The organism is Heminiphilus faecis (genome assembly GCF_008728965.1).
In the GTDB taxonomy this organism is placed as follows: domain Bacteria; phylum Bacteroidota; class Bacteroidia; order Bacteroidales; family Muribaculaceae; genus Muribaculum; species Muribaculum faecis.
This window is the reverse complement of the sequence record NZ_VSMC01000020.1, coordinates 1-57,671: the sequence shown is the minus strand read 5'-3', so window position 1 is coordinate 57,671 and position 57,671 is coordinate 1. Positions and strand designations below refer to the sequence as shown.

General features: G+C 45.9%; 51 protein-coding genes and 1 tRNA gene (1 of these 52 running past the window's edge). 32 read left to right on the top strand and 20 right to left on the bottom strand.

Going from position 1 to position 57,671, the window contains the following annotated elements; all coding sequences use genetic code 11:
- From porV to FW767_RS09320, 13 genes are all read left to right on the top strand, one after another.
- Nucleotides 1-221: the 3' end of a type IX secretion system outer membrane channel protein PorV gene (porV, locus tag FW767_RS09380; RefSeq protein WP_121699758.1), read on the top strand. The gene continues 964 nt to the left of window position 1, outside the view; only the last 221 of its 1,185 coding nucleotides appear in the window; its start codon lies off the left edge, out of view; the stop codon is at nt 219-221.
- 108 nt (nt 222-329) lie between these two features.
- Nucleotides 330-806: a 2-C-methyl-D-erythritol 2,4-cyclodiphosphate synthase gene (gene ispF / locus FW767_RS09375; protein WP_121699757.1), complete on the top strand. Its 477-nt coding sequence runs from the start codon at nt 330-332 to the stop codon at nt 804-806.
- Between the two features lie 59 nt (nt 807-865).
- Nucleotides 866-1,816: a PCMD domain-containing protein gene (locus tag FW767_RS09370; protein ID WP_121699756.1), complete on the top strand. Its 951-nt coding sequence runs from the start codon at nt 866-868 to the stop codon at nt 1,814-1,816.
- Between the two features lie 140 nt (nt 1,817-1,956).
- On the top strand, nt 1,957-4,842 hold the full coding sequence (secD, locus tag FW767_RS09365; protein ID WP_121699755.1) for a protein translocase subunit SecD: 2,886 nt from the start codon (nt 1,957-1,959) through the stop codon (nt 4,840-4,842).
- Between the two features lie 261 nt (nt 4,843-5,103).
- Nucleotides 5,104-6,216: an aldose epimerase family protein gene (locus tag FW767_RS09360; RefSeq protein ID WP_369863431.1), complete on the top strand. Its 1,113-nt coding sequence runs from the start codon at nt 5,104-5,106 to the stop codon at nt 6,214-6,216.
- A gap of 23 nt (nt 6,217-6,239) precedes the next feature.
- Nucleotides 6,240-7,934, top strand: a complete 1,695-nt coding sequence (locus FW767_RS09355) for a sodium:solute symporter (RefSeq protein WP_121699753.1) — start codon at nt 6,240-6,242, stop codon at nt 7,932-7,934.
- A 24-nt stretch (nt 7,935-7,958) separates the two neighbouring features.
- Nucleotides 7,959-8,645, top strand: a complete 687-nt coding sequence (locus tag FW767_RS09350) for an NUDIX hydrolase (RefSeq protein ID WP_121699752.1) — start codon at nt 7,959-7,961, stop codon at nt 8,643-8,645.
- 6 nt (nt 8,646-8,651) lie between these two features.
- The gene (locus FW767_RS09345; RefSeq protein WP_121699751.1) at nt 8,652-9,341 is read left to right on the top strand and encodes an L-ribulose-5-phosphate 4-epimerase; all 690 of its coding nucleotides are present in this window, start codon (nt 8,652-8,654) and stop codon (nt 9,339-9,341) included.
- Nucleotides 9,342-9,370: 29 nt separating this feature from the next.
- Nucleotides 9,371-10,903, top strand: a complete 1,533-nt coding sequence (araA, locus tag FW767_RS09340) for an L-arabinose isomerase (protein WP_121699750.1) — start codon at nt 9,371-9,373, stop codon at nt 10,901-10,903.
- Between the two features lie 12 nt (nt 10,904-10,915).
- Nucleotides 10,916-12,514 carry a xylulokinase gene (locus FW767_RS09335; protein ID WP_121699749.1) on the top strand — a complete coding sequence of 533 codons (1,599 nt, stop codon included), beginning with the start codon at nt 10,916-10,918 and terminating at the stop codon, nt 12,512-12,514.
- Between the two features lie 114 nt (nt 12,515-12,628).
- Nucleotides 12,629-12,700: transfer RNA gene (locus tag FW767_RS09330), tRNA-Arg, on the top strand.
- Between the two features lie 113 nt (nt 12,701-12,813).
- Nucleotides 12,814-13,374: an ORF6N domain-containing protein gene (locus tag FW767_RS09325; RefSeq protein ID WP_121699748.1), complete on the top strand. Its 561-nt coding sequence runs from the start codon at nt 12,814-12,816 to the stop codon at nt 13,372-13,374.
- A gap of 56 nt (nt 13,375-13,430) precedes the next feature.
- A complete protein-coding gene (locus tag FW767_RS09320) occupies nt 13,431-15,512 on the top strand; it encodes a glycoside hydrolase family 43 protein (RefSeq protein WP_121699747.1) in 2,082 nt (693 codons plus the stop codon).
- A gap of 125 nt (nt 15,513-15,637) precedes the next feature.
- Here FW767_RS09320 and FW767_RS09315 read toward each other — a convergent pair whose 3' ends face one another.
- From FW767_RS09315 to FW767_RS09280, 8 genes are all read right to left on the bottom strand, one after another.
- Nucleotides 15,638-16,201, bottom strand: coding sequence for a hypothetical protein (locus tag FW767_RS09315; RefSeq protein ID WP_121699746.1), 564 nt, complete (start codon nt 16,199-16,201; stop codon nt 15,638-15,640).
- 21 nt (nt 16,202-16,222) lie between these two features.
- On the bottom strand, nt 16,223-16,882 hold the full coding sequence (locus FW767_RS09310) for a redox-sensing transcriptional repressor Rex (protein ID WP_121699745.1): 660 nt from the start codon (nt 16,880-16,882) through the stop codon (nt 16,223-16,225).
- A gap of 90 nt (nt 16,883-16,972) precedes the next feature.
- Entirely contained in the window at nt 16,973-18,148 is a 1,176-nt protein-coding gene (locus FW767_RS09305) for a DUF418 domain-containing protein (RefSeq protein ID WP_121699744.1), read from the bottom strand.
- Nucleotides 18,149-18,296: 148 nt separating this feature from the next.
- Nucleotides 18,297-19,208 carry a S66 peptidase family protein gene (locus FW767_RS09300; protein WP_121699743.1) on the bottom strand — a complete coding sequence of 304 codons (912 nt, stop codon included), beginning with the start codon at nt 19,206-19,208 and terminating at the stop codon, nt 18,297-18,299.
- Nucleotide 19,209: 1 nt separating this feature from the next.
- The gene (locus tag FW767_RS09295) at nt 19,210-19,986 is read right to left on the bottom strand and encodes a radical SAM protein (RefSeq protein WP_121699742.1); all 777 of its coding nucleotides are present in this window, start codon (nt 19,984-19,986) and stop codon (nt 19,210-19,212) included.
- A 14-nt stretch (nt 19,987-20,000) separates the two neighbouring features.
- The gene (locus FW767_RS09290) at nt 20,001-20,723 is read right to left on the bottom strand and encodes a DUF4919 domain-containing protein (protein ID WP_121699741.1); all 723 of its coding nucleotides are present in this window, start codon (nt 20,721-20,723) and stop codon (nt 20,001-20,003) included.
- A 53-nt stretch (nt 20,724-20,776) separates the two neighbouring features.
- Complete coding sequence (locus tag FW767_RS09285) at nt 20,777-22,864, bottom strand: HD family phosphohydrolase (protein ID WP_121699740.1); 2,088 nt, start codon at nt 22,862-22,864, stop codon at nt 20,777-20,779.
- A 25-nt stretch (nt 22,865-22,889) separates the two neighbouring features.
- Nucleotides 22,890-25,127, bottom strand: a complete 2,238-nt coding sequence (locus FW767_RS09280) for a RelA/SpoT family protein (RefSeq protein WP_121699739.1) — start codon at nt 25,125-25,127, stop codon at nt 22,890-22,892.
- Nucleotides 25,128-25,238: 111 nt separating this feature from the next.
- On the opposite strand from FW767_RS09280, the gene FW767_RS09275 reads away from it, so the two are divergent.
- Nucleotides 25,239-26,423 carry a MalY/PatB family protein gene (locus FW767_RS09275; protein ID WP_121699738.1) on the top strand — a complete coding sequence of 395 codons (1,185 nt, stop codon included), beginning with the start codon at nt 25,239-25,241 and terminating at the stop codon, nt 26,421-26,423.
- 27 nt (nt 26,424-26,450) lie between these two features.
- On the top strand, nt 26,451-26,945 hold the full coding sequence (locus FW767_RS09270; protein WP_394349341.1) for a methylated-DNA--[protein]-cysteine S-methyltransferase: 495 nt from the start codon (nt 26,451-26,453) through the stop codon (nt 26,943-26,945).
- 63 nt (nt 26,946-27,008) lie between these two features.
- Here the strand turns inward: FW767_RS09270 and FW767_RS09265 are convergent, their stop codons facing one another.
- Together FW767_RS09265 and pckA are read right to left on the bottom strand one after the other, a co-directional pair.
- On the bottom strand, nt 27,009-28,544 hold the full coding sequence (locus tag FW767_RS09265) for an alpha-L-fucosidase (RefSeq protein WP_121699736.1): 1,536 nt from the start codon (nt 28,542-28,544) through the stop codon (nt 27,009-27,011).
- Between the two features lie 169 nt (nt 28,545-28,713).
- Complete coding sequence (pckA, locus tag FW767_RS09260; protein WP_121699735.1) at nt 28,714-30,321, bottom strand: phosphoenolpyruvate carboxykinase (ATP); 1,608 nt, start codon at nt 30,319-30,321, stop codon at nt 28,714-28,716.
- Nucleotides 30,322-30,713: 392 nt separating this feature from the next.
- Between pckA and trmD the strand changes: the two genes are divergently transcribed.
- Nucleotides 30,714-31,391 (top strand): tRNA (guanosine(37)-N1)-methyltransferase TrmD, encoded by a 678-nt coding sequence (gene trmD / locus FW767_RS09255; protein WP_121699734.1) that lies wholly within the window; start codon nt 30,714-30,716, stop codon nt 31,389-31,391.
- A 10-nt stretch (nt 31,392-31,401) separates the two neighbouring features.
- Here trmD and FW767_RS09250 read toward each other — a convergent pair whose 3' ends face one another.
- Nucleotides 31,402-31,761: a BACON domain-containing protein gene (locus tag FW767_RS09250; RefSeq protein ID WP_121699733.1), complete on the bottom strand. Its 360-nt coding sequence runs from the start codon at nt 31,759-31,761 to the stop codon at nt 31,402-31,404.
- A gap of 198 nt (nt 31,762-31,959) precedes the next feature.
- Here FW767_RS09250 and FW767_RS09245 point away from each other — a divergent pair, with 198 nt between their 5' ends.
- Nucleotides 31,960-33,345 (top strand): alpha-amylase family glycosyl hydrolase, encoded by a 1,386-nt coding sequence (locus tag FW767_RS09245; RefSeq protein WP_121699732.1) that lies wholly within the window; start codon nt 31,960-31,962, stop codon nt 33,343-33,345.
- Nucleotides 33,346-33,607: 262 nt separating this feature from the next.
- Here FW767_RS09245 and FW767_RS09240 read toward each other — a convergent pair whose 3' ends face one another.
- The 7 genes from FW767_RS09240 to FW767_RS09210 form a co-directional block, all read right to left on the bottom strand.
- Entirely contained in the window at nt 33,608-34,867 is a 1,260-nt protein-coding gene (locus FW767_RS09240; protein WP_235898097.1) for a hypothetical protein, read from the bottom strand.
- A 461-nt stretch (nt 34,868-35,328) separates the two neighbouring features.
- Nucleotides 35,329-36,243 carry a bacteriophage abortive infection AbiH family protein gene (locus tag FW767_RS09235; RefSeq protein ID WP_121699731.1) on the bottom strand — a complete coding sequence of 305 codons (915 nt, stop codon included), beginning with the start codon at nt 36,241-36,243 and terminating at the stop codon, nt 35,329-35,331.
- A 248-nt stretch (nt 36,244-36,491) separates the two neighbouring features.
- Nucleotides 36,492-37,610 carry a competence protein CoiA family protein gene (locus tag FW767_RS09230; RefSeq protein WP_121699730.1) on the bottom strand — a complete coding sequence of 373 codons (1,119 nt, stop codon included), beginning with the start codon at nt 37,608-37,610 and terminating at the stop codon, nt 36,492-36,494.
- Between the two features lies 1 nt (nt 37,611).
- Nucleotides 37,612-37,950: a hypothetical protein gene (locus tag FW767_RS09225; protein ID WP_235898096.1), complete on the bottom strand. Its 339-nt coding sequence runs from the start codon at nt 37,948-37,950 to the stop codon at nt 37,612-37,614.
- 218 nt (nt 37,951-38,168) lie between these two features.
- On the bottom strand, nt 38,169-38,372 hold the full coding sequence (locus tag FW767_RS09220; RefSeq protein WP_147438798.1) for a hypothetical protein: 204 nt from the start codon (nt 38,370-38,372) through the stop codon (nt 38,169-38,171).
- Nucleotides 38,373-38,387: 15 nt separating this feature from the next.
- Nucleotides 38,388-39,335: a MobV family relaxase gene (mobV, locus tag FW767_RS09215; RefSeq protein ID WP_121699727.1), complete on the bottom strand. Its 948-nt coding sequence runs from the start codon at nt 39,333-39,335 to the stop codon at nt 38,388-38,390.
- Between the two features lie 23 nt (nt 39,336-39,358).
- Entirely contained in the window at nt 39,359-39,622 is a 264-nt protein-coding gene (locus FW767_RS09210) for a hypothetical protein (RefSeq protein WP_147438797.1), read from the bottom strand.
- A 357-nt stretch (nt 39,623-39,979) separates the two neighbouring features.
- Between FW767_RS09210 and FW767_RS09205 the strand changes: the two genes are divergently transcribed.
- Nucleotides 39,980-40,177: a hypothetical protein gene (locus FW767_RS09205; RefSeq protein WP_147438796.1), complete on the top strand. Its 198-nt coding sequence runs from the start codon at nt 39,980-39,982 to the stop codon at nt 40,175-40,177.
- A gap of 183 nt (nt 40,178-40,360) precedes the next feature.
- Here FW767_RS09205 and FW767_RS09200 read toward each other — a convergent pair whose 3' ends face one another.
- Entirely contained in the window at nt 40,361-43,198 is a 2,838-nt protein-coding gene (locus tag FW767_RS09200; protein WP_121699724.1) for a hypothetical protein, read from the bottom strand.
- A 131-nt stretch (nt 43,199-43,329) separates the two neighbouring features.
- Between FW767_RS09200 and FW767_RS09195 the strand changes: the two genes are divergently transcribed.
- The 14 genes from FW767_RS09195 to FW767_RS09135 all read left to right on the top strand — a co-directional run bounded on the left by FW767_RS09195 (nt 43,330) and on the right by FW767_RS09135 (nt 56,077).
- Complete coding sequence (locus FW767_RS09195) at nt 43,330-43,518, top strand: hypothetical protein (protein ID WP_121699723.1); 189 nt, start codon at nt 43,330-43,332, stop codon at nt 43,516-43,518.
- Between the two features lie 157 nt (nt 43,519-43,675).
- Nucleotides 43,676-43,873, top strand: coding sequence for a hypothetical protein (locus FW767_RS09190; RefSeq protein ID WP_147438795.1), 198 nt, complete (start codon nt 43,676-43,678; stop codon nt 43,871-43,873).
- Between the two features lie 83 nt (nt 43,874-43,956).
- The gene (locus FW767_RS09185; RefSeq protein WP_121699722.1) at nt 43,957-44,193 is read left to right on the top strand and encodes a hypothetical protein; all 237 of its coding nucleotides are present in this window, start codon (nt 43,957-43,959) and stop codon (nt 44,191-44,193) included.
- Nucleotides 44,194-44,620: 427 nt separating this feature from the next.
- Entirely contained in the window at nt 44,621-45,979 is a 1,359-nt protein-coding gene (locus FW767_RS09180; protein ID WP_121699721.1) for an AAA family ATPase, read from the top strand.
- Between the two features lie 2 nt (nt 45,980-45,981).
- Entirely contained in the window at nt 45,982-47,073 is a 1,092-nt protein-coding gene (locus FW767_RS09175) for a protein-export chaperone SecB (RefSeq protein WP_121699720.1), read from the top strand.
- The gene (locus FW767_RS09170; RefSeq protein ID WP_121699719.1) at nt 47,070-47,813 is read left to right on the top strand and encodes a PP2C family protein-serine/threonine phosphatase; all 744 of its coding nucleotides are present in this window, start codon (nt 47,070-47,072) and stop codon (nt 47,811-47,813) included. Before FW767_RS09175 ends, FW767_RS09170 begins: the two co-directional genes overlap by 4 nt.
- 17 nt (nt 47,814-47,830) lie before the next feature.
- Nucleotides 47,831-48,601 carry a hypothetical protein gene (locus FW767_RS09165; protein WP_121699718.1) on the top strand — a complete coding sequence of 257 codons (771 nt, stop codon included), beginning with the start codon at nt 47,831-47,833 and terminating at the stop codon, nt 48,599-48,601.
- Nucleotides 48,602-48,729: 128 nt separating this feature from the next.
- Nucleotides 48,730-49,311, top strand: coding sequence for an RNA 2'-phosphotransferase (locus FW767_RS09160; protein WP_317133126.1), 582 nt, complete (start codon nt 48,730-48,732; stop codon nt 49,309-49,311).
- A gap of 330 nt (nt 49,312-49,641) precedes the next feature.
- The gene (locus FW767_RS09155) at nt 49,642-50,211 is read left to right on the top strand and encodes a metallophosphoesterase (RefSeq protein ID WP_150980534.1); all 570 of its coding nucleotides are present in this window, start codon (nt 49,642-49,644) and stop codon (nt 50,209-50,211) included.
- A 92-nt stretch (nt 50,212-50,303) separates the two neighbouring features.
- Nucleotides 50,304-50,543 carry a hypothetical protein gene (locus FW767_RS09150; RefSeq protein WP_121699714.1) on the top strand — a complete coding sequence of 80 codons (240 nt, stop codon included), beginning with the start codon at nt 50,304-50,306 and terminating at the stop codon, nt 50,541-50,543.
- 154 nt (nt 50,544-50,697) lie between these two features.
- Nucleotides 50,698-52,302, top strand: a complete 1,605-nt coding sequence (locus tag FW767_RS09145) for a hypothetical protein (RefSeq protein WP_147438794.1) — start codon at nt 50,698-50,700, stop codon at nt 52,300-52,302.
- Between the two features lie 190 nt (nt 52,303-52,492).
- Nucleotides 52,493-52,651 carry a hypothetical protein gene (locus FW767_RS13155; protein WP_205523883.1) on the top strand — a complete coding sequence of 53 codons (159 nt, stop codon included), beginning with the start codon at nt 52,493-52,495 and terminating at the stop codon, nt 52,649-52,651.
- A 258-nt stretch (nt 52,652-52,909) separates the two neighbouring features.
- Nucleotides 52,910-53,119, top strand: coding sequence for a hypothetical protein (locus FW767_RS09140; protein WP_147438793.1), 210 nt, complete (start codon nt 52,910-52,912; stop codon nt 53,117-53,119).
- A 21-nt stretch (nt 53,120-53,140) separates the two neighbouring features.
- Nucleotides 53,141-56,077, top strand: a complete 2,937-nt coding sequence (locus FW767_RS09135; RefSeq protein ID WP_121699710.1) for a hypothetical protein — start codon at nt 53,141-53,143, stop codon at nt 56,075-56,077.
- Nucleotides 56,078-56,122: 45 nt separating this feature from the next.
- On the opposite strand, the gene FW767_RS09130 is transcribed toward FW767_RS09135, so the two are convergent.
- Nucleotides 56,123-57,253 carry an IS4 family transposase gene (locus tag FW767_RS09130; protein WP_121699709.1) on the bottom strand — a complete coding sequence of 377 codons (1,131 nt, stop codon included), beginning with the start codon at nt 57,251-57,253 and terminating at the stop codon, nt 56,123-56,125.
- Between the last annotated feature and the right edge of the window lie 418 nt (nt 57,254-57,671).

Below are 57,671 nucleotides of genomic sequence, written 5' to 3'. Positions count from 1 at the left end.
GTTACAACCGGCAGTTTTTTCTGCGTGCGGGTTACTACTACGAAAACGAGTTCAAGGGGGGGCGCAAGTACTTCGCCATGGGCGCGGGCTTTGCGCTCAATGTGCTCAGTCTTGACGCGGCCTACATGATAGCCTCGCAGCAGACTTCGCCTCTCGACCAGACACTTCGCTTCACCCTGACATTTGACATGGACGGACTGAAAACACTCTTCAGCCGGTAACTCCGTGCGTCGCAACATATTATATGGTAAAAGGCCAAATTTTATTTGGTTATGACCCGCCGATGCCTTATATTTGCTAAAATTGCTGAAAATAAAAAAAGAAGGATTATGGATATAAGGGTAGGAAACGGATTTGACGTGCACCGTCTTGTCGAGGAGCGCGAGCTGTGGCTCGGCGGGGTCAAGGTGCCTTATCATATGGGGTTGCTGGGGCACAGCGATGCCGACGTGGCGCTGCATGCGCTTAGCGACGCGCTGCTCGGAGCGGCGGCCATGCGCGACATAGGCTACCACTTTCCCGACACCGACGAGGCTTACCGCGGCGCTGACTCGCGTGTGTTGCTGCGCCGGGTAAGGGAGCTGCTCGCCGAGGCGGGTTATAAGGTGGGCAATGTGGACCTTACAATAATGGCGCAGGCACCAAAACTGCTTGACTACATACCGGTCATGACAGAGCGCATAGCGGCCGACTTGGAGGTCGACGTGTCGGCTGTGTCGGTTAAGGCTACGACTACCGAACGGCTCGGCTTCACCGGCCGCGGCGAAGGTATAGCGGCTATGGCTACTGCGCTGATATACAGATGAACTGTGAATTGGCGAGGCTCCACTGCGGCAAGGCTTGGCATTGACTTCATGCTCGTGTTATGAGAAGGATATTGATGATACTGTGTATTATGTCAGCGGCTTCTTTTGGCGTCGCACAGACGGTCGAGCTGATAAAGTACGGCGACTTCGAGAATTGGATCACGCGCAATATCCATGAGTCAAGAGTGCTCGGCGGCAAGGTGAAGCAGGTCTACGAAATAGGGCCCGAGGAGGTAATGGACAACTCCAAGCCCTACAGCAACAAAGGGGGCTCGCCGTGGGCCACGTCAAACGTCATGGCCAATGTGATGGGCGTGGTGAAGGGGAGCAATGCCGTGTTTCCGGACAAAAATCCTTCAGGGGGCCGGTGCTGCATGATGACGACAATAATAGAGAAAGTGCAGGTGCTGGGCCTTGTCAATCTGAAAGTGCTTGTGGCCGGGTCGATATATCTCGGTTACAATATAGAGCCGATACGCAACGCATCCAATCCCTATTCCAAGATGGAGATGGGAGTGCCCTTTAGCCGGCGGCCGAAAGCGTTGCGCTACGATTATAAAGTCGAGATACCCGAAGGTGCGCGGCGAATGCGTGCCACCGGCACTTCGTCCAAGCAGCTCGAGGGGTCCGACAATGCTGAGGTATACATACTTCTGCAGCGCCGCTGGGAGGACTCCGAAGGCAATATCTACGCCAAGCGTGTTGGCACCGGCCGCGAACGCTACGGCTCGTCGTGTGGCTGGCGTCACGGTCACGAACTGCCGGTATATTACGGCGACATATCGTCGCATCCCGAGTACAAGGATTACATGGGTCTTATACCGGCCGACCGCAGCTATTATGCCCGCAACAGCCGAGGCAAGATGGTGCCTGTACGAGAAGTGGGCTGGGACAGCGCCGACGCCACTCCCACCCATATGCTGGTCATGGCCTCGTCGGGCTGCGGCGTGGCCTATGAAGGTACTCCCGGAATGACCTTGTGGGTCGACAATATAGCCCTTTTGTATTGAAAAACACGCTTAAATACCCACGATAAGGCTAATTTATCGACAATCTGTTGTGGTAATGACGGAAAAAAGAATTATATTTGCACCCTGAAATTCTTATGAATAAATTAACATAATAACTTAATATCATCAACTAACAACACATGCAAAGCAAAGGTACGACCGGAAGCGTAATTTCCGGAGTGATAGCTATCTTCTTGGTGCTCGTGTGTCTGTTTTATCTCTCGTTTTCATGGGTGACCAGCCGTTACGAGAATAAAGCGGAGCAGCATGCGTTGGTCGTGGCCAACGGTGACGCCAACGGTGAGGCATACAAGAAAGCCTACAAAAACTACATCGACTCAATCGGTAAAGAGAAAGTTTACCCTGTATTAGGCTATACGTTCAATCAAGTTCAGAAGATGGGCGTGGGGCTCGGCCTTGACCTAAAGGGCGGTATGAACGTAATCCTGCAGGTGTCGGTACCCGACATCCTCCGCTCGATTGCCAATGCCGACGACAATTCTACGTTTAACCGCGTGCTCGCCGCTACCGACTCGGTAGTGAAGAAGAGCAAGACCAGCGACTATGTGGCCGCTTTCTTCAAGGAATACAAGCGCGTCGATCCGGCAGCCGACATGGCGGTAGTGTTCAAGAATGTTGCCAAACGCGGTGAATCGGCCGAGCAGGTAGAGGCTACCGTGAAGCAGGAGGTTAAGGACCGGGTGTCAAGCTCGACCAACGTACTGCGCAACCGTATCGACCAGTTCGGTGTTGTGGCTCCCAATATTCAGGAGCTTGAAAAGGACGGCCAGATACTTCTCGAGCTTCCGGGCGTAAAAGAGCATGACCGTGTGCGTGAACTCCTAAAAGCATCGGCTAACCTCGAATTTTACGAAGTATACACTCTTGACGAGATACAGAACCAGCTCATGGCCCTTGAGACCGCTCTCCGCAGCGACTCGACCGGCACCGCCTCGACTCTCTTCGGCTACTTCGACGGCAGCGGCTATCAGGGCACTCCCGTGGTAGGTATGGCCACTCAAGCTCACCGTGAGGTCATAGACTCCATACTCGGCAGCGTGACCGCAGCCCGTATACTTCCCTCGAACCTCAAACTCCGCTGGGAGGTAAAACCGCAGGAAGTGCAGTACACCGACACCGTGACCAACACTACCCGCAAGGCCGAGATATACTCGCTCATAGCGCTGAAGTCAAACAACGGCAAGCCCGCTCTCGGCGGCGACGTTGTAGTGTCGGCATCGAGCGACTTCGACAACCTTCAGGGCAACTATGTGTCGATGAACATGAACAGCGACGGCGCCAAGGCTTGGGCACGTGTGACACAGAACAACCTCGGCAAGCCCGTAGCCATCGTGCTTGACGAGCATGTGTACTCATATCCCCGCATCAACTCTGTAATCGAGGGCGGCCGCTCGCAGATAACCGGCAACTTCTCGGTAGAGGACGCCAAGGACTTGGCCAACGTGCTCAAATCGGGTAAGATGGCCGCCAAGGTCGACATAGTAAGCGATACAGTCATCGGTCCGTCGCTCGGCAAGCAGGCCATACACGACGGCTTCCTGTCGTTTATCATAGCTCTCGTGCTGCTTATGATCTTCATGATGGCTATTTACGGTTTCATACCGGGCCTCGTGGCTAACATAGGTCTTGTGTGCAACCTCTTTTTCACGATGGGTATCCTCGCTTCGTTCCAAGCCGTGCTTACCCTGTCGGGTATAGCGGGTATCGTACTCGCGCTCGGTATGGCGGTTGATGCCAACGTGCTTATCTTCGAGCGTACAAAAGAGGAACTTCGCGCCGGCAAGAATATCCGTCAGGCTATCGCCGACGGTTACAGCAACGCTTTCTCCGCGATTTTCGACTCTAACCTTACTTCGATCATCACCGCTGTTATCCTGTTGCTTTACGGAACAGGTCCTATCAAGGGTTTTGCCACTACGCTTATCATCGGTATCGTATGCTCGTTCTTCACGGCAGTGTTCCTGACCCGTCTGGTGTTTATCGCTTTCGGCAAGTCTTCGGCTTTCCAGCGTCTTACATTTACTACCAGCCTGTCCAAGAACCTGTTTACCAACACCCGTGTCAACTTCCTCGGTCAGCGTAAGCTGTCGGCTGTAGTGTGCGCCATATTTGTGGTAGTAGTGACTGTATCGCTCTTTGCCCGCGGTATGAACCAAGGTATCGACTTCTCCGGTGGCCGCAACTACATTGTGCAGTTTGACCATCCGGTGAAGACCGACGTGCTTGCGCAGAAGCTGGCTCCCATGTTCCCGGGCGCTTCGCTTTCGGTAATCACTATCGATAATGACACAAAGGTGCGTATCTCGACCAACTATAAGATTGACGGCGAAACCGACGGCGTGGACAAAGAGATCACACAGATACTTTATGAGGGCCTTCAGGATGAACTCGGCGGCATGTCGCTCGAGGACTTCTCGACCACTAACGAGAATGTAGGTATACAGAGCTCGCAGAAAGTGGGTCCGACTATCGCGGCCGATATGAAAAAGGACGCTTATATAGCCGTTATCCTGTCGCTTATAGCGATGTTCCTCTACATCCTGCTCCGCTTCCACAACGTGGCTTTCTCGGTAGGTGCTCTTGCAGCAGTGGCCTTTACGGCATTCACCATCATCGGTTTCTACTCGCTCTTCTGGGGAGTGCTTCCGTTCTCGATGGAGATCGACCAGACGTTTATAGCCGCTATCCTTACCGTGATCGGTTATCAGATCAATGATACTGTGGTAGTCTTTGACCGTGTGCGCGAGAATACACAGCTTTATCCCAAGCAGGACTTCTTCACGCTTATCAACCAGTCGATCAACAGCACGTTGGGTCGTACAATCATGACTTCCGGTTCTACATTGCTCGTGCTGCTCTGTATCTTCATCCTCGGCGGTGAGTCGATACGCAGCTTCACATTCGCTATGCTGTTCGGTGTTATCACCGGTACTCTCGCCACTATCTACGTGGCAGCTCCGGTGGCTTATCTTACCGACAGCCGTCGCAAAGCCAAGAAAGCATAATAACCCACATCCACAATGATAAAGTCGGGGCACTCCATAGCGGGGTGCCCCGACTGCGTATATAATAATGCGTATTAGTCCAATAGGACCAATTGGACTAATACGTCTAATCGGTAAATGCTAAATTATGTTGTAAAACATATAGAAAAATTTTTCAACTGTCAAAATAAGTGTTACTTTTACACCCATTAAGAATCTATATCAAGAACACAGTGAGTTATGTTTAAACTGAAGTTGAATTTGATTTGTGGAGGAGCCCTTATGCTTATGGCTTCTTGCGGTAGCAAGAACGCGGCTCCCGAGTTGACTGATTCGGGCCTTGATCCGAACAAGTTTGTGGCTGAAGTGGATGGCAAGTCCACCGGCCTTTATGTGCTTAAAAATGCAGCAGGCATGGAGGTGTGCATCACCAACTATGGAGGCCGCATAGTGTCGATAAGCGTTCCTGACCGCGACGGAAAGTTTATCGACGTGACTCTCGGACTTGACAGCGTTCAAGCCTATTTCCCCGAAAACAACCAGACCGATTTCGGCGCCGCCATAGGCCGCTATGCCAACCGCATCGACCATGGCCGTCTGCCTCTCGGGGGCGATACCATACAACTGCCTACCAATAACTTCGGACACACTCTTCATGGCGGTCCTACCGGCTGGCAGTACAAGGTATATGATGTGAACGAGGCCAATGACTCCACATTGGTGCTGTCGATCACATCGCCCGACGGTGACAACAACTTCCCCGGCGAAGTTACAGCGCAGGTTACCTACACGCTTACTGCCGACAATGCCCTCGACATCGACTACGAGGCCGTGACCGACAAGCCTACGGTAATCAACATGACCAATCACACTTATTTTAATCTTAACGGCGATCCGTCCAAGGCTATCACCGACAATGTGCTTGTGATAAACGCCGACGGATATACTCCTGTCGACAGCACCTACATGACTACCGGCGAGATACTTCCCGTAAAAGACACCCCGATGGACTTTACTGCTGCCAAGGAAGTTGGCGCCGACATCAGGAACTTTGACTTCGAGCAGATCAAGAACGGTAACGGATTTGACCACAACTGGGTGCTCAATGCCGCAGGCGATATCTCGCAAGAGGTTGTAAAACTGACTGCACCCGCAACCGGTGTCACGCTCAGTGTGTATACCAACGAACCGGGTATCCAGTTCTACTCGGGTAATTTCCTTGACGGAACGGTAACCGGCAAAAAAGGTGCGGTATACAATCAGCACGCCGGACTCTGTCTTGAAACACAGCACTATCCCGACAGCCCCAACAAACCCCAATGGCCTTCTGTAGTACTGCTTCCGGGCGAAAAGTATTCAAGCCGTTGTATTTTTAAATTCGGTATCGAAAAATAACTAACCATCAATAACCAATCACCATGCAATTTCTTGACTGGCTTGTCATAGGGCTTTTCTTTATAGCCCTGATCGGCATTATCGTATGGGTAATGCGTCAGAAGCAGAATAATGCCGCCGATTACTTCCTCGGCGGTAAAGACGCTACTTGGATCGCCATAGGTGCGTCGATCTTCGCGTCCAATATCGGTTCTGAGCACCTTATCGGTCTCGCAGGCTCCGGCGCTTCGTCCGGTATGGCTATGGCCCACTGGGAGATACAGGGCTGGATGATCCTTATCCTCGGCTGGGTGTTCGTGCCTTTCTATACACGCAGTATGGTCTATACCATGCCTGAATTCCTTGAAAAGCGTTTCAATCCGCAGTCGCGCACTATCCTTGCCACTATTTCGCTTATCAGCTACGTGCTTACAAAAGTTGCCGTTACGGTTTATGCCGGCGGTCTTGTGTTCCAGCAGGTATTCGGCATCGACGAGCTCTGGGGTATCGACTTTTTCTGGATTGCCGCTATCGGCCTTGTGCTCATCACCGCTCTCTATACCATATTCGGCGGTATGAAGTCGGTGCTTTATACTTCGGTGTTGCAGACTCCGATCCTGCTGTTAGGTTCGCTCATAATTCTTGTGCTCGGACTCAAGGAGCTCGGCGGCTGGGATGAAATGATGCGTATATGCTCGTCCGTCAAGGTCAACGAATACGGCGACACTATGGTTAACCTCATCCGTGACAACCGCGACGCGCAGTATCCGTGGCTGGGTGCCCTCATCGGCTCTGCCGTGATAGGCTTCTGGTACTGGTGTACCGACCAGTTCATCGTGCAGCGTGTACTTTCAGGTAAAGACGAGAAAGAGGCCCGTCGCGGTACTATCTTCGGCGCTTACCTGAAGCTGCTTCCTGTGTTCCTGTTCCTTATTCCGGGCATGATAGCCTTTGCCCTTCATCAGAATCTCGGCGATTTCTTGCCGATGCTTCCCAATGGCAATCCCAACTCTGACGCCGCTTTCCCGACGCTTGTAGCCAAGCTTCTCCCCGCCGGTGTCAAGGGTCTTATCGTGTGCGGTATTCTTGCCGCTCTCATGAGTTCGCTCGCATCGCTGTTTAACTCGTCGGCCGCTCTCTTCACCATCGACTTCTATCAGCGTCTCAAACCGAATACCGATCCCAAGAAACTCGTGCGTATCGGTCAGGCCGCTACCGTTGTCATTGTGATTCTCGGTATTCTCTGGATACCCGTCATGCGTTCGGTGGGCGATGTGCTCTATCTCTATCTGCAGGACGTACAGTCGGTACTCGCTCCGGGTATCGCCGCCGCTTTCCTTATCGGTATTTTATGGAAGCGCGCATCGACTCTCGGCGGTATGTGGGCTCTCCTTTCGGGTCTTATCATCGGTCTTACCCGTCTTGGCGCCAAGATCTATTATACAGGTCAAGGTATTGTAGCGGGAGCCAATCCTGATGCCGGTTTGTTCCAGCGTATATTCTTCGACGAGAACTGGCTTTTCTTCTGCGGATGGATGCTCGTATTCTGTCTTGCCGTAGGTGTCGTTGTATCGCTCTGCACCAAGGCACCGTCGCCTGAGAAGATCAAGGGTCTTGTATTTGGAACCTCTACAGCCGAACAGCGTGCGGCCACCCGTGCGAGCTGGGGTACATGGGATATTGTGCATACAGTGATTATCCTTGTCATCACAGCTGCGTTCTACTGGTATTTCTGGTAATCTTCCAATAATTTTTAAAGAAATATGTTTCGCGACCAAGGTTTTTATACGGCTCATGAAAAAATGCTCGTCGGCGTGGACTGTATGGTGTTCACACTGCGTGAAGGGCGCCTGTGTCTGTTGCTGACGCGCCGTAAGTTCGAGCCCGCACTGGGGTCTTGGTCACTGATGGGCGGCTTCGTAAAGTCAGACGAGAGTGTCGACAATGCCGCTTATCGAGTGCTTCATCAGCTTACCGGACTCGACAACGTGTATATGGAACAGGTAGGGGCGTTCGGTGACCTTGACCGCGATCCCGGCGAGCGAGTGGTGTCGGTAGCCTACTATGCGCTTATAAAATGGGATGACGTATACATCGACCGGGTGAAGGCCTACAATGCCCAGTGGGTTGATGTCGACAATCTTCCTGAGTTATGCTTTGACCACCCGCTGATGATACGGCGGGCGATCAAAGCCATGCGCCGCAAGGCTACGTGCGAGCCCATAGCGTTTGAACTGCTTCCCGAGTATTTTACTCTCACGCAGCTTCAGAACCTGTATGAGACGATATTGGGCGAGCCTGCCGACAAACGCAATTTCCGCCGACGCATACTTGAGAATCCGTGCATAAAGCGTACTGACCTGATTGACAAGGTCACATCGCGCCGCGGTGCCTCGCTTTATACTTTCGATGAGGAGCTGTACGCTCAATCGGTTAAATTTAAAATGTAAACTGACATGCTTGAAGATTTAAAAGAAAAAGTGTTTCGTGCCAATCTTGATTTGGTAAAACACGGACTTGTTATATTCACTTGGGGCAATGTGTCGGGTATCGACCGCGCCACAGGTCTTGTGGTCATCAAACCCAGCGGAGTCGACTATGACACGATGAAAGCCGAGGACATGGTGGTGGTAGACCTTGATGGACATGTGGTTGAGGGCGATCTGCGCGCCTCTTCCGACACCCCTACCCATCTTGCCCTTTACAAGGCATTTCCCGAAATAGGGGGTGTGGTGCACACTCACTCCACCTATGCCACCGCATGGGCGCAGGCCGGCATAGACCTGCCCAACATAGGCACGACCCATGCCGACTACTTCCATGACGCCATACCCTGTACGGCTGACATGACCGAAGAGGAGGTCAAGGGCGAATACGAGCTTGAGACCGGTAATGTCATAATCAAGCGTTTCGAGGGCATAAATCCCGTGCATACTCCGGGTGTTCTGGTGAAGAATCACGGTCCGTTTGCATGGGGCAAAGATGCTCATGACGCTGTACACAACGCAGTGGTTATGGAGCAGGTGGCTAAAATGGCGAGCATAGCCTATACGGTCAACCCCAATCTGACCATGAATCCTCTGCTTGTCGAGAAGCACTTTAACCGCAAGCATGGCCCGGGTGCTTATTACGGACAGAAAAAATAACAACATTAACCAATTAAAAACTATACATTATGAAAGCATTTGAAAATCTTGAACTTTGGTGGGTGACAGGCGCACAGCTCCTTTATGGCGGCGATGCCGTGGTTGCGGTAGACGCTCACTCCAAAGAGATGGTTGACGGACTTAATAATTCTGGAAATCTTCCTATAAAAGTAGTATATAAAGGTACAGCCAACTCGTCGAAAGAGGTTGAGGCTGTGATGAAGGCCGCTAACAACGACGCCAAGTGTGTGGGTATCATCACTTGGATGCACACATTCTCTCCGGCCAAGATGTGGATTCACGGTCTGCAGCAACTCCGCAAGCCGTTGCTCCACTTCCACACCCAGTACAACGCCGAGATACCTTGGGACACCATGGACATGGACTTCATGAACCTCAACCAGTCGGCTCACGGTGACCGGGAGTTTGGACATATCTGCGCCCGCATGAACGTAAAGCGCAAGGTTGTAGTAGGCTACTGGAAGGATAAAGCCGTTCAGGAGAAGATAGCCGTATGGTCGCGTGTAGCCGCCGCTTGGGCTGACTCACAGGATATGCTCATACTCCGCTTCGGCGACCAGATGAACAATGTGGCCGTTACCGACGGTGACAAGGTTGATGCCGAGATGCGTCTTGGCTACCATGTGGACTACTGTCCCGTAAGCGAACTTATGGAGTATGGCAAGGGTGTGACCGACGAAGCCGTCAAGGAACTTATGGACACTTACTTCTCGCTTTACAAGTGTGAGGATGCCGTCAAGGATGCTTCGACTGTAGAGTACAAATCGGTATGGAACGCCGCCAAAGCCGAGCTTACTCTGCGCGCATGTCTTCAGGACAAGGGAGCTAAAGGCTTTACCACCAACTTCGACGACCTCGGTACGGCCGACATCAACGACCCCAAGTTTGTCGGTTTTGACCAGATACCCGGCCTCGCCTCGCAGCGTCTTATGGCCGAAGGTTACGGTTTCGGTGCCGAAGGCGACTGGAAGTCGGCCGCTCTCTACCGCACGCTCTGGTACATGACTCAGGGTCTTGAGGGCGGATGCTCGTTCCTCGAGGACTACACACTCAATTTTGACGGTGCCCAAAGCTCTATACTTCAGGCCCATATGCTTGAAGTGTGCCCGCTTATCGCCGAAGAGCAGCCCCGTCTTGAGGTTCACTTCCTCGGCATAGGCATACGCAAGGCTCTTACCGCTCGCCTTGTGTTTACCTCGAAGCCCGGCAACGGCATCACCGCCACTGTCATCGACATGGGCAACCGTTTCCGTCTTATTGTGAATGATGTAGAGTGCATCAAGTCCAAACCGCTGCCCAAACTCCCCGTGGCTTCGGCTCTGTGGATACCGATGCCCAACTTCGAGATCGGCGCAGGCGCATGGATACTTGCCGGCGGTACTCACCATTCATGCTTCTCCTATGCATTGACTCCCGAATACTGGGAAGACTATGCAGAGATGGCCGGCATAGAGATGGTGCGTATCGACAAGAACACCACCATACAGGAGTTCAAGAAAGAGCTCCGCTACAATGACGTGTACTACATGCTTAACAAGTAATGGACGGTCATTATGGAGTTTGACATAAAAACCAAAATAGAGACAGGTAAAGCCATACTCGGTATCGAGTTTGGCTCTACCCGTATCAAAGCTGTGCTCATATCGCCCGACAATAGGCCGATAGCCCAAGGCAGCCATGAGTGGGAAAACCAGCTTGTGGACGGCTTGTGGACCTACAGCATAGAAGCTATATGGGAGGGTGTGCGCGACTGCTACCGCAATCTTCAGGACAATGTGAGAGAGCAGTACGGCGTGGAGATCGAAAAACTCGCCGCCATCGGCATCAGTGCCATGATGCACGGCTACATGGCTTTTGACAGCAATCAGCAGATACTCGTGCCTTTCCGTACATGGCGCAATACCAACACGGCACGTGCGGCCGCCGAACTATCGGAACTGTTTGTATACAATATACCCCTTCGCTGGAGCATATCGCATCTTTATCAGGCTATACTTGATGACGAGAAGCATGTTAAAGATGTCGATTTCCTTACAACTCTGGCCGGATACATCCACTGGCAGATCACTGGTGAGAAAGTGCTTGGCATAGGCGACGCCTCCGGTATGCTGCCCATTGATCCCGAGACCAAGAATTACTCCGCCGCTATGGTGGAGAAGTTTGACGCTCTCGTGGCGCCGAAGGGCTACGGGTGGAAACTTGAGGATATACTGCCCAAGGTGCTTCTTGCCGGCGAAAACGCAGGATGTCTTACCGCCGAGGGTGCCAGACTGCTTGACCCGTCGGGCCACCTGCAAGCCGGTATACCCGTATGTCCGCCCGAAGGCGATGCCGGTACAGGTATGACGGCCACCAACGCCGTTAAGCAGCGCACAGGCAATGTATCGGCCGGTACGTCGTCGTTCTCTATGATTGTGCTTGAGAAGGAGCTGAGCAAACCTTACGAGCCTATCGACATCGTGACTACTCCCGACGGCAGCCTTGTGGCTATGGTACACTGCAACAATTGCACCTCCGACCTGAACGCTTGGGTGGGGCTGTTCCGCGAATACACCGAACTACTTGGTCTCCCCGTGGATATGAACGAGATATACGGCAAGTTGTACAACAACGCTCTGAACGGCGATTCCGACTCGGGCGGTCTGCTGGCGTACAACTACTTCTCGGGTGAGCCCGTAACAGGACTTGCCGAGGGCCGTCCGCTTTTCGTCCGCTCTGTCAACGACCGTTTCAACCTCGCCAACTTCATGCGTGCCCATCTGTATGGCTCTGTGGCCGTTCTCAAGATAGGCAACGACATTCTGTTCAATGAGGAGAAGATATCGGTTGACCGCATCACAGGTCATGGCGGTCTTTTCAAGACCAAGGGTGTGGGGCAGCGCATACTTGCCGCGGCTCTGAACTCGCCTATATCGGTAATGGACACTGCCGGTGAGGGTGGTGCATGGGGTATGGCTCTGCTGGCTTCGTACCTTGTCAACAATCCTGACAGGCTTTCGCTTTCCGATTATCTTGACCGCGAAGTGTTTGCCGGTGATGTGGGTACCGAAATCAAGCCTACCGAAGCGGAAGTGGCCGGCTTCAACGCTTATATCGAGAACTACAAACGCGGCCTCGGCATCGAGAAAGCTGCGGTTGAGTTCAAGAAATAAGCCGTACCGGTCGATACGATATAAATTCCGGGAGCGGCGCTATTCCGGCCGCTCCCATTTTTTTGTATTGATTAAATTGCTTATCTTTGCAGTGTCTAATACCGGTTATGTAACGGCCCGGTAGTTCAACGGATAGAATAGAGGTTTCCTAAACCTTAGATAGCGGTTCGATTCCGCTCCGGGCTACATATTAAAACCGGGTCATAACCATCCCCCCCTTCGTTCAAGTATAAAAGTCAGGCGTCAGCAAGATGCTTCATTGTATTCTCGCGGTCTTTTTCCACGTTTCAAACAAAACCATGAATAAATTACAGTTAATCCATAACAAGATTTACGAGATACGCGGTCAGCGTGTAATGCTTGATTACGATCTCGCGGAAATGTACGGTGTCGATACGGCTCAGCTGAAGAGGGCCGTCCGACGCAATATCGAGCGCTTTGAAGGTGAGGACTTTATGTTCGAGCTTACTAAAGAAGAGCACTTGAGATGCCAATTTGGCATCTCAAGTCACGGGGGTATTCGATATATGCCGTTTGCGTTTACCGAACTTGGTGTGGCCATGCTGTCAAGCGTGCTGCGCAGTGCGACTGCCATCGAGATCAACCGTGGTATTATGCGTGCGTTTGTAGCTGTCCGTCAGATGATAGCCGAGAACTCCCCATTGAATAGGCTGTCGGTTCTCGAGCGGAATTTCGCGGAGCTAAAGCAGGACCTTGAGGAGATATTTGCCGACTATAATGACATTAACGAGGATACCCGGGCTCAGATCGAAGCTATCAATACCTCGCTTGCAGAGCTTCAGAGCAATCCTAAAGAGAAGCCTCGCCGTCCGGTCGGCTTTATAAAGCCCAAGGAATAAAAATGACGGTGAGTCATATGATTATTTTTAAAGTCAACAATAAAAAGTAATAAGTTATGGGAGCTAAAAAGACGGTTCTAAGTATAGTATTGGGCGCCAGTGCCCTGTGTATGTCGGCGCAGAGCCTTTCATGGACTGCCGATAACGGCAACGGCACCTTTACAAATCCATTGATGTATGATGAGTTTTCCGATCCCGACATTCTGAGAGTCGGCGACGATTATTATCTTGCCGGCACTACGATGCACTCGGTGCCGGGTCTTGTCATACTGCACTCCAAGGACCTTGTCAACTGGGAGAATGTATCATACTGCTTCGACCGGTTTGACTTCGATGACGACGCATTTTCGCTTAAAAACGGCAAAGAGGTGTACGGTCAGGGCATATGGGCACCATGCATACGCTACAATGACGGAAAATTCTATATATACTCCAATGTCAACGGCAAGGGGCTGCAGTGTTTTATAAGCGACAAGATAGAGGGTCCGTGGAAGCATATCAACATGCAGGGACGCATATATGACCTCGGCGTGCTATTTGACGACGACGGCAAGATATATGCCATACACGGTTACGGCGAGGTGAAGTGTACGGAACTGAAGCCCGACATGAGCGGTCCCGTCGAGGGTACGGAGCGTGTAATCATACCTGAGGGAAGCGCCATAGGCGAGGGCCACCATATGTATAAGATAAACGGCAGGTATTATCTTATATCTACCGATTATGCACCCAACGGCCGCACTCTATGCTCGCGTGCCGACAATATATGGGGCCCTTATGAGACATGTGTCATAACAGCCGATGAGACTTTCGGCTATCATGCGGCTCCGGGCACACGCATCAGCGGCCGTATAATGCCTGACGGCCACCCTGTAAGCATAGCACCGGCCGATCCTGACAAGACGGCCGCTTCCAACATACATCAGGGCGGCATAGTGTCGACTCCCGACGGAGAGTGGTGGGCGCTTCTTATGATGGACTTTCACTCTATCGGACGCACTACCACGCTGGCGCCCGTGACATGGGTGGACGGCTGGCCTATGATCGGTCTTGAGGGTAATCTCGGCCGTGCTCCACGCACATGGCTCAAGCCGTCGACAGCGGCCCGCGACACCGTGACGCCCCACGCAGCCTATGAACGCAGCGATGACTTCAACGGACGTGAGCTTAAGCGCATATGGCAGTGGAACCATAACCCCGATGACAAGATGTGGGAACTTCGCAACGGACGTCTGCGCCTGCGCACCATGCCTGCCGAGCAGCTGATGTGGGCCCGCAATACATTGACCCAGCGTGTTGTAGGGCCGGTGTCGATAACTACCGTGGAGCTTGACGTCAATCATCTTAAGGATGGCGACGTGTGCGGTCTCGGCAATATAAATGTTCCCTGCTCATGGACCGGTATAGTCAAGGAGGGCAAGGAGACGGTACTGCGCTGTTTCGAACAGGTCGACAATGACACCGTCGACGTACCTGTCAAGCTTAGCGACGGCCGTATATGGCTTCGTTTTACCGGTGACTTTGACAACGACAAGGGCCGGTATTCCTACTCGACCGACGGCCGGGAATTTCATCAGATAGGCCGTGAAATGACGCTCAGTTATCAGCTTATTACTTTCCAAGGCTCACGCATGTCACTGTTTGCATTCAACAAAAACGGTAAAAACGGCGGTTATGCGGAGTTTGACAACTTCACCGTCGAGGAGCCCAAGGCCGACCGCACCGGCTACATACCTTTCGGAAAGACTTTCCGCATTATAAATGTGGCTACCGGCTTGCCCATGCATGCCATGTCGCACGGACTTGTCTATGACACGGCCAAGGACAACGACTCGCCGCAGACGCGTTTCAGAGTGCTTGACCGCGGCAACGGCAAGGTGGTGCTTCAGTGTGCCGACGGACGCTATGTGTTTGTGTCGGGTTTCGGACTTCCGGGCGATGTACGTCTTACCGATAATATAGAACTTGCCGAGGAATTCATGTGGCAGGACTATCTTGACAAGGAGTTTATGCTCATGTCGATGCGCAATCACCGCTACATAGGCAAGAGCCCCACTACGGGCAGTCCTTACTCGATGGATTATACCGGTGCCGATCCGGCGCGCCGCAACGGTGCCGTGCTCCGCTGGGAAGAGTGAACGGATTAGGCTGTAAATATCCTTCTACAGCAATTAGGCTATATATTTCTGCGGGCACCGTGTTATCGGCGTTCGCAGAAATTTTGTCGGCCGCTGTGTATCGGCCGTAGCGATATGGCCGGGAGCTATTTTATTTTGAGGGTGAGAAGAGGTGTTGAATCTATGGAGCAGTTGAGGCGTGTGTCAAGGGGCAGATTGCGTGCGAAGTGGCGGCGGCATGGTATTATTATGTCACCTATTTTTATCGTGCCTATGGCGGCTGTGGCGGCGAGCAGCGAGCAAGCCTGCTCAAACGCGTTGCCGGCCTCTGTTGAGGTGTCGCCGATGGTTATGCGGGTGTCGGCGGAGAGTATGTCGAGTGATTGCCAGTCGCCTATAATGACGGCGCCTTCGTAGATGTTGAGTAGTCCGGCGGATCGGTCAGACCATAGGTCGAGGGCGTCGACCGGACGTGTGATAACAGCTGCTGTGACAGCGTCGATATAGCGCGGGGCAAAACGTACGCCTATGTTTTTGCCGAGGCGCGACACTCGGAATGCGGGGCAGATATAGTAGTCCCAGTTGTCGGACAGCGGCGGCAGGAAAAACGGTTTGCTGTCTTTTATGATGGCGGAGTCGGGCATGATGTCGGCTCCGAGGGGCATGTCGAGCGGAGAGTCGGGAGTACGGTCAAATGCTATTACTTTCATGATCCGGCAGTAGGGGAAGGTTTATTTTGTGTTGCCGGCTCCAAGGCGGTTGTACATCACGGCGAGGTGCGAATAAATGGAAGTATTCTGTATGACTATACCTTTGGGTGCGGTGATGCGGAAAGGAGTGAAATTCCACAGGGCCTTTATGCCGGCCTTTACAGCGAGGTCGCTTACCTCTTGGGCGCGCTCCACCGGTACGGTGACTATGCCTATGGAAGCATTGAGTGCCGGCAGCCTGCGGTGCAGCTCGTCAATGTTGTAGATGGGTACTCCGCATATGGAGGTGCCTTCGAGGTCGGGGCGTATGTCGAAGCCGGCCACAATGTTGAGGCCGTAGTTGGTGAGGCCCGAGTCTTGAATGAGCGAGTTGCCGAGACTGCCGACGCCTATTATGACGGCGTTGTGGCCCACTTTGAAGCCGAGAAAGTCCTGAAGCACATGCTCGAGCGAGGTCACTTCGTAGCCTATGCGCGTTTTGCCCTTTATGTTGAGAAAGGATAAATCCTTGGCTATCATTGAGGCATCGACATTAATCTGCCTTGCTATCTGTGTCGACGATACATACTCGATGCCGGCAGCCCTTAGCAGGCTGACGTAAGCGAGATACCACGGTAGCCGATGCAGGGTCGGTTCGGGCAAGATGTCGCGTGAATGATGTGTAGTACCTTCTGTAGCCATAGAGTCTTTGCTGCAAAGATAGCTAACTTCGCGGTGACCTGCAAGGGGATGCGGTACTAATGTATGTGAAAAAAGCGTATGAGTGAGCCGTCAGATCCAAGTGAGGCGCTTCCATGCATATTCGAATGGTCCGTGGGAGTGGCGTGTCATCCACCATCGGCAGAAGAGGTACTGGGCGCAGAACAGAGCTATGCCGAGCAGGAAACTGGCGGTGATGCCGAGATGAGCGTGCATGCCGAGCCCCCAGTTGTAGTAGATGAAGGAGCCGATGATGCTTTGGGTGACGTAGTTGGTCATGCTCATGCGGCCGTAGGGTATTATACGAGCCAAGGTGCGGCGTGCGCGGGTGCGGTACCACAGGTATAGTATTCCAGACACGAGTACGAGCATGAAGCAGAATTTGGAGAGCGATGTGAGTATGAGCAATAGAGGTCTGACAATGTTTTCGTTGTCGATGAAGCCGGGCAGCAGTGTGGTGAGTCCGGTGAGGGGGAAGTAGGCCGCGAGCGCCCAGCCGAGCACTTGTGCCCAGTTTTTGAGGCGTGATTCAAGCAGCCAGCCTTGGCGTCCCATGAGCATGCCGAGCATGAACAGGGCGGCTGTCTGGAATACGCGGGCGTTGTCCCAAGCCCAAGCGAGGCTTGCGAGCTGTCCTTCCCATATGTTGACCTTCAGTGTATCCCAGAATGTGCCTGCCGACTGTACGGCGAATGCTGCGTTCCAGAGGTCGCCGGTGGGAAGCGACGGAGTTATGTAGGCGCTGTCGGCGATGGCTCTTATGGTGTGGTATATGGCTACAGGCTGGAGCATGCACAGGGCCGACAGCACGAGTAGAGTGCGTGTCGACAGTCGGCATGTGAGCACAAGTACAAACCCGATGAGCGAGTACATGACAAGTATCTCGGCGGTGAAGAAGACGGCGTTGATGTTGCCGATTATGAAGAGCAGTATGAGGCGCCAGCAGAAACGGCGGCGGAAGTCGTTGCCGCGCATTCGCTGGTTGTCGTCCTGAATGAAGAAACTGAAGCCGAACAGGAGGGCAAATATGGCGTAGGCTTTTCCTCCGAGCAGGAAGAAGAGTCCGTCCCATATGGCTTTGTCGGTGAAGTTGAGCCATTCGGGCTGTAGCGATGTGTCGGGAAACGAGTAGAAGTTGAAGTGCTCGATGGAGTGCAGGAGTATGATGCCGAGCACTGACAGACCGCGGAGCACGTCGGCAACGTCTACACGGGCATGTCGGGCGGGTGATTGTGTTGTGGCTGTCACTGTGTCGATGATTTACGGTTAAGTGGTACAAAGATACGAATAAACCGAAAGCTTTGCCAAATTTATTTTAGCATGACCGAGCGCGAGTCAAGCGTCAGACTCATTATTGTTCTGCGGACAGGCTGCGGCCATATTCACCGGCGGATTTTCAGGTGGGTCGGTAAGTGAGGTTGACCCGGTCGCGGTCGACAATCAGACGTGCCGGAGCACTTTCTATGAGCGGCAGGTTGAAATCGACGTGTCCTACAGGGAAGTCAAACGCTACCGGGATATTCAGTGGCGAAGTCATCTCCCGTATCATGTCGTACATGTCCTTGTAGTTGCGGTCGGCGTTATATTCGGTGAAGCGGCCCACCAACAAGCCGTTGATGCGGTCAAATATTCCCGACAGTTTTAGCCGGTACAACATGCGCTCCACCTTATATATAGGTTCGGCGATATCCTCGATAAAAAGAATTGAGCCACTGCGGACAAATATGTCGTACGGAGTGGATATGAGTGCGTCGAGTACGGCAAGATTGCCGCCGACAACAATACCTTCGGTCTCGCCCGTTTTATTGTAGGGATGTGTTGCCGTCGTATATTCCGGACGCTCTCCGCGCAGTATTGAAAAAAGCGACTGCGAGCAGTAGTCGTTGCCGCCGTCGGCCGCAAGGTGCTTGCACATCGGACTATGTATGCTTGCCACATTCATTGACGATGCCATGGCATGAAGTGCCGATATATCGCTGAAGCCTATGATCCATTTCGGGTCGGACATAAACGCTTTTTTGGGGAATCGGTCGAGCAGGTGAACGGTGCCGTAACCTCCGCGGCTGCACAGTATGGCTCTTACCGCAGGATCGCATATAGCATCGTTGAGGTCGGCAAGGCGCTCATCGACACTGCCGCTATAGGACCCGTGGCGTCCGAGCGCGTGGCGTGATACCTCAGGCGTCCAGCCATGCCGGCGCAGTACCTCGACTGTTCCCGTGACATAATCGGGCTCAATGATGCTTGCGGGCGATATGACGGCTATGACGTCGCCGTCGCGAAGTGGTGCCGGATATATAACAGCCATGTCAGCTTACCTGTACTTTTATGCCCTCTTTTCTGATGAGATCCGCTATAGCCTCGAGTTCTTCTTTGTCGACTTTCTGCAGATCGCTTTCAGGTGTTGGGCGGTCAATAGAATATAGCATGACTTCCGCGGGACCGATGACCTTATATGCCTCTATGAGTGCATTTACCTCCTCGGGAGTAGTGTTGTCTATATGCTGTCCGTTATGATTGCCTCGCAGCATCATGGTCTGTATGATGCACCGGTCGCCAAACTTTTTCAGTTGCTGAATGAGATACTCGCAGGTGAAAGCGGGCGATACGGGCCGGTCTATAAACCTCATGGTGGGAGTAAGCGCGGAGTCGAGTTTCAAGATACAATTGTCGACCTTAAGCAGACCGCGGCACACTGCTTCGCTGTCGAGTCGTGTCGAGTTGCACAGCACGCTTATTCTTGCTTTCGGGTAGTACTTGTCGCGTAAAGCAATGGTGTCATCCACTATGCCGTCAAATTCGGGATGTAGCGTGGGTTCGCCGTTTCCGGAGAATGTTATGACATCAAGCGGAACCTCCTCTTGCGCCATGGCTTTAAGTTTTTCTTCAAGAAGAGTCTTTACCGACTCGCGCTTCGGAAGTCCCGACTTGCCGGGCCCCTGAGAGTTATAGCCGGCTTCGCAGTACAGACAATCAAAGGAGCATACTTTTCCGTCAACCGGCGAAAGATTGATGCCGAGTGAAGAGCCGAGACGCCGGCTATGTATCGGTCCGAAAACAGTGGAATGGAATAATATTGTCACCATAACAGCCGTATATGTCAGTTCAGGTCCTCCGGAAATTTCCGATAGTACTCCTGTAATATGTAAAGTACGTTAAAATAAAATCCTTTCGGGTCCTTCTTGTCGGTTTGCTTGACGGTTATATAGTCGTAGTGGGGAGGACGGTCCTCGTGCGACTCCACGATGTAGTCCTGAAAATTCATCAGGTTGTATTCGTGCTGGGGGTTTATTATGACCCACGCGTTTTCTTCGTCAAGCCCCGTGCCGGTCGACACTATCGCTTCAAGCAGATGGTTTAGCTTATATTGCCATATGTTGGCCAGATTGTTTTTCTTCTTCTCGCGGTAGGCATATATTAGAAACGACATCTGACGCAGGTCAAACGGGTCGTCTTTCAGTGAGTTTTCGGCATAATTTATAATTGTGTCGCACTCGGCCTGAGTATGTTTGTCGCGGTAGTACAGATCCTCGACCTTAGAACTGTATCGGCTTCTTCGGTAGGGATTGTAGTCTTCCTGAAAAACATAGCCGAGATACAGATGCCTGAACTGGTCGAGCGTCATCGATGTGTCATTTGACGTGTACATCCTGAACAGTTTCGGATAGTAATACTTGGAGGCTGGATCATTTACCTCCTTTTTTATCTTCTCCATGTCGGGTTTTTCAGGCTTTAGCTTCTTGGCATCGGTGCGTGCGGCCTCGGCCGAGAGTGTTCCGCATACCAGAATTAAAGCCAAAAGTATAAAAATCGTTTTCTTCATTTCGTTGAGTGATATTATGTCTTTTTAATACAACGGAGAGAGTGTTATGAAAGTTAGGATTTCGCTTCGATTTCACTGGCCTCGGTCGGTTCGGCCTTTCTCTCCTTGTTAAGAGTCGGATAGCTTACCCGAGCATGATACATGGTGCGCAGCCTTGAGATGAACGCATCCTTTATCGTCTTGACATCGCGGAACGATATGGGCGAGTCGTTATGAAGGCCGTCGGCTATCTGACTGTCGATTATGCGGTTGACGAGGGCGGTTATGGCTTCGGGCGTGTACTCCTTAAGCGAGCGCGAGGCCGCTTCCACGGCATCGGCCATCATCAGTATTGAGGTCTCCTTGGTCTGCGGATTGGGCCCGGGGTATGTAAACGGCGCCGGATCCACGTCTTCATCGGGATGGGTGTTGCTGTATGTGTTATAGAAGTATTTGGCCTTGCCTGCGCCGTGGTGCTGCGATATGAAGTCTTTTATCACTTCAGGCAGTTTGTACTTGTCGGCCTTTTTCAGTCCGTCGGTTATATGGTTGATGACTATGCGGGCGCTCTGTATGGGGTTGAGGGCGTCATGAGGATTGACTCCGTGCTGGTTCTCGGTGAAAAATGCCGGATTGTTTATCTTGCCTATGTCATGATACAGTGCTCCGGTACGTACAAGCTGTACGTTGGCGTCTATGCGGTGGGCCGCTTCCGACGCGAGATTGCTGACCTGCATGGAGTGCTGGAATGTGCCGGGGCACTCTTCCGAGAGTTCGCGCAGTACAGGATTGTTGACATCGCTGAGTTCGACAAGTGTGACTGACGACACAAAACCGAAAAGTTTCTCAAGTATGAATACAAGTACGTATGTAAACGATATAAGTACCGCGTTTATGCCGAAGTAGCCAAACATGCGCACGCTTATCTTGTCGAGTGTGCCGGTCTGCATTATCTCCACTGCAATAAATGATATGCAGTATGCAATGAATACGTATACCGCAGCTCTAATAAGCTGTGAACGCCGGTTAAGCTCTTTAAGCGACGTTATGGCGGTGACTCCGGCTATGAACTGGACGAAGATAAACTCCAGCGGGAAAGAGGATATGATAGTGCAGAGCATTATCTGCGTCATATATACGAAGAATGCCATGCGACCGTCGAAAAAAACCACCATAAGTATGGCTACAATGGTGTAGGGTACCATGTAGATGCCGCTGCGGAATGTCTCGGCCATACCGTAGGAGAAAATGACAAATGCCGTGACGAGCGACATGATGAACACTATCGACCGGTTGTCATGAAACGTGCGCTGGCGGAAAAATATCAGAAACAGATACAGCGACGTCATTATGACGGTGACATAAAGCAACTGTCCCAGTATAGGATAGTGGTGACGGTCTACCTGTGTGGCCGAGCGCCCGGCTGTCATGCGGTTGTAGGTCTGCAGCAGCGTATACAGCTCGGGCGTGACTATATCGCCCTTGTCTATTATGCGCTCGCCCTGCTGTATGACTCCAATTGGAGCCATGGCCTTCTGAAGCACTTCTTCATAAAGGCGCTTTGTGGCTATGGTGTCAAGGATTATATTGGGTATGAGAAATTGCGACATGGCCGTCATCTCGATGGCGGTCCTGAAATGGGGCTCGTTGAAGATGCTGTCGAGGCGTCCGTAGGCGGCTCGGGGCGACATGAAATTGGTAGTCGGTATAACAATCGCGGTATTGTCATGTATAAACCTTACTTCGCCGAGCTTTCCCGACTTCACATCCTGATATGTCGATTGGTTGACTATGCCGTTTTCAAGCAGGTCGCGCAGCGAGTTTATGAGCAGATTGCGCTCGTAAGGAGTCAGGTCTATGTCTTTGGATGAGTTGATGCGCGTGGCATAGGCGGCCAACGCCGACTTCTCGGTATTTATGTCGCGTTCGTAGACGGGTATGAATGTACGCTGGATGCTGTCGCGTACGGCACGTGATTTTATCGAGTCGAGGTATATGGGCATGTCGTTCGGTGCCGTAAGAAGCGAATATGTCCACGGTTTGCCCATTTCAAAATGGTAGGAGCGTCCGTCTTTTTTCGGAAGAAGCCATATAATGACGGTTATGGCCCCTGCAAACAGGAGCGCCCTTATTATATTGTATTTTGAAAAAATTTTGTTCATTATTAAACACCCTTTCTATATTGGTTCAGTTGACGCGGCTTGCCCGTTGCACTCCCTTGATCTGCTTGAGCTTGGAGCATAGGTCGGTCACAAATTTGGTGTCATCGACAAGGACCGACAGGTCGCAGTGAAACACCTCTTTCTCGGCTTCTATGTCGAGTTTTCTAATATTGATGGCAAGGTGCATCGATATCATCTGTATGATCTCCTGAAGTATGCCGAAGCGGTCGATGCCTTCGATGCGTACATTGGCGAGAAATTTTCCTGTCTGCGCTGCCCATGCTGTATTCAATATGCGCTTGCCGTAGCTTGCCTTCAGGGCCTGTGCGCGCGGACACGTGAGTGAGTGCAGCTCCACCTTTCCGTCATCGTTTACCCACCCCATGACATCATCGCCGGGTATGGGCTGGCAGCAGTCCGATATTATGAAGTTTGACCCGTCGGCATCGGCGTGAAGTATGTAGGTCTCCTTCATGTTTATAGTTTCTTGAGGATGCCCGTTTTCCTTTTTGACGGCCGGCGATTTCTTGCCTTTAAGCGGTTTCAGTATCTTGGAGAATAGTGAAGACGAACCCTCGGGACGCAACATCTTGACAAGATAGGACGGAAACGAGGTCTCGCCGCTGCCGAGCGCCGTAAAGAGCTCGTCGCGGTTACGGAACTTCATCGTTCCTATTATTTTGGTGAAAACCTCGTTGTTTTCGTCGATGTTGTTTTCTTTCAGGAAGTTGTCAAATATTTCGCGCCCTTTTTCTATTATGGGTTGCTGCTCTTTCCGCAATGCTGCGCGGAGCCGGGTCTTGCCTTTGGCAGTGGCAAGAAAGTTGATCCACTCCGCTTTGGGGGTCTGCGACTGTGATGTCAGTACCTCCACTTGATCGCCGGAGTGCAATTTATGGCTTAGCGGCACGAGTTTGTGGTTGACTTTGCCGGCTATACAATGCAGTCCTATCTGGGAGTGCAACTCAAAGGCCACGTCGAGAACGGTGGAGTTATTGGGCAATGTAAGAAGTTCGCCTTTGGGTGTAAACACCACTATCTCCGATGCAAACAGGTTGAGCTTCAATGTGTCGAGGAAGTCTATGGCATTTGGCTCCGGATTGTCGAGAATATCCTTTATGGTCGACAGCCAAGCGTTGAGCTCGCTCTCTTCGTCGCCTTCGCCGATTTTGTACTTCCAATGGGCGGCGAATCCGAGTTCGGCTATCTCGTCCATGCGCCGTGACCTTATCTGGACCTCTATCCAGTTGCCGTCGGGTCCCATCACGGTCAGGTGAAGAGCCTGATATCCGTTGGCTTTAGGATTGCTTATCCAGTCGCGGGTGCGCTCCGGATGCAGCCTGTAGAGGTCGGTTATGGCCGAATATATCTGCCAGCATATGGCTTTCTCCTTTGACTGGTCGTCACAGTCAAAGATTATGCGCATCGCATAAAGATCGTATACCTCTTCAAATGGTATGTGTTTTACCTCCATCTTGCGCCATATGGAGTATACCGACTTGAGACGCGCCTTTGCGTCGAACTTCATGCCCATCTGCATGAGTTTTTCCTTTATCGGCTGCGAAAAGTCATTGTATACCGAGGCGCGTTTGGCTTCTGAGGCCTTGATTTGCTCGGTGATTCTTGCGTATGCGGCCGGATGCTCGTACTTGAAGCTGAGATCCTCCAGCTCGGTTTTTATGGCGAAGAGCCCGAGCCGGTGGGCAAGAGGGGCGTAGATGTACAGAGTCTCGCCGGCTATCTTGTACTGCTTGTTGGGCGACATGGAGCCGAGTGTGCGCATATTGTGCAGCCTGTCGGCCATCTTAAGCAGCACTACCCTTATGTCCTCGCTCATGGTGAGCAGAAGCTTGCGGAAGTTTTCGGCCTGCGCCGACGCTTTATCGCCGAATATGCCGCCTGATATCTTGGTGAGACCCGCCACAAGCTGCGCTATCTTCTTGCCGAAGTGCTGCTCTATGTCCTCGACGGTGTACTCTGTGTCTTCCACCACGTCATGGAGCAGGGCGGCGCATATGGAAGTCGATCCGAGTCCTATCTCACGGTTGGCGATTTTGGCCACGGCTATAGGGTGAAGTATGTAAGGTTCGCCGGAGCGACGCCGTATGCCTTTATGAGCCTCCTTGGCAAAACGGAACGCACGTTCGATAATCTCCACCTTCTTGCGGTGATTGCTTGACAGATATCCGTTAAGTACGTCGCGAAACTCGGCTTCTATTATCCGGTCCTCTTCTTCCGGGGTGTATTGCTTGCGTTCTTCCATTCTATTCCGTTATGATTTCAGGGTTACGACAAGTCGTGATTACAAACTTAGCAAAAAAGATTGAGACGATGACATTAAATGTAGTATATTTGCAGAAAATATCACTTTGCAATGGGAAATTTTGATTTTGACAGTATTATTGACCGACATGGCACCGGTGCCATAAAAGTCGACGGATTGACTGAATTTTTCGGGCGTGACGACCTGCAGGGTATGTGGATTGCCGATATGGATTTCTGTGTGGCTCCAAAAATTCAGGAGATACTTGTAAACCGAATGCGGCATCCTATCTACGGGTACAATGTGGTGCCCGAGGAGTATTGGAAGTCAATAACCGACTGGCTGATGCGCCGTCACGGATGGTCGGTGGACCGTAAGGACATGACATATATACCCGGAGTGGTGAAGGGTATAGGTTATGCAGTCAACTATTTTACCGAAAAAAATGACAAGATCGTGATACAGCCGCCGGTGTATCATCCGTTCAAGATGGTTATCGAAGGCAACGGACGCACTCTTGTCAACAACCCCCTGATACCGGTCGACAACGGCTATCGGATGGACCTCGAAGGGCTTGAACGGATATTCCGTGACGAGCATCCGCGTATGATGATACTCTGCAATCCCCACAATCCCGTAGGCATACAATGGGATAAGGACACACTCAGGCGGGTGGCGTCGCTGGCTTTCCGTTATAACGTGATTGTCGTGAGCGACGAGATACACGGCGACCTTATGCTGGAAGGGCGTCCTCATTATCCGTTTGCTTCGGTCAGTGACGAGGCGGCCAAGGTCGCTGTCACTCTCGGCGCTCCGTCCAAGACATTCAATATAGCCGGTCTTGTCAGCTCATGGTGCGTGATAAAGGACGAGGCTCTGCGCGAAGGTTTCTTCCGCTGGCTTCAGGTAAATGAATTCGATGCGCCCACATTTGTAGCCATTTACGGTACTATAGCCGCCTACAATTACGGTGAAGAGTGGCTTGACGAGATGCTCGGCTATATCGAAGGCAATCTTGATGAAGTCGAAAAGGTGCTTGCCGAGGAGCTTCCGGAGATAAAGATGATACGTCCCGAGGCCTCTTTTCTTGTGTGGCTTGACTGCCGCAATCTCGGCCTGAGCCACAGTCAGCTCATTGACCTTTTTGTCAACAAAGCTCATCTCGCACTAAATGACGGAGTGATGTTTGGCGAGCAGGGAGCCGGTTTCATGCGTCTTAATGTAGGATGTCCGCGGCATGTTCTGCGTGAGTCGGTAATGTCGCTTGCTGAAGCACTTCGGCCCGCTATGGCTTAACCGATGTCATCGGCGGTAATAAAAGTTATGGAATATGAAGCGCCGTGCGGCAGTCTGCTGCTCGGCGCTTTGTCCGGAAAGCTGTGTCTGTGCGACTGGCGGGCGAGGTCCGGCCGCGAAATCATAGACCGCAGGCTGAGGACACGTCTTGGCGCAGTTATGGAGTATGGGCCGTCAGATGCGACGATACATGCAGCACACATGCTTGACGGATACTTCGACGGTACACTCCGGGTGCTTGACGTGCCGTTGCTGTTGGCCGGTACCGATTTTCAGAAAGAGGTATGGACGCGGCTGTCGTACATACCGTATGGCGCTGTGGTGTCGTACGGTGAGCTGGCCCGTATCATAGGGCGTCCTGAGGCAACGCGTGCCGTGGCCAATGCGGTGGGTGCCAATGCACTTTCGCTATTCATACCTTGTCACAGGATTATAGGAAGTGACGGCTCTCTGACGGGGTATGCCGGCGGCATTGACGCCAAAAGCCGTCTGCTGGCCCTCGAAGCGTCATCTTCTAAATAGAACTGCCGCACCGGCTGACTATCGAGCTGATGCGGCAGAAAACTTTTAGTCCGGTACAGATGGTCAAGCTCCGTGCTTCATGACCTCGTTGGAGGCTTCTGACTCCAGCGATTCGCCTACGGGCTTGTCAAATGATATTTTAAATGTGTAGGCGTACTGGCACGGCCTGTTTTTCGGGAACGATATTTTAAGTCCTTCTGATGTCTTGTCCCAATCGAGGGTCTCTTCTGAGCCGAGCATCTTTATGTCGAGGATGTCGGCGTCGGCGATGACGTCAGGAGTAAGCGATTCGATCAAAAGGTGGTCATCGCCCCATTCAAGGGCTATGGCGTAAAAATCATTGCCTTTGGTGGTGAAGCGTATATCCTGTGCGGTGTAGGGCACCTCGACGTTGTCGGAGAATGACCCTGTGGGGGTCTCGGTCACGCTCTCTCCAAATTTTTTCCAACAGCGTGTTCCGTATATCGCTTCTCCGTTTACGTCAAGCCATTTGCCTATGGATAGCAGTATGTCTTTCTGCGGTTGAGGTATCGTACCGTCGGGTTTGGGTCCTATGTTCAGCAGCAGGTTGCCGTTTTTGCTTACTATATCCACAAGGTCGTCGACTATCTGTCCCGGGGTCTTGTATACCTCGTCTGCTATATAGCCCCATGATTTGGTGCCGACAAAGGTGTCTGTCTGCCACGGATATTTCATCATTTTGCCTGATTTGCCTCGCTCGACATCCCATACCATTACATCGGTAGGATAGCCTTGTTTGGTATTTACCACCACTCCCTGTTTCCAGTCTACGGAGTTATTATAGTAGTATGCCATAAACTTATTGAAGTAGGGCATGAGTACGGAATCGTTGACTGTCCAGTCAAAGTACACGATTTTTGGCTGATATTTGTCGACGAGCTCTTTGGTGTGGTCAAGCCATTCTTTTGCGAAATCATCGGTATAAGCCTGATCGTCATATCTGCGGCCATAGATCGTTAAATCGGTATCGCGCACATCGGAGGGATATTTCATGCCGCCGTTGAAAAACCATGCGTTTTCGGCCCGGTGTGTCGACACACCAAGTACAATGCCGCGTTTTTCCAGACTTTTCTTGAGAAGTCCTATGACATCGCGCCGAGGTCCCATCTTGACCGCATTCCACGGGTTCAAGTCGCTGTCATACATGGCGAATCCGTCATGGTGTTCAGCTACCGGAACCACATATCCCGCGCCGGCCTTTTTAAACAGTTCGGCCCACTCTTCAGCATCAAATTCGGCTCCGGTAAACATCGGTATAAAATCTTTGTAGCCGAATTTATCTTGGTCGCCCCATACCTCCTTATGATGGTTATATTCGTTGCTCCCTTGCTGGTACATGTATCTTGAATACCACTCGTTGCCATAGGCAGGAACAGAATAAATGCCCCAATGGATAAAGATGCCGAATTTCGCATCTCTGTACCATTCGGGCACTGTATAGTTGGCCGCTATACTCTCCCAGTTGTCCTCGTATACGGCAGTGCCCTTCGGTGAGCGGCATGCGTCGGTGGACGCATGGCATAAGGCCGGGCAAAGCAGCAAGGCGGACCGCAAAGCAAATGTAATGAATCTCTTCATGATTTTTATTGTTAAAATTAGGTAAGTCAGTAAAGACCAGCTTGTGTGCTGTATTTTTACAAAATTACAAAAAATGCGATAAGAACCGCATATGTTATTTGGATACATATACAAAAAAACGGGAGACGCAATCGCCTCCCGTTTTTTATCATAGTTGACAGGATTGTTATCAGTCGATGTGGGGACCTGCTGCAACAAGTGCCTTGCCGGCTTCGTTGGTGGTGTACTTGTTGAAGTTCTTGATGAAGCGTGTAGCAAGGTCGTTGGCCTTGACTTCCCATTCCTTGGCGTCGGCATAAGTGTCGCGGGGATCAAGGATGTCGGTAGCGACTCCGGTGAGTTCGGTGGGAATCTCGAAGTCGAAGATGGGAAGCTTCTTGGTCGGAGCCTCAAGGATGGCGCCGTTGAGGATAGCGTCGATGATGCCGCGGGTGTCGCGGATAGAGATACGCTTGCCTGTGCCGTTCCAGCCGGTGTTCACGAGATAAGCCTTTGCGCCGCTCTGCTCCATACGCTTAACGAGTTCTTCAGCGTATTTTGTAGGATGGAGTTCGAGGAATGCCTGACCGAAGCAAGCCGAGAATGTAGGAGTGGGCTCGGTGATGCCGCGTTCTGTACCTGCGAGCTTGGCGGTGAAGCCGGAGAGGAAGTAGTACTTGGTCTGCTCGGGAGTAAGGATCGATACGGGAGGAAGTACTCCGAATGCATCGGCAGAGAGGAAGATGACGTTCTTGGCAGCGGGACCGGCTGAAACAGGACGTACAATCATATCGATGTGGTCGATAGGATAAGATACGCGGGTGTTTTCAGTCACGCTCTTGTCAGCGAAGTCGATTTTGCCTTCACCGTCTACGGTCACGTTCTCAAGAAGAGCGTCGCGACGGATAGCCTTATAGATATCGGGCTCTGACTCCTTGTCAAGGTTGATGACCTTGGCATAGCATCCGCCTTCGAAGTTAAACACGCCCTTGTCGTCCCAGCCGTGTTCGTCGTCTCCGATAAGAAGACGTTTGGGGTCGGTGGAAAGGGTGGTCTTGCCTGTTCCTGAAAGACCGAAGAAGATAGCGGTGTTCTGACCGTTGAGGTCGGTGTTGGCCGAGCAGTGCATTGAAGCGATGCCCTTGAGGGGAAGGAAGTAGTTCATCATTGAGAACATACCTTTCTTCATCTCGCCGCCGTACCAAGTGTTGAGGATAACCTGCTCACGGCTGGTGATGTTGAACACAACAGCGGTCTCGGAGTTCAGGCCGAGTTCCTTATAGTTTTCTACCTTAGCCTTTGAAGCGTTGTAAACAACGAAGTCGGGTTCGAAGTTGGCGAGCTCCTCGGCAGTAGGACGGATAAACATGTTTGTCACGAAGTGAGCCTGCCAAGCAACTTCCATGATAAAGCGAACGGCCATACGAGAGTCCTTGTTGGCTCCGCAGAAACCGTCGACAACGAAAAGGCGCTTGTTTGAGAGCTCGTTTACGGCAAGTTCCTTAACGCTCTTCCAAGTAGCTTCAGAAGCGGGTTTGTTATCGTTGGGATACTCGGGAGTAGTCCACCAGATGGTGTCTTTCGAGTTGTTGTCCATGACGATGAACTTGTCTTTGGGCGAACGACCGGTATATACGCCGGTCATAACGTTTACGGCGTCAAGTTCGGTAGCTACACCTTTTTCATATCCTTCGAGTGAAGGAAGAGTTTCTTCTTTGAAGAGCTCCTCGTAGGAGGGGTTGTGGATGATTTCGGTGGTACCGTTGATACCGTACCGGGTAAGATCGATTTTGCTCATTTTGTTAGACATTAAATTTGAGTATATTGATTGTTTATGTTTTCTTGAATCTTGTAACTATCCTATTTAACACATGCAAAGTTAGCTACTTTTTTTTAATCTCAACATCAAAATACGGAATTTTTTCCGTATTAGGTATTTTTAATAAAAATAGACTGTCGATACATAGGTTGGTAGTGCATAATCAAAATCAAATACGGAGCTTTATTGTTCGGCAAAATAACCTTTTATATAATTATTTAATGTCAGTTTTTATTTGCTTTTGCACTCGACTTATGCGTATCTTTGACTGCGTCTTAGATACTTCCGCTCGGCAAATCCAAATTTATTTGCTTTTGCACTCGACTTATACGTATCTTTGTATAGTTAATTTGACTGATTTTTCAACGGCAATGAGAATTGATATACTTACAGTGCTGCCCGAGATGCTGGAGTCGCCGCTCGGATGCTCGATACTGAAACGCGCGCAGGATAAAGGTCTTGCCGAGATTGTAGTGCATAATCTGCGCGACTATACTACCAACAAGCACCGCAAGGTTGATGACTATCCCTTTGGCGGCGAGGCTGGAATGGTGATGCAGATCGAGCCGGTGGATCGGGCCATAAGCCGGCTCAAGAGCGAGCGCAACTATGACGAGGTGATATTTACATCGCCTGACGGAGAGCAGCTCACACAGCCTATGGCCAACCGCATGTCTATGCTTGAGAATATCATTATACTCTGCGGCCATTACAAGGGTGTCGATTACCGTATACGCGAGCATCTTGTGACCCGCGAAATCACCATAGGCGATTATGTGCTTACCGGAGGCGAGCTGCCGGCTCTTGTCATTACCGATGCTATAGTAAGGCTGATACCGGGTGCCATAGGCGACGAGCAGAGCGCGTTGAGCGATTCGTTTCAGGACAATCTGCTGGCTCCGCCCATATACACACGTCCGGCTGAATACAATGGCTGGACCGTACCTGATGTTTTGCTCTCGGGCCATCAGGCTCGCATCGACGAGTGGCGCCACGAGCAGGCGGTTATGCGTACACGGCGTCTGCGTCCCGGTCTGCTTGACGGGTAGTTTCGTCGTATCAGTTTGCGCCGCCCTGTTGAGTTATCTTTACGTCAATGGAGCTTTCGGCGGCCGATATGGTAAGAATGGCTGTCCGTGAGCCTTCGGGATTGGCTGAGGCTGTCAGCGGCACACCCCACATTATATTGCCGTTGCCCGAAGGGGCCACATTGCCGGCTTTGAGCCACGAGGCATCGGTACGGGCCGCCGGTTGCGTTATTGAGCGCACGATAAGAGTCTGTGAGGCCCCGGTAGAAGGAAAATTCATTTCCGTACGTCCTACTTCGAGTTCGGTCGGGCCGTCGTCATTGTGACTGCACGACGTCAGCCACATGCCCGCGGCGACAAGCGCCGCTATATAAAGTCTGGTATATTTCATAACGGTTGTTTAACAAAGCAAAGATAGTGCAAGTTTTTGGGTTGTGACAAAATTAACGTCGCTTTATCGGTAAGTTCAATAACATAAATTTAAATTATTTGAAATTTCATATTCAACCTTGAATGCAGATAATCCGTTTTTCTGTCATTCAATATCGATGTTGTGCGAAAAATAACTTGAATTTTAAATTACCGAATTATGAAATCTACTAATCTTCAACCCGAAAGCGACTGGCGTTCTTTGACAATCTATCAGGTGATGGTTGGCTCTTTTCTACACGGCGAGGAAGGTGCTGACGGATATAATGAACTCTGGGGACCTGAAGGCGAATGCAAAAACGGAAATCTAAGGGGAGTCATCGATGCACTTGACCATATAGCGGGTCTTGGCGTCAATGCCATATGGCTTACTCCTGTATTTGACAGTTCCGAAGCCGATGGCGGTGAAAAGTTACAAGCTTCAGGATATTTCGCTAATGACTATTTTAAAATCGATCCGCACTTCGGTACTGAGGATGATTTTCGTGAACTTGTGGATAAGGCTCATGAAAGAGGATTGTATGTGTTTCTTGACGGGGTGTTCGGCCATCATGGCGGTGTTAAGTCGCCTTCGCCTTCCGGATTCGTCATTGATTCGACGCCTTCTTACAGCGACCGTGGCGAAGACGGTGGTACCGGCAATGTGAAATATCCCGAATCGCTTGATTATTTCCGGGAAGTGGCTACTTATTGGATTGACCGGTTTGATATAGACGGATGGCGATTCGACCAAGCTTATCAGCTTTGTCAGGACGGGCACAACTATTGGTGCGAAATTTCAGAAGCCGTTCGCAATCTTTGCGACAGCCGCCGAAGTCAGGGTAAACAGTGGGGAGTGCTCGGATATATGGTAGGTGAGGACTGGAGTGATGCGGGCGGCATAAGTTCGCGTGTGTATCGCGACGGAGGGCTGAAGAGCGCGTTTGATTTTGACGGTAAGCAACTCATAAGCGGCTCTATGGGGGAAGCCGACTCGGGAGGTCTTGATAACGGATGGGACGACGTGATTAAGATATATTCGCCACCTTCGGAAAGAGGATACGCTCCCGATGATGTGCTGCCTAATCTTTTTCTTACCAATCATGACGGAGTCAGGGTGGCCGATAATTTTTACGACGGCGACAATGAGATAAATCTTATGACCCGTTTTGCCATACTGTCCGGATATCCCGGGCCGGTGACGTTATATTATGGTGATGAGTTTGCCGATCTGTCAAGAGACTGTGAGGGGGCACAACCCGACAATGCCTCGCGTACCGGCGGGCACCTTTCGCCTGATGATGACCGCGAACGACGTCTTCACGATTATGTCAGAAAGGTTATGATGTTTCGGCGCGACAATCCGGCGATGTGGCGCGGACGGCAGGAGTTTGACCGTTATAGGCTCGATGATGCCGAAATTCTTGTTGTGCTTAAGCATGATGACGATACGGGCAATAGAGTGGCCATGGTGTTTGCCGATCGTGACGCGTCAGTCACAATACCCGGCACCGATAGTCCTATAGATGTCAAGGGCTATATCCCGGAGCTTGTAAGGTTGTCATAGCACGTCGCCTATTTTCACTCCGATCGTGTAACCGACAGGAAACCAACATGAAAAGAAGCCAAGCCTCTCATTCCTCGGCACTATTCTCGCTCCTGTCTCTTATGGCTTGGATTAAGCGATAATATTCACCGTCGTCATGGGCAATATAACGGCTGATAAGATTTGTAGGTCAAGGCATCTCGTGAGGACAAGATATAAGACACAGATAATGTGCCCTGTCTTTCCATTACCATCATAAAGGGATGGATACTTTCACTTTGAATCATTTATCCTGTTGCTGTTCTTCAGTTGCCTGTATCATTCGCTTTATCTCTTCTTTGCTTTTGAAAGTAGCTGGAGCAGTGACTGGAACGTTAAACTCTTTGATAAAAGCATCAAATGGAACGATAGTATCTTCGGGGTGAACCACTCTCCAGAATATCTCTGTGCGACGCCTGATTTCCGGTTCGAATTTTTCTGTGATTATACCCTTTATCCCTATGGCCGCCACATGGTCATAGAGAGGAGCGTCATAAATAAGACCGTCGGCAACATCTTGCCATTTCTGGCCTTTGATAAATGACGGACCACCTCCGGCCGGTCCGTTGTAATTTGTTTCTCCGTAAGGATTGTCCTGAAAGTCAATTCCGAAAGGACGGCATCTCATTCGTTCAAAAGCGGCGTCCCACGCACCGTTGCCTGTCATCGGGCAGTTCTGCCCGTTCCATAATACCCAATCAAACCAGTTTAGAACAACTATCTTGACACGCTCTTCGCCAAAAGTCTTTTTAATCCACCATCCTTGTGTTCCATAATCCCGGTCCCATGGTTTAAAATAGCCTGAATAGCTGATGGAGTGGGGCTGACTGGTTATAACGAGGGCTTTGCGCGCACCCTTGACGAGGGGCTGGCGTTCGTACATCGAGGCGAAGTTGGCACTCAAGAGGCTGTCGCGGTTAGTCTTGTTAAGGGATGTCCAGAAAGCCATGTAATCATTCACGGTGTGAATACTGTCCCACGAGAAATTTATGTCGGTCAGACCCAGATGTATCTTACGGGAGGCTTTCTTGTTGATGTTATACAGGCCTTTGAGAAACTTGATGCGGTTGTATTTCTCCCATAACGGATAGAAGCACTCGCCTTTCCGATAGTAGGTATAAAGGCTATCCATGAATTCGTTTTCGGAGGAGTAAGAACCTTGTAATAGCCGGTTTACATCTTCTGTCAGATTTATACCCCCGACTTCAGTATAGACATGTCCTACTCGCTCGGCAAATCTGGGATCGGACAACAAGTCGAGAATAAAATTATACTGTATGGAGTCACGATGGTCGCGCTCGCCCAACACGACAATATCCGATTTTTCAAACAACTTGAATATGTAGTCTTTGGGCGATACTCCGTTTTTTTCGGCATATTCATGCAGAGCTTTTATGGATGGCACAGACGGCGATTGTGCCGATAATTCAGCAGTAAATGAAATCGTTAGAATGACAAACAGGAAGAAACTTCTTTTGATTGGTTGAAGTATTGTATAAGTCATAATACTAAAATATTATAGTGGATATTACATGATTGGTTTTGCATATAAGATACAAAGATAGCTAATTTTAAGACTTCGGTAGTTAGAGTTGGATAGATTTTAGCCTCTTCCGTACATGCTACAATGGCAGAGAAATGTTAACCCACCTTATACATATGATATTATATCGTGCGGGTTGGTCACGACTGTAATTACAACAGTTGCAGATACTCATAAATCATGGAGACAGAGTGGACAAATATTCAGATTTTAGCCAAACAAATTTTGCCATTTGAGGCTATAAAACACCAATGGCCAAACAAATTGTTTTTGTTTGGTCATTGATTATCAGGTGCTTGTGCTAAAATTCTTACTTAGTACTCTTCCTCGTTGAAGAAGTGCAAGTGAGTTGTATATCAAGAAGTTAGCTTGGTTTCACAGAAATTGGACAAGCAAACTATGCTATGAAAGGAGATAAAATGCTATTGAGGGTCTTTATTTATTTCATCTTTATTGATTGGTTGTAGCTGTATCAATTGATAACGGTCTTTAATTCTCCAATGTTCAAGTACGAATTTTTCTATTCGTTGCTTGTCTTGTTCAGAGAACCAGCTGAATTCCCATTTACAATCTTGAGGTGTATTTTCCTCTATCCAATCTAAGTAGTTTTCATCAACAGGAGAAAGCGATAGTCCATACACATGAATAAATTCTACATTTGAAAGTATATCAGGCAATTCGTTATGCTTAAATATGTACTCATACGGATTCTTCTGATATTTTGATAGTTCCAAACATGTTTGTTCCACATCAACACCATCAAGCATGCCTCCATGAATATATTTGTTATGACCAAATATCAATTTATCATGTTTAGATGCTCTGCCATGAATATGTAATACCCTATCATCCGGAATCTTATAAAGCCATTCAATAGTATCAGTATAATTGAAGTTGATAAAATAGGAATCATCCTCCTCAATATAAGTGTATTGGGGGTCGGTAATCATGCTTTGACAATCAGCAACCCAACGTTCAAAACAGTATTGTAAAATATCAAGCAGACCTCGAAGCCGACTTGCACAAGTAGACTCTATATGTAGGTCAGTCAGTAAACCTATGGAATTTAGATGATTATTTCGTTCTTCAATTTGTTTAATGATTTCTTCCGCAGATTTCTCTGTAGGTGTAAAATTGCGAACATATTGATGGATATCAAGTTCTCCGAGATTTACTTCAAAATCATTCCACCATTTACCATCCATATTATAAGCCGCTTTCATATTTTCATAAACAAAAATATATTTATGTTGAAGCCAATGCTTAAAATCCGAATAACTTGTATGGAGACCTGTAAAAAGGTCAAATCCATTTCCAATAATATAAAGATGTTTCATTTTAATAATTCACAATCTTAATCGAAAACGTAATAGTATAATTTACCAATGCAAGTGTTAGTGCGGTTACTAATGTTTGCATTTTGTATAGATTCGTAATGTACTGAGGTTTAAATCAATCCGTATTCCATCTGTTACTTTCGTCTCCATCATAAGCATCCAATGCATCTGGTAAAAAATCCAGATGTTCAATTTGATAATAAACTCATCAAATTCTTCTTTGGAACAAATAGGTTTATATTTCATATTTAAAGAATATCTTTACAAATGTGATAATAGAACTTATGGCTTTGCATACAGTTAATCTGTTCTGATGATAGGGATTGTGCAATCGGAATCATGTTTTGTGAAACCCCAAAGTCTTCTCTGTAATGGGAACAAGATAGAGCACAATATGGAGAAGGTTTGCGTGGCAAATTATGTTTCTTATATAGGACACATAGCCTTTCTCCCCATGAGTCCTGCTTGCTGAATTTGCATAAGAAACAATTGCGAATTTTTACACCACGTTTAGAAAATTCTTGAAAAATCTCTTTGAATGGAGTCGCTATCTCGGTTATGTAATAATGGACATTGGACGGTAACTTCTTACCTACTTCATAGCAATGGCAATCAAATAAACGGAACTGTCCTTGGCTATTTAACCAAAAAACTATTGTGTTTTTTCGACTAAAGCAGTCTTCATACTCATCGAAGCTGCCGATTGGGTCAAATGATTCTACTTTATTAAAGTTATATAAAATGATATTTCTATCGTTCGAATAGCTATAATTGTAATGCTCATCCCTTACAGCTGTTAACTTACAGTTGCTGACTATATTGTCAATTTGTTCTTCTGATTGAATTGGTATTTCAATAATACGAACGCCATCCTTGATTTTGTCCTCTGTACATTTATGAGTAACCATAATTTCAATTAGCACAGGAGGTGTCTTGGGATTTGTAGATGATGTTAAAAGCAAGTCTGCTCTGTATTGGTGGTAAGTCGCTTCTATCTCGCAGGTATCATAATATCTACGCAAATCGAATACAACAGGTTTTTCACCTTCACATTTTGGAAAACCAATGAACGGACATTCTAAAGAGCAAAATGCCTTAGCATTGTAGGAAAGCAGGAAATGCTCGGAAGAAAGAAATGCTTCTCTTATCTTGATTTTCGCTAATTTATGAAGGTATGATTCATAAGAACAATTCCCAGCATTTTTATGAACGAAATGCCATCTACGCACTTTGCCCATATGCGGATTCATTAATTCTCCACATATAGGACAAAAATATTTTTCGTTACGTTGAGCAGTTGAAACATTTATAAGATCACCGCTTGAATTATTAGCGTAACTATAATTTTGAGAGAGGATTTTTGCCATACTATTCTTTTTTGCTGAAAATAGTTTGTAGTTTTTTCCGAATAGCCCCCAAAGCTAATTTTTGGTCTTGTGATATTGACAATCCAATACCACTACTTTTAACAACGGCAACGCTTTGGTCTGTATAAAGGTCATAAAAAGTTATGGTAATGTAGGTATGTCCACCATCCCACTTTTCTGACTTAACATTTATATGAGGAGTAAGTGTATAACCTAAATAATCATCAGGAGCATACGCTAAGGATATTGGTTGCAATTTAGTATTTGCAATTTCATTTTGGACTAATAGCATAACATCATCCAATTCCCTATCTCCGGTTTGTTCTTTGCCGAAACTCACATACTTGTATTTAGATATGTTAGCTCCATTTGAAACGACCAATTTAGCCGATGACGAACAAGAAGAAATTATCATCGGAAATACTGACAACAACAGTACGAGCGAAAATATGGAGAATCGAGTGCGCATAAAATAATGAGTCGAAGATTATTGTTTTGATTGCAAAATTAGCTGAATTTTGCGTGATTTAAGCTGTATGCGATGAAATATTTTTAACATTAGCGACGGATACCGTGCTTTTGCTGAGACGGTTTCAGCATCTTGTGGGCCTGCATCATGCAGCGGTAGGCGAAGCGGCGATTGTCTTCATCCGGATTGCGTCCCCACGGGAGGTCTGATGAGGAGCCACCGCCTCCGCATGTCTGGGCGAATTGGGTTGCCCCATTGAGATAGCCGAGGAACAGATACATCGCACACTTCAAAATCTCGTTGGGCTGCTAGGCGATTGCAGTCAGGAATTCTCCGTCTAAATCTGCTTTCTGTTCCGATGGCATGGATTCAATCACTGAGCGCATATCGACAACCATCCTTGCGAAGACGGCATCAGTCAGTCTCATACGCACCTGCTCCTGATGTTTGCTCGTCAATTCATAATAATCATTTTGAGCATTATCGCGTTTTTCGGTGAGAGCGTTAAGTTCATCCTGAAGCTCGGCGAGTTGCCGGTCGGCGAGCTTGAGTTTATCCCGTTTGTCGGCGAGCTTCTGTCCGGTAGATTCAAGCTGGGATTCAAGGGAAGCGATGCGGCAACGCAATTCGGAAACATCTCCGGCACCATTCTCTATGTCCGTCTCCAACTGAGCTATCTCGTCATTCAGCTCTGCCTCCTGTCTTTCGAGATTCGCAATCATGGTCGTTAACCCTTTGACACGCGTTTCAGCCTTCTTGATTTGATCTTCGAGTTGGCTCAACAGCCCGGACTTATCGCTTATAAGAATTTCGAGCTTGGCGTTCTCACGGTGAAGGTCGCGGTTGTATTCAGCAGTTGAGCGATGCCGTGCGCCGGTTTCATGGATGTCATCGCCACGGTCAAGACCGTATTTGCGGTTCACTTCGGCAAGTCGGGTGTGCAGGTCCCTCATGTGTTGCCGCGCCTCAATCTTGTTCTTACCTCCGAGTATCTCCTTTGAGCAGAGGCGTCCGTCGGCTGTCATCGGCACGAACACACAATGCGCATGTGGTCCCGTCTCGTCAAGATGGACTATGAACGAGGCTACGTTTTCCTCTCCGAATTCACGGCATACGAAACCATAGATGTCCTTTGCCCATCGCTCGATTTCGGGTTGCCGGATAATATGCCCGTTTGTTTCCTCATACTCGTTCAGCTCCTGAGAACCGAAAGCCATCTCACGCATCCGCTCACGGTTGCCGCCGAATACTGCCATGACAGCCCGGTTGGAGATAGCGGTTACTCTGGCATCCGGTCGAAGATGTTTTTGATTATCTCCTCGAGCTTGTCGCCTATGCGCCGCGATTTGTCAACGGCGGTTATCTCTCCACCGGGCCCGACCTGAAAGTTGAGTGCAGTTCGGGTGCGGTCATAGTTGTGGTTGGGGTCTTTGGCCTTTCGCTCGAAGAGTTCATTGCTCCAGTTGCGCTGATGCTCGTTGCTGACATTGGCATCGACTGATTTGACGGGTTTGAAGTCCATCATCTGTTTTGGTGATGACATGTAAATATTGGTGCTTTTGGTTATGGTTTGGTTGGAATTGATTATATAACAGGAGTGCTTGCACGGTCAGTATCCGCATCGGAGCCGCCAACCTTCGCGTGAAGGTATATTAGGCGATTACCCTAGTAATATCATATAACTATCATAGATACAATTATATATCTTGGGACTTTGGCTTTATAAGAAACAAATAGGAAACAGATACGAATTTTATTTGTATGCTTAATGAATTTTGGGGAAATTCACTCTTTAACCAATAAAGAACCTTTCTTCTTGGTACAATTAAAGCTTGTGAGTGTCAGGATTTTATGCTAACCTTACGATACGGATGATATTACCGTCAACAACGACCGCGTGTTGCTCGAAAGCAATACCTTCCGCCTCAACTACACCGCTCGTTTCTCCGAAGCCCATAAATTCTTGGTCGTGACCGAGGCACAGGCAGACACCTTGCTCCGCAAAGACCTCCGCAAGTTCTGGTCATGTATTCCAGATATGGCAAAGACTTCGTTATCTTCGGCGCGCTTGCCTGCAACTGTGGTCCCGGCATCGTAAACAAAAGCACCGTCCTGAAAAAACTGAAATCCGGCAACTGCAACATCTTCCACCGCCCATTGCCGTTACAAAGGCAAAAGACATAAAGGCTTATACAATCGTCGCTTGATCGAAATATGGTTCTTGTATATTCCCTAAACCAAACTCCAGAATGAAACAATTGGCTACTTCGGGAGTTTTTGTTTATTCCTCAAATAACTTGTCTTCAAGTTCTAATTTTTCAATTTTATATTGTTTTACCACTTTGTGGTATGATTTATTCTCTTTGCGCAGATTTTCATAAATCGATATTATTTTATCAAGATAGTTTAAGGCAATTTTATATCGACACGATTGTAAATATATGCGATACAAATTTATATATGCATCAAGTTCATCTTCAGTATCAGAGTTTTTTTCAACGTTTTCTCTTGTACTGTTATATTTATTAATAATCTCTAGAATTTTCAAATAAGCCCATTTCTCTTTACGCCGCAAGCCTAAATCATTATAAATTAAAGCTAAATCTGCTAAATCGTAAATGATATCTGAACTATCTTCCTTCCATTTTATTGATTCTAACTTTTTCGTTATTATATTTTGAGGAAGATATGGTAAATATTCTGTGAGTTGAACTTCTTTTATCAAAAAGTTTCTCAAAAATTGCCGTAGTTTTATCTGCTCGGCTTCGTTGGGAATCGCTTCAACACAATGCTTTAGCAACTCAAAAAAATTATAGTCACTAATATCTTTAGTTAATTCATCATTAAAAATATAATAAAATACTTGTGTTAGAAGATCCGCAGCTTGATTGTCATCTATTTGGGTCTTCAAATAGGCATTTTTATAGTACCAAATTAAAAGTTCATATATTTGCGTAAATTGGTAGAGACATGAATTTTGAAAATAGCATAAGTTATTATCAGGGATAGCAAGAGAATAAAAATAATCGATATCATTTTCAGAAAGATGACACGTTGTATTAGAGGAAAACAAATAATTAATGATTTTATACTTATCCCATTCCTTAAAATCAATACGGATATAGGGTAGAAGATTAATATAAGCACCCCTCGCTTCACTAATCAAAGATTTTATATTTGAGTTGCAAGACTGCGATATTAAATATCTAATATAACTATTAAGAACTTTAAGATATTGAAGCTTAAAAAAAGGAGTATCATATCCGACCTCATCAAGAAATGATAATAACGATTCGTATTCATTAATAACTTTATCAGGATCTCGATTGCTACTGAACGAATTTAACTCAGCAATTTGAAATTTTGTGTCTACAGCACTTATCAGGCATCGCATTTCTGTACTGGAATATTTCTCATATATTAGCAACGCTTTTTTGAAATTTGCTTCTATAATATGAGTAAAATCTCCATGATAAGAGAAAATATAACTCTGTTTTTCCGCTAGTTTAAAAAGTGTGTCGGCGTATACTATTTGTGATTCATAATATTGACTAGAATTATAAGAGTAATTCCAAATTAGTTGGAGTAATTCTAATTCTTCAATAAAGTCATCAGCAAAATAAAGTACCCCAAGTTCGGCAATCCGACTTAGCATTTTATTGTATTCGCAAAAATATTTTTCCAGACAATCATTTAAGTGTAAGAACCAAGACCATTCAAAAAAACAGGAACTCATGTAATAATGACGCCTGTCATTATAGTTTATTTCAGTGTATGATTTGATTAGAAAATTTAGATGTTGGATATAGGTAGAATTTGCCTGCTCAATCATATTCAATTCTAATAGTCTTGATTCATATCTACTATACGTCGAGTTCAAATCTAAGGACTGTGCTTTTAAATCTGCATATGATAGATTTTTAGAATATCTAATAGCAGTTTCGTATTTGCATAGAACAATAAGATTTGAGTACCCGACTGCCTCAGCCACTCTTGCCATCATATCATGATTTATTACAAGTCTAGCAAGGACATTATTATCATGATTTGACATTTCTAAAAGAACCTCATTGGCCTGTGAAAGCGCATCCCATGCAATCAGGTGTTCATTTCTCGTGGCAAAATAATCAGCACAAGTCATCAAGCAATCGGCTTTGAATAAACTGTTGGAAATCTGCAATAAATTACTTAATAATTTATTATACAGGTTCAACAATCGATTATCGCTATATAAATTTTTACAGTTGATATAGTTTGCATATGCCAATATATAACGGGTATTATTTATGATTTGTGTAGGGTCATGTTCTGTTATTTGTACAGCACGCTCTAGCGAATAACAAATTTCATGAGTCCAATCGATGACTGAATCTGGATTAATCGTATTATATATGGATGCTTGATTCTTTTTAATAAATTCGGCATATCTGTATAGACAATATGCATAATTAGAATCTAATATATTGTCTCGTGTATTTAACAAATTCCGATAGCGAGTTAAAATAGCCATTTGAGAGCTTTCGGATGCTTCCTCTAAATTCATAATTTGTTCGAGTTCAAATACGAATTTTTTATTCAAAAGAGCAATCGCCTTTTTCTCTATTTCAGGATAATCAGACCCAAAAATCAGCTTAGAAAATTCAGAGGTAACATCTTTAATATCAAAATCTATCAAATTAATAGTTTGCAATCTTTTATCTAAATCTATTTCCAATTCAGATCTCCTCTTGGTTTTATTATCCTCAATATGAGATAAAATCGAGTATCCTTTTACAACATAGGAGAAACTTTGAGAATATCCACGATAGTGTTTATCCTCTATTATCAATATACTGGCAATATCTCCTTTCTTCTTTGCTTCTTCCTTAAGTCTATCCCTAAGTTTTGTCCACGCTTTATTAATGTAATTTATACGATAGCCTTCTAAAAGGTATTCGATTATTTCGCCATCCTTATTTTTGCATTTTTCTTTAGTTTCCTCTGTAATACCCAGTAAATCGCCTTCTCTTTCGATTAAATTCCTAAATACCGCTTTTGTGAGTTTATTACCAGACTTAAGATAGCCGTCAGCAATACGCAAATGTCGAAGAACACGTGATTCTTTATGGGGATCTCTCATAATTGGTTAAATTGTGTACTTTTTTTAGCGGGTACAAATACGTGGGGCAAAAAACTTTTTTTGGCCTTGAAAAGGGCTTAATTTTGCAGTACAAAAATAATCAAAATCAAGTAGACTAACAAATTACAGCTATGAGTTACTATGACAAATATAAAATCGAGATTTTCGAGATTATTAATGAGGATGAAACAGCGGAAATAGTGGAAGAGCGAGATACAATCTTCACTACGGTATTTGACCGCTACGATATGGAGTCATTCCAACAGATTAGTAAGGATTTAGCTCTTTTCGGAGCTTTCACTGATACTATATATCAATAGGGAGTCATCTAGGAAAACTGATAGATGGCGTAATACCACTTCTTTTCTTTGAGGATTGAATATGGGAATATTTTTTCCCCTTCGGCTATAGAGGATATATCCCTAAATTTGCATTGTAAATAACAAACAAAAACATTAACCCTTAAAAATTAAACATATGTCTTGGTTTTCACGTACAGAAGATTACTCAATCGAGGACAATAGCCGTGACTTTTATGGTGAGCCCGAGATCACCTACGGATCCTCTGATGACACATCATCGAGCAGTTCTACATCCCCATCATCCGGCGCATGGGATGACTATCAGCATGAGCGCGAATACGTATCATCCTGCTATGATCAGCACACTCGATAAGATGCATAATTCTCCTCTCTTCTAAAAACAAGGCCAAGCCTGAAGCCTATAATAGATGGCAGAAACAAATTAAACGTAAAACTATGGGTTACTACAACGACAAATTTGAGATCAAGGGTATGACAGAAGAAAATGCCAAGACTCTTAAAGAGAGCCACGAAACCTACGACAATCCTGCATACAGTGGTCGCGTCGAAATCGAGAAAGAATCTGATGACACTTATACTGCGAGATATGACCGCAGTGATGTGAAGTCTTTCCAGCATATTCACGAAGATGGTGAACTATTCGGAGGTCACACTGATAAACTCTACCAGTAAAGCAATTGTCCCTAATAACTTTATCTTAGGAGGGATAATCTGCTTCCTCCTAAGATTTAAAACCTGAACTGTCTTGAAAATTTAATGCCAGAACCTCTGAGGCAAAATGATGAGGTAAACTAATAAATTCAGACATGATTACAATTGAATTCAAAAACGATCAAGACATGCACCGTTTCGTTAGTACATATCGTGGGACTACCTTCTCATATCACCCGAACTATGACGGGCAGGTTTACACCGATCGCATTCTTGGCAGTTGGACACCTTTGGTTCACCTGGAACGCAAGAAGGTTAAAGATTTCCGCCGGTTAGGCGAAGATATCCGAATGTTTAATGGGAAAATCAGACCTTATTAAAACAACTGGTTCGCAAGAGGGGAGTAATTCCGCTCCCTTCTTGTGAAGTCAAAATCTGTTCAGAAAAGATGAAATTTCTCGGCATAAATATCAAATCATCTATGCCTCAGAATGAGGTAATTGATGCATTGGCTAGATTATTTCTGGCAGATATACCTATATCGCATGTACAACGTATTGTCAATGCCCTTGTAACAGGCAATACCACCTATGCCAAAATAAAGGATTTTACAGCCCCTCATTTGCAATCGCTGAAAACAAAGTCATCTGACAAAAATTGGCATAAACGGATGAAAAATAGAGTCCAAGAATGGGCAAAAGCTTTTGGAAGGATTGAGGAAGATGATTTCGATTATATTGCCGAGCAATATCAGGTAAACTATCTTGATGTTTTTGGCACTCCTCAGTTTGCTTCTCCTGAAGAAATGGCTTCATCTGTAAAAAAAATTATCAAGGGACAAAACTCGGCGATAGAGCAGCTTTCCGTTCCTTTCTTTCAGCATTATGCGAAGGGGAAGTATGGATTTGGTTGTCCAATGACAAAACCAATCCTTCTATGTGGACCCACAGGTAGTGGAAAGACAGAAACGCTTAATTCGTTTTCTGAAATTTGTGACAGTCCATTTATCATGATAAACTCATCTGAATGTACGCCTACTGGATGGAAGGGCGCATCATTTGAAGATGTCCTGGCTGAAAAGGTACGCAAATATGGTCGGTCGGAAGTTGAGAACGCCATCATTTTCATAGACGAGATAGACAAGATTACTCATACGGGCTGTGGCAAAGAAACAGACGATATGGGTTATGACATCATGCGGTTTATGATGAATCTTACCGATCCGAGAAATAATATTCGTTTGAATAACGGATTGGGGAAAAATGGCGAACAATCATTTATTGAACTTTCGATTTCCAATATGCTCATTGTATTTTCAGGAGCATTTTCAGGAATTGAGAAAATGATTAAGAAAAGACTAAACTTGATCTATGGAGTTGGTTTTACTTGTAATACTTCTCTTAGTCCCGATAAACAGCAAAACGTTTATTCGCAAATAACCTCCGACGATTTGCAACAATGGGGTTTTATGGCAGAGTTTACTGGTCGACTTGGGCAAATTATTACTCTCAATCCCCTCGGTGAGAATGAGATGTACCAGATTCTTACAGAGTCAAAAAATTCAATATTGACGAGACAGATATCATACACCCGCAATCTATATAATGCCAAACTTCGGTTTACAGAAACAGCGTTGAGACTCATATGTAGAAAAGCAGCGGGGCGAGGATTGGGATTCCGTGGAGTGCAGACTCTTTTTGCCTCATGTCTGAACAGCCTGTATTACAAATTGCCTGTGGCGGGTAGTGCTTGTCATACTATCGATGTCGATGAAATATACGTTGAACAACAATTAAAAACGCTCTAAAAATGGATTCTCAGCCCAAATATGCAATTCTACAAGAGTATGTTAAGCAATTGGACTTTAATAGTCCGGCGGCTCCAGAGTTCTTCTTTATGAATTACGAAGGGAAATCAACCCTGTCTACTCATATAGACGTAGAATCACAGACTGATGTAAACACGGATATTTTTTGTATAAATTTAAAGTTAAAGTGCTCGGTTGTCCTTGAAGACGGAAACTCTATTTTTATAATTTCTGTAGTTTATGGTGCAATAGTTGAGACACACGAATCATTAGAAGATTCTGAATTAAAGAGCTTGTTAACAATTGAAATACCTCAGATAATATATCCCCATGTCGCAGTGTTAGTTCATAGTACAACATCATTTAGCGGCTTTAATCCTGTGATGCTTCCCAACTATTCATTTTCGGAAAGAAAGATGATTGGAGGAAGTGTTATTACCGTAAATGAATTATACAATAGCAATCAAAAGCAATATGAGGATTCAATAAATACTTGCTTCGAGAATGAGCCTGACTCCATACTTACATTAAAAAAACTTCTTGTTGAAGTAGAGTCCGAAGAAACCGGTAAAGAGTTCCTTGAAACACTTAAAAGGAGCGGCGGAGAAATTTCCGGGTACACAAATTTTACATTAACTAGAACATTGTTCAAGTATCTATCTTTTATAGATTACAATACAAGGTATGAAATAGAGCAAGACCTGTATGCAAAACGCTTGATGTTCTTTTTGATTGTGGCTTCAAATGATTGTGAATGGTGGTTGGTCAATGATAATAGAGAAAAACCAGAACTTTTTTATCGATATAAAGGAACAGAAGTTGACAAAAAAATTTCTGATTTATCATCAGTGGAATTCTTTTCCTTAGCAGGAGATTTAATTGTAAATGTTCTGACGGAGTCCCATGTAAATATTTTCCTTATCGAACAGGAGTTCGGTGCTTTTGAAGAATTAAGTAATCCCAATCCGTCAAGAGAGGAGTATCGTAATGCTTTCCATTACGATGCATTAAGCGATGAACAACAAGAATTTGTTGATATTCTTTACGATGAAATTTCAAATGCTAAATTAGAGGCTTTCACCATAGAATTATGAATAATATAGAATATTTTCCCATTTCAGAACAAGGATTGCGAGACAATAATGAGGATTTTTGTCTCGTAGAGTCGATTTCCGGAGGATTAGATGTTCTCGCTATAATAGCCGATGGTGTAGGCGGAGAAAATGCCGGTGAAGTCGCATCGATGGTAACGTGTAAGGGCATCTCCGAATATCTTGCCCATCTGGACAACATCGGTCTTGAAGATCTTCGCATGGCCGTAATAGCAGCAAACAATGATGTCATGGAATTACAGAAGAATCCACGATATGAAAACATGGCAACAGTAGTTTCAGCATGTCTAATATCTCCTGAAGATAATGTTATACATATTTGTCATGTAGGCGACACAAGAATATATGCACTTTGTAATGATGGCATCGAATTATCAAAACTAACTAAAGACCACTCGTTCGTAGGTAGGCTTTTCGATGAGGGACATATATCCGAGAAAGAGGCTATGCTCCATCCCAAGCGGAATCGAATTGATAAATGTATCGGTTCTCGACAATTGAATTACTTCAGCGATTATTTATTTACATCCTCATTTGAGTTAACGAAATTCAACAGGATTCTTTTATGTTCTGACGGCTTATACGATGTCGTGTCATCCTCCGAGATTCATTCAATTCTTGTCCATAATTCCTGTGCCAAGACAGCTGCTAATAATTTGGTGAAGCGTGCTCTTGAATGTGGCAGTCATGATAATATCTCGGCTATTGTAATAAATTTATAATAATCATACTATACAACATGAGTGCTGAACTATTTTTCTGGGTGACAATTAGTTCACTCCTTTTGACGATGATACTCTTCTTTAGGAAGAGTTTAGTGCAGGACTTCGTTTCGATGTCTACTGTCATTGTATTTTATGCAGCTGGCACTTTCGGTAATATCTATAACCATCTTTTCTTTTTAGCTGAAGATGCCCTTTTGTATGACGCGCTTTATTTACTCATAGTAATGTCAATAATAATGGGTGCACAGGTTATGTCAGAATTGCTTGTGAATATGGTAGTTGGAGAACTCAATATTAAAGTGATGGCATTAAATATCGGCGAAATAATTCTTTCATGGATAGGCATATACATCATTATTTATTTGTATTTACTACTCTGGGAGTATAGCACACCAATTATCTGTAGCCTTATTATTCCGTGTGGTATATTTTTTTCAGCATTGTCTCGTGTTATCTCGGACAAAGATTTCAAAGATGCCGACGATTATTTGACAATTTATTTCGTGTCGTGTATTTTCCTTTTTGGTGGACTATGGTGGTTTAATACCTTGATTGGTCGTCCAGAGATAATCAGAGCTTTTGGCATATATTCACAATACTATAGCACAGCAGCATCATTAATACCTGCCATTATGTTATGCCTTCCTTTCATAATAGGACTGAGCAAAATTCGAGTCTCTAATCTTTTAAACAAGATTGAGGACGATGACAATAATAAGGCCTCAAATCAACCTATTTTAGTGGAATCTACCAAAAATGAGTTAAACGATGAAGAGTGTAGATAATAGCTATCGTAGTAGGGTTTTGGCATATATCCTACGTCATGATAAGAAGACTCCTATTAAGCAAGGGGGATGGCTCTCTGTTGATTATTTAATTTCTGAAAAAGAGTTTTCGTATGAGGAAATAGTCAATAATCGTATTAAATGATGAAAAGATGAGACTAGAGTTTAACGATGATCACACGCTCATTCGCGCACTTTATGGACACTCTGTCCCTGTAGATTTAGGGTTAAAGTGTAAAGTCCCTCCTGTGCAATTATATCATGGAACATCTACAAAAGCCTCTATTGATATCTTAGAGTATGGTATTTTACCTATGTCTCGTAACTTTGTGCACCTCACTGATGATAAAGATATAGCCATTGAAGTTGGTCGTCATCATGGAGACCCGTTAATAGCATGTGTAAATACGATTGAAATGATATATGCCGGGTATCATTTCTATACCCCAGTAGTTCACATATGGCTTGTATCAAAAGTTCCAAGTCAATACTTTAAAATCGAATGGCCACCGTTAGATCCATTTGACAAAGAGAACTTTGACAAATGGAAAAACGAATTTACTCAAGTTGTATGTCCAAAAGAGTTATCTAATAGATTTCAAGATATTCAATTAGACTTCAAATTGACAACATTCAATAACGGCATTATGTCATTTAATTTAGGCGATTGGATGAATAGTGGCTTTTGGCGGAGGACGACTGCCGTTTGATTTCAGGGACATAGAAATTATGCTTTTGCAGCACAATAGTGAGATTTCATTAAGACATGTAGAGCTTTATGCTGATTCAGACATTCGTATCGTGAAGGAATTATTCAGCAAGTTGGATTTTATCTCCGTTGTAATAAGCAATATCGTCATCCAGATTCAAACGTCGCCATCTATAGATCATAACAATAAATTAAATGATATTATGCAATTGGTATCCAATGTAAATTCGAACATGAATACTGATAGCTGTGTGTTATGGGGGCTGGTTAATAACCCACAGCTCCAAAACAATTATAGAATATCAATATATTAATATTAAATTATGCATATATGTCGAACGTATATTTTACTTCTGATTTACATCTTGGACACCGCAGGATATTGGAATTATATCAATGGCGGCCATTTGCTCAGATGGGAGATATTGAAGCCCATGATAACAAACTTATTGAACTTTGGAACTCTACTGTTTCAAAGCATGACATGGTGTATATACTTGGTGATTTTTCCCTCAAATCCGCCAATGAAAACAGAAAAATTTTAGAGCGTCTTAACGGATATAAATATTTATGTCCCGGTAATCACGACTCATCGCTTAAAAGCCTATCCAATTACTTTGAGAAGGTGGAACAAATCATGATCGCTAAATTCAAAAAAGAGATATATACATTTCTTCAATCGGATATGGAATTTGTATTATGCCATTACCCATTAGTCGAATGGGCGGGAATGCATCACGGAGTATTTCATCTTCATGGGCATTGTCATGGCCAATGCGAAACACCCGACCCTAGACGCATTGATGTTGGTATAGATTCTGCAAAATCGATATTGATATCGTTGGAAGAGGTCTTGATGCATTTTAATCTTACATTGGGAACTCCTGTAGAATCCGAGTGAGATAAAAATTTTTGGAGAAAATATCTTCACCCACTCTAGCTAATTTAAACATAATACCTTTGTAGCATCAAATCAAATAAAACGATAATACGATGAAACAGGTACAATTCCTATTGATACTATCAGTTTTGGTGGTTTCAATTGTCAGTTGCTCGACAACCGGAGTTCCCGAATCAAATAATACGGCTTCAGTAAAACGGTATAATATTGTTATTGTACTTGACGGTATCGACCGTCTTGCAGAAGAAAAAATGTGTAGCGAAATTGAAGCGATAGGTGGCAATGGTCTGACCGACTCCGATGTAGAACGGGCAGAGACTTTATTATACTAAATTCATGGAGAAAATTTTTCCTCCATGAAGAGACATGCTCATCTCACTAACTTTGTGGCGTAGAATTAATAGCACTTATATTAAAAACAAAGCAATGAACCTATATGATAAAATAGCAGAATGCCTCTCAAACATACCAAATAATATTTCGGCAATGAAAGTATGGTACGATGGTACCATTACATTCCGACTTGGCAATTACTTTGGAAGTGTAAAATTGGATGTTACACATGCAGAAATATCCGTAAATCTTGAATTAGATGCCGAAGACTTTGCGGAATATGGCGTAAAAATCAGCGATGCGTGGCTTATGTACTTAGCTAATGAACTTAATGCACACATTGAAGCAGTGGCATTCTTTGTCCCTTTTGAAGTCGGGGCTCAATGTTTATGCCTGAAGAAATGCTTTATTTACTCTTCTGAGAGGGGTGCGCTCAAGGCTTTAATTCAAGCAGTGCAGGAAATATCTATTGTCGCAGATGCAGTACTGCGAATTGCATTAGAGTTTTCTTATCCTAATATTCCGTCGGACTTTTATGAGCAAATTGAGAATGAGATAAATAAGGCGACATACGAGCATCTAGTCCAGAGACTTCCATCAGTAAAAATACTGCTTGTAGATGATTTATTCAATCCAAACCTCATGTCGTTGAAGTTCTTTTTTAGAACTCGGTTGCCTCAATGCAAAATTTTTGTGGCTGATAAAGATCTGAATCCTATCGGGATGATGGGGTCTCTCAAAAATCAGCTTCAAGAAAATAAGATAGACATTGTAATTGGTTATGGAAATGGGTGCTTCTTTGCCCATCAATTGACGAACATTCCTAAAATTCTCATCCAACCGAAATTCGGATTTTCTGATGAGTTAGCTTCGCATATCGAAGAACTTAATTCTGAATCGTCCGAATCGATGCCTTATGATGTTGACTCTTATCGTTTTTTTGCTATTGAATCATGCAAGGATATGGTGGATGAGCAGTTTATGACCATACGAAATGAGGATATAGAGAATACTATTGGTTTCTTCTGGACTGACAATACTGAAGAAAACGGCGAGTTATTCACCGAATATTATGGACCGATTCAACAACTATTTACAGAATTTGGGGTCATTAATGATGATGCCATTCGTTATAAAATTATCCCTGCTATAGATGCGCTTTATGCCAAGACCCATCGCCCGTCGTATATGAGTGACGTATCGCGTGGCGAATTTGCAGAGCATCTTCATTCAATTATTCAAGACCACATTACATATCCGCGACCGGAGTTATATGGCGAAAAATCATACATAAAGGTTTGTCTTAATACCAATGATATTACAATGGAGCATGGATATCAAGCCTTCCTACTTGAGAAAGCCGAAAGGGATAAGAGTATTGTTCCTGACGAAGATGCAATACGTTTCCTTGCACTACAAAGATATCCGGATAGTCGAGTTTCTGAATTCATTGATAGAGTTGTATCCATCACAGAAGCGTACCGCCGAAACTTCGCAATGAATGACACGGATATGATTAATCGCGATTTCATACGAAATCCGAGTGAAATGTTACTCGTCATCCATAAAGATGACTTGTCTATGGAAGTTCGATTCAAGAATGAATATGTTGGTGCACCTAAAAGCAAAACGGAGGAGATATACCCGTTCAGTCGATTCATGCAAAAGGATGCTCAATTCAAAAATCTAGATATTAATTTTATAAAACTCACCAAATTAGCTCTAAAATATATCCAAGTTGAAGGATTCAGATGTTAAACGGGCTAATGGTATAGAAAGATCAAATTCTGGAGAAAAAAATTATCCATAGACTACTGACTCATATTATATTTGTTGCAGAAAACAATGGAGGTGCCGAAAATCCTTTAAAGAGTAGGCAAAATTAAACAGATAAACCAATATGGAATATGCGAAGAAAAAATGCCGTCCAGCGGACTGTTACAACCACATGAATTGCGACTATTGCCGCAAGAAAGGCTCTTACATATGTCCTCAGAGCCGTAACCACTCCGGCGGTTGGGGCTGGTTCCCTCCGAGCGGTTGCAGCTACAACTTTGAATGTCGTTATAAGGACAGTGAAGGGAACTGCAACTATCATATAAATTGAAAACGTTATTCCAATTTGAATAATCAGTAAATGCCGGTAGCGATGGTCGATATCCCAGATATTTTTCGTAACTTCGCATTACAAGACGAATGAAGTCTGAAAATATGACCATCTAAATAACAACGACATACGGCGAGAGCCGAAACACCTTTGAAAACTCCAGCGTAGTCGTTACGTGCTTTGGCTCGCCTTCAGATGCTACGTTGGAGTTTTCGCTTTTTTGAATCTAACAATAAACCAAGAAATACTATAACTGCGATGGATAGCTCTCACGTTCAAATGGTCAGTCTGATATGGAGCATTGCCGACGATATTCTGGTGTTTCGCCGTATGCGTCGCAGTGACGACACCCTCTGTCGCGAGTACAATCAGAACGAAGGCTTCCAAGGTAACTTCCGCAACCTTATCCGTCAAATCATCGACGATCAGGACTACCACGAAGTCGTAGATCAATCAGAAGATTTATAACACCTTTTATTTTATCGCATCATGAACGTTAACGAACAAAGCAATCTTTTATCACGCGAAGAAGCTTGGTGGTTTATTCCTGAAGAATACTGCCCGATTTTCCTTGAACTTGAAAAAGAGTTCAATAAGAAAATTGGAGATCCGATATCTGAACAGCGGCTATCGGAATTGGCTGATATCCTAAAGTCAAAGCAAATGAAACACTTCTATGGTCTTGCAGATAAGAATGAATCTGACATAGCAGAGTTGACTAAAGCCATCATAACAACAGGAGATCCAGACCAAAAATTGGGTGTTGCAAAAAGCAAAGCCGAGGTAAGAAGTAAAAGATATGGAGGCTATGGTGAAATATTAGAGGAGTTGGAAACGAAAGTAATAGTTAATCACTTTGTGAGGTATTTTGAGAATGTCGGAATTCTTATTTGTGATGACAATAAAAATTACTCGTTTTCAAAAGTCAGTAATCACATTGCCAACTATAAAGTTCCATATACTACAGCCCAAATCCTTTTAGAGCATATAACCCGCGATTTAGAACACGATTCTGCATCAAGAGTCGTGCTGCTTGACGCTATACATAACTTAATACAGGATCCTCTTTTTGCTATCGTTGAAAAAAAGGAGGGTAAGGAAGAGGCTCTTGAAACAGTGTATTTGGAGCGATTTAAGGACGGGCTCCAGATTCTCAAAAACAATGGAATAGTAAAAAAGAAGAAAGGAGTAATAGGACATTACGAATTTACTTATGAAGTAGACTATCATCCTTCAGATAATAAGTTACCAAATGATGCGAGTAGAGAACTTAATGAAATGCGTAGAAAGGCTGCTTTTGATGAGCTCCATCAAATACACGCTCGTTTTCATCAAACAACTTCTACCTCTAAAGAGAAGAAGAAGGCTAAATTAAGACAGGCTTACAAGGAGATCGAAAAAAAACTTTCAGAGTTCGGCATTGAGTCTTTGGACGACCGAATCGTATACCATTGGTTTCAAACGATACTTCTTCATTGGTATTCTGGCACTAAGTCAACTGAGTTTATTCAAGATATCATAACTTATATCAGATTCAATAATATAAGATCTGCTACCATTCCAATTGAGAAAGACAAATTGTATAAATGGGATTATTCATATCCTGTTTGGAACCGCCTTTTATCACTGATAAAGTCCACTATATTAGTTGAAGAAAAAAAACGAAGAGTTAATCCAAAGATTTCTGACGCTCTATTTGAATTGCCAGTAGAAATATCTCGGACCGATTATAAGAATGCGATTCATCGGATTATGAAGGAACTGAGCTGGCTGATCGGTTCTGACGATTTCTTTACGGCTCTCGACATGAAAGCATTGGAAGACGCCAATGTACTTGAACGAACACAGCAAAACAAGCAGCTCCTTTCTTTGTTGTACGTTAAGGCGACTGTTGAGGCTAATGATAACCACGCTGACGCCATTAGCCACTTGGAATATTTGTACAAATATATTTGTGGAAGTAGCTATGAACATTGTGGGAAAGATTTAAATCTAATAGTTTCAAAATTATCGGGTTTTGCGGATAAAGACATTACATACCCAATAAAAGCTAAAAAATGGATATATAAACTCAATCACGTTTCACAAGATGGAGATAATAATGCCAATGACACCACATGGACATTGTTGGACATTTATGAGGTTCTGATACTTTTGAGTTCAGATAGATCTCATGATATGGATAAAAGCCGTGAAACTTACGCGACCTTATTGTCAAAAATCAATCCACGCAATTATTCTGATAGGTTCCGTTTAGTTCAAAGTAATTTATTTTTCTTAGAGACCTTAACAGATTTTGGTCCGTATAATGAGTATTTCAAGAAAATAACTTATATCTGGGACGAAATAAATGATTTGTATGATCAATCCAAAGATCCGCGTCTCTTATGCTTTATAATAAGACTTTTCCTCCGGGGAGCTAATTATCTGGTAGAATATGTTGAATTTGGATACTCGCTGTCCATTATTGCTTTAAAGGCGTATTTACAATTAAGAAGTCTCCATATAAAAGATGACATTATATATTATCAGCTCCTCAACGCCATTGGAGAGTATTTATCTACATTTGATAACTTTGTGCCTACTGAATACCAGTATGCTCTGAAGTTAAAAATGGCAGCTGGCGAATATCTTACTGACAAATGCTTCTTCTATAAATCTTTGTCGGGTGAGCTATTGGATAGAGGCTACCTTCGTTTGGGTTGTGAATACGCAAGAAAATCAATAGAACTGACTGATATTGACAACTTAGATGCGTCTAACGGAATAGCCGATTATATTGCATCGCGTATTCAAATGGTAGAGCCTTTGTTATGTCTTGGTAATTTTGATGAAGCCAAAGAGATTCTTGATGATGTGCGGATGCGTGCTACTGAACTACAGGGATTGCTCAACGACTCAGAAAAAGGTGGATTGATAAGTAATGCTATGGACATTTTCAATGAAATTGAAATTACCATCAGCCGGCGTCCGTATCATCATTATGAGCTTAGACTTGACTATCTGTTGAACGAAATAAGTCATTTGCCGGGATTCCCTGATGAATTACCTTCTGATGTTTTTGGCTTTTACGATAAATGGAAACAGTTTGTTGGAATGTACAACTTCTATTCTGACAGAATGGACGAGTCTTTGAGAAATGAGTTCGAATCTAATTCATTTAAAGAAGAAATGGATAATATCGCTAAAGATATTCATGAAATAGTTGCTGAAGTGGATCTCGAACCAGTTACAGACGATGATATTTCCAAGCTATATGATATTTTTATAGATGCTTACGAAAATTATCAAGGCGAGTTTATTTGTAATGATACAGATGATGATATTTCCTTCCTTGTACCTGAGGGGAGAAATATTGAATATCCATCAATGCAGTTGTTCTTTAATTTTATTCGCTTTATAAGTGGTAACATTACTGTCCACTAAAAATGGGCAGGGTTAAAAATTAAATAAATTCGGATCACTTGAATCTCAAAGAACTTTGACATTTTTGAAATTCGATTCGTCGAAGAGGTCTCGGAGACTGGTCTTGTCAGTCAACGAGATTCCGAGAATCTGAAGGACTTCGTAGATGCTCCGCTCCAGTTTCATGTCGTGCTGCACTATTGCCACAAGACAATAAGTAATTATGGCACAATAGATTTGAATACGGGCAGCATTCTCCGATGTTCCCCAAAACTTCTTGACACGCAGATGATGTTTGATCCATTTGAAGAACAGTTCTACGCTCCAACGGTTGCGGTAAAGCTCGGCGATTGTTTCGGCTGATGCCGTCAGATTGTTGGTCAGGAATATGTATCTTGTACCGTCTTCCGGGTCGATGCATACCACCTTCCGCAGTTTCTCCGGGTAATCCTTTGCGCTTTTATAAACCGTGAAGTAACCGATTGCATCCGAAACCACATTTGTAGGAAGCCTCCGTTTCCAAGTCTCAGGCTTGAAGCGGACATTGGTTTTCGCCCTGACGACGAAGAATGCACCGATGCGGTTGATGGTGTAGAGATTGCCGAAATCGTTGTAGCCACGGTCGAAGATATAATGGGCGCCGTTCTCATACGGAATCTCAGACATAGCCTTTGAATCGTGGACTTTCGCCTCGGTAATATGCACGAATGCAAGAACTTGAGCCTCCACGTCGTAAAGCGTGTGCATCTTGATGCCACCCTTGTGCTTGCGGAACTTCGCCCACTCGAACACCGACAGACACAGGTCGATGGTGGTTGAGTCGAAGGCGTATACATGACCGGCAAACTCAAAGATTTTCTGTATTCGTCGCCTCCGAGCCTCAGCAATCATGAAGAAGGCGAACTCCTCGAAGATGCGGTAATCGCGTTGCTCGTTAGCCTTGCTAAGATTGCTTCGGGACACGGATTTTCCGATTCCAAGGTGATAGACCTTGCCTGCATGTGCTTCCAGAGCAACGATGAGATTACGAAGGCTCTCCCGGTTTGAAAGCTGTCCAAACATCATCGTAAGTAGCTGATCCCAACAAGTATAACTCTTTACATACTTGTCGCCATCATACTTGTCGACTATACGATTGAACTTGCTCCTGTTCAAGAACTGGACTAATTGAGATAAAACGAATGGGTCTTTATGCATAACGGTCTGATTATGACCGCAAATGTTTGAAATCCGTTCGCTCCAAAATCTCTTACAACAAGTTGAATTTCAATAATTTCAAAGTACTCGTATGATTTTTAGTGGACACTAATGAAGTGGTAATTGAGTGCAAGGGTATTGTCTATGGCATTTGAAGCGAACTACGTAGGAATTCAACATCAAAAGGTCTAAAAGCTAAGTTCCTCGGCATCGCCTGCAAAAAACAACAATGAAGAATCCAAATAGAAACGCACAGTATTAGCTTTCAATCCACATAACCAAAGCCTCCCACTCTCCTCGGCAGGGGATGCCCGGAGTGGCGGGGGCGGCCGAGTCCGCCCCCAAGAGCGATCCGTTTCAAGAGATTCATCAACGAGTAAAACAGCAATACAAAAAAGGAGACCGAAGTCTCCTTAAG

What these genes read in the sequence shown, in the direction of transcription:
- FW767_RS09285 (WP_121699740.1), bottom strand. Translation starts at nt 22,864, where the DNA reads ATGAACAAAATTTTTTCAAAATACAATATAATAAGGGCGCTCCTGTTT.
- FW767_RS09320 (WP_121699747.1), top strand. Translation starts at nt 13,431, where the DNA reads ATGGGAGCTAAAAAGACGGTTCTAAGTATAGTATTGGGCGCCAGTGCC.
- FW767_RS09295 (WP_121699742.1), bottom strand. Translation starts at nt 19,986, where the DNA reads ATGGTGACAATATTATTCCATTCCACTGTTTTCGGACCGATACATAGC.
- FW767_RS09325 (WP_121699748.1), top strand. Translation starts at nt 12,814, where the DNA reads ATGAATAAATTACAGTTAATCCATAACAAGATTTACGAGATACGCGGT.
- FW767_RS09230 (WP_121699730.1), bottom strand. Translation starts at nt 37,610, where the DNA reads ATGGCAAAAATCCTCTCTCAAAATTATAGTTACGCTAATAATTCAAGC.
- FW767_RS09345 (WP_121699751.1), top strand. Translation starts at nt 8,652, where the DNA reads ATGCTTGAAGATTTAAAAGAAAAAGTGTTTCGTGCCAATCTTGATTTG.
- FW767_RS09245 (WP_121699732.1), top strand. Translation starts at nt 31,960, where the DNA reads ATGAAATCTACTAATCTTCAACCCGAAAGCGACTGGCGTTCTTTGACA.
- ispF (WP_121699757.1), top strand. Translation starts at nt 330, where the DNA reads ATGGATATAAGGGTAGGAAACGGATTTGACGTGCACCGTCTTGTCGAG.
- FW767_RS09350 (WP_121699752.1), top strand. Translation starts at nt 7,959, where the DNA reads ATGTTTCGCGACCAAGGTTTTTATACGGCTCATGAAAAAATGCTCGTC.
- FW767_RS09270 (WP_394349341.1), top strand. Translation starts at nt 26,451, where the DNA reads ATGGAATATGAAGCGCCGTGCGGCAGTCTGCTGCTCGGCGCTTTGTCC.
- FW767_RS09300 (WP_121699743.1), bottom strand. Translation starts at nt 19,208, where the DNA reads ATGGCTGTTATATATCCGGCACCACTTCGCGACGGCGACGTCATAGCC.
- FW767_RS09170 (WP_121699719.1), top strand. Translation starts at nt 47,070, where the DNA reads ATGAATAATATAGAATATTTTCCCATTTCAGAACAAGGATTGCGAGAC.
- FW767_RS09185 (WP_121699722.1), top strand. Translation starts at nt 43,957, where the DNA reads ATGGGTTACTACAACGACAAATTTGAGATCAAGGGTATGACAGAAGAA.
- FW767_RS09250 (WP_121699733.1), bottom strand. Translation starts at nt 31,761, where the DNA reads ATGAAATATACCAGACTTTATATAGCGGCGCTTGTCGCCGCGGGCATG.
- FW767_RS09155 (WP_150980534.1), top strand. Translation starts at nt 49,642, where the DNA reads ATGTCGAACGTATATTTTACTTCTGATTTACATCTTGGACACCGCAGG.
- FW767_RS09315 (WP_121699746.1), bottom strand. Translation starts at nt 16,201, where the DNA reads ATGAAAGTAATAGCATTTGACCGTACTCCCGACTCTCCGCTCGACATG.
- FW767_RS09165 (WP_121699718.1), top strand. Translation starts at nt 47,831, where the DNA reads ATGAGTGCTGAACTATTTTTCTGGGTGACAATTAGTTCACTCCTTTTG.
- FW767_RS09210 (WP_147438797.1), bottom strand. Translation starts at nt 39,622, where the DNA reads ATGTCATCACCAAAACAGATGATGGACTTCAAACCCGTCAAATCAGTC.
- FW767_RS09240 (WP_235898097.1), bottom strand. Translation starts at nt 34,867, where the DNA reads ATGACTTATACAATACTTCAACCAATCAAAAGAAGTTTCTTCCTGTTT.
- FW767_RS09140 (WP_147438793.1), top strand. Translation starts at nt 52,910, where the DNA reads ATGGATAGCTCTCACGTTCAAATGGTCAGTCTGATATGGAGCATTGCC.
- pckA (WP_121699735.1), bottom strand. Translation starts at nt 30,321, where the DNA reads ATGAGCAAAATCGATCTTACCCGGTACGGTATCAACGGTACCACCGAA.
- FW767_RS09200 (WP_121699724.1), bottom strand. Translation starts at nt 43,198, where the DNA reads ATGAGAGATCCCCATAAAGAATCACGTGTTCTTCGACATTTGCGTATT.
- FW767_RS09280 (WP_121699739.1), bottom strand. Translation starts at nt 25,127, where the DNA reads ATGGAAGAACGCAAGCAATACACCCCGGAAGAAGAGGACCGGATAATA.
- FW767_RS09145 (WP_147438794.1), top strand. Translation starts at nt 50,698, where the DNA reads ATGAAAGTATGGTACGATGGTACCATTACATTCCGACTTGGCAATTAC.
- trmD (WP_121699734.1), top strand. Translation starts at nt 30,714, where the DNA reads ATGAGAATTGATATACTTACAGTGCTGCCCGAGATGCTGGAGTCGCCG.
- FW767_RS09265 (WP_121699736.1), bottom strand. Translation starts at nt 28,544, where the DNA reads ATGAAGAGATTCATTACATTTGCTTTGCGGTCCGCCTTGCTGCTTTGC.
- FW767_RS09235 (WP_121699731.1), bottom strand. Translation starts at nt 36,243, where the DNA reads ATGAAACATCTTTATATTATTGGAAATGGATTTGACCTTTTTACAGGT.
- FW767_RS09310 (WP_121699745.1), bottom strand. Translation starts at nt 16,882, where the DNA reads ATGGCTACAGAAGGTACTACACATCATTCACGCGACATCTTGCCCGAA.
- FW767_RS09360 (WP_369863431.1), top strand. Translation starts at nt 5,104, where the DNA reads ATGCTTATGGCTTCTTGCGGTAGCAAGAACGCGGCTCCCGAGTTGACT.
- FW767_RS13155 (WP_205523883.1), top strand. Translation starts at nt 52,493, where the DNA reads ATGAATTGCGACTATTGCCGCAAGAAAGGCTCTTACATATGTCCTCAG.
- FW767_RS09175 (WP_121699720.1), top strand. Translation starts at nt 45,982, where the DNA reads ATGGATTCTCAGCCCAAATATGCAATTCTACAAGAGTATGTTAAGCAA.
- FW767_RS09135 (WP_121699710.1), top strand. Translation starts at nt 53,141, where the DNA reads ATGAACGTTAACGAACAAAGCAATCTTTTATCACGCGAAGAAGCTTGG.
- FW767_RS09370 (WP_121699756.1), top strand. Translation starts at nt 866, where the DNA reads ATGAGAAGGATATTGATGATACTGTGTATTATGTCAGCGGCTTCTTTT.
- FW767_RS09150 (WP_121699714.1), top strand. Translation starts at nt 50,304, where the DNA reads ATGAAACAGGTACAATTCCTATTGATACTATCAGTTTTGGTGGTTTCA.
- FW767_RS09180 (WP_121699721.1), top strand. Translation starts at nt 44,621, where the DNA reads ATGAAATTTCTCGGCATAAATATCAAATCATCTATGCCTCAGAATGAG.
- FW767_RS09275 (WP_121699738.1), top strand. Translation starts at nt 25,239, where the DNA reads ATGGGAAATTTTGATTTTGACAGTATTATTGACCGACATGGCACCGGT.
- FW767_RS09335 (WP_121699749.1), top strand. Translation starts at nt 10,916, where the DNA reads ATGGAGTTTGACATAAAAACCAAAATAGAGACAGGTAAAGCCATACTC.
- FW767_RS09190 (WP_147438795.1), top strand. Translation starts at nt 43,676, where the DNA reads ATGTCTTGGTTTTCACGTACAGAAGATTACTCAATCGAGGACAATAGC.
- mobV (WP_121699727.1), bottom strand. Translation starts at nt 39,335, where the DNA reads ATGGCAGTATTCGGCGGCAACCGTGAGCGGATGCGTGAGATGGCTTTC.
- FW767_RS09195 (WP_121699723.1), top strand. Translation starts at nt 43,330, where the DNA reads ATGAGTTACTATGACAAATATAAAATCGAGATTTTCGAGATTATTAAT.
- FW767_RS09355 (WP_121699753.1), top strand. Translation starts at nt 6,240, where the DNA reads ATGCAATTTCTTGACTGGCTTGTCATAGGGCTTTTCTTTATAGCCCTG.
- FW767_RS09130 (WP_121699709.1), bottom strand. Translation starts at nt 57,253, where the DNA reads ATGCATAAAGACCCATTCGTTTTATCTCAATTAGTCCAGTTCTTGAAC.
- secD (WP_121699755.1), top strand. Translation starts at nt 1,957, where the DNA reads ATGCAAAGCAAAGGTACGACCGGAAGCGTAATTTCCGGAGTGATAGCT.
- FW767_RS09290 (WP_121699741.1), bottom strand. Translation starts at nt 20,723, where the DNA reads ATGAAGAAAACGATTTTTATACTTTTGGCTTTAATTCTGGTATGCGGA.
- araA (WP_121699750.1), top strand. Translation starts at nt 9,371, where the DNA reads ATGAAAGCATTTGAAAATCTTGAACTTTGGTGGGTGACAGGCGCACAG.